The sequence below is a fragment of the Microbacterium sp. NPDC086615 genome (assembly GCF_040686055.1).
In the GTDB taxonomy this organism is placed as follows: domain Bacteria; phylum Actinomycetota; class Actinomycetes; order Actinomycetales; family Microbacteriaceae; genus Microbacterium.
Genome location: NZ_JBFBJJ010000011.1, coordinates 99,894 through 147,678, shown reverse-complemented (window position 1 = coordinate 147,678; position 47,785 = coordinate 99,894). Strand labels below are relative to the sequence as shown.

At 70.6% G+C, this 47,785-nt stretch carries 35 protein-coding genes and 1 other RNA gene (1 of these 36 running past the window's edge); 5 read left to right on the top strand and 31 right to left on the bottom strand.

Annotated elements, in window-relative coordinates:
* Positions 1-470 precede the first annotated feature (470 nt).
* Positions 471-2,480 (bottom strand): hypothetical protein, encoded by a 2,010-nt coding sequence (locus AB0O24_RS12695; protein WP_363375331.1) that lies wholly within the window; start codon positions 2,478-2,480, stop codon positions 471-473.
* Positions 2,481-2,916: 436 nt separating this feature from the next.
* Here AB0O24_RS12695 and AB0O24_RS12690 point away from each other — a divergent pair, with 436 nt between their 5' ends.
* On the top strand, positions 2,917-3,696 hold the full coding sequence (locus tag AB0O24_RS12690; RefSeq protein ID WP_307385500.1) for an HAD-IIB family hydrolase: 780 nt from the start codon (positions 2,917-2,919) through the stop codon (positions 3,694-3,696).
* A 73-nt stretch (positions 3,697-3,769) separates the two neighbouring features.
* Here the strand turns inward: AB0O24_RS12690 and AB0O24_RS12685 are convergent, their stop codons facing one another.
* The 7 genes from AB0O24_RS12685 to AB0O24_RS12655 all read right to left on the bottom strand — a co-directional run bounded on the left by AB0O24_RS12685 (position 3,770) and on the right by AB0O24_RS12655 (position 11,431).
* On the bottom strand, positions 3,770-4,591 hold the full coding sequence (locus AB0O24_RS12685) for a siderophore-interacting protein (RefSeq protein WP_363375329.1): 822 nt from the start codon (positions 4,589-4,591) through the stop codon (positions 3,770-3,772).
* The gene (locus AB0O24_RS12680; RefSeq protein ID WP_307385498.1) at positions 4,588-5,376 is read right to left on the bottom strand and encodes an FCD domain-containing protein; all 789 of its coding nucleotides are present in this window, start codon (positions 5,374-5,376) and stop codon (positions 4,588-4,590) included. Before AB0O24_RS12680 ends, AB0O24_RS12685 begins: the two co-directional genes overlap by 4 nt.
* 64 nt (positions 5,377-5,440) lie before the next feature.
* Positions 5,441-6,469, bottom strand: coding sequence for a UDP-glucose 4-epimerase GalE (gene galE, locus AB0O24_RS12675; RefSeq protein WP_363375325.1), 1,029 nt, complete (start codon positions 6,467-6,469; stop codon positions 5,441-5,443).
* A gap of 184 nt (positions 6,470-6,653) precedes the next feature.
* Positions 6,654-7,259 carry a thymidine kinase gene (locus tag AB0O24_RS12670; protein WP_275798055.1) on the bottom strand — a complete coding sequence of 202 codons (606 nt, stop codon included), beginning with the start codon at positions 7,257-7,259 and terminating at the stop codon, positions 6,654-6,656.
* 4 nt (positions 7,260-7,263) lie between these two features.
* Positions 7,264-8,736: a malate:quinone oxidoreductase gene (locus tag AB0O24_RS12665; protein WP_363375322.1), complete on the bottom strand. Its 1,473-nt coding sequence runs from the start codon at positions 8,734-8,736 to the stop codon at positions 7,264-7,266.
* Positions 8,737-8,837: 101 nt separating this feature from the next.
* Positions 8,838-9,908 carry an aspartate-semialdehyde dehydrogenase gene (locus AB0O24_RS12660; RefSeq protein WP_363375320.1) on the bottom strand — a complete coding sequence of 357 codons (1,071 nt, stop codon included), beginning with the start codon at positions 9,906-9,908 and terminating at the stop codon, positions 8,838-8,840.
* 236 nt (positions 9,909-10,144) lie between these two features.
* Positions 10,145-11,431 (bottom strand): aspartate kinase, encoded by a 1,287-nt coding sequence (locus AB0O24_RS12655; RefSeq protein ID WP_275799532.1) that lies wholly within the window; start codon positions 11,429-11,431, stop codon positions 10,145-10,147.
* A 179-nt stretch (positions 11,432-11,610) separates the two neighbouring features.
* Here AB0O24_RS12655 and AB0O24_RS12650 point away from each other — a divergent pair, with 179 nt between their 5' ends.
* Positions 11,611-13,008, top strand: a complete 1,398-nt coding sequence (locus tag AB0O24_RS12650; protein ID WP_275799531.1) for a threonine/serine exporter family protein — start codon at positions 11,611-11,613, stop codon at positions 13,006-13,008.
* A 15-nt stretch (positions 13,009-13,023) separates the two neighbouring features.
* Here the strand turns inward: AB0O24_RS12650 and AB0O24_RS12645 are convergent, their stop codons facing one another.
* The 20 genes from AB0O24_RS12645 to AB0O24_RS12550 all read right to left on the bottom strand — a co-directional run bounded on the left by AB0O24_RS12645 (position 13,024) and on the right by AB0O24_RS12550 (position 42,102).
* Positions 13,024-13,788 (bottom strand): phosphate ABC transporter ATP-binding protein, encoded by a 765-nt coding sequence (locus AB0O24_RS12645; protein WP_241490578.1) that lies wholly within the window; start codon positions 13,786-13,788, stop codon positions 13,024-13,026.
* Between the two features lie 462 nt (positions 13,789-14,250).
* Complete coding sequence (locus AB0O24_RS12640; RefSeq protein WP_275799530.1) at positions 14,251-15,204, bottom strand: sortase; 954 nt, start codon at positions 15,202-15,204, stop codon at positions 14,251-14,253.
* A complete protein-coding gene (locus tag AB0O24_RS12635) occupies positions 15,201-16,001 on the bottom strand; it encodes a hypothetical protein (RefSeq protein ID WP_275799528.1) in 801 nt (266 codons plus the stop codon). Before AB0O24_RS12635 ends, AB0O24_RS12640 begins: the two co-directional genes overlap by 4 nt.
* Complete coding sequence (locus AB0O24_RS12630) at positions 15,998-17,146, bottom strand: hypothetical protein (RefSeq protein WP_275799527.1); 1,149 nt, start codon at positions 17,144-17,146, stop codon at positions 15,998-16,000. Before AB0O24_RS12630 ends, AB0O24_RS12635 begins: the two co-directional genes overlap by 4 nt.
* 115 nt (positions 17,147-17,261) lie before the next feature.
* On the bottom strand, positions 17,262-18,824 hold the full coding sequence (locus AB0O24_RS12625; protein ID WP_275799526.1) for an Ig domain-containing protein: 1,563 nt from the start codon (positions 18,822-18,824) through the stop codon (positions 17,262-17,264).
* Positions 18,825-18,853: 29 nt separating this feature from the next.
* Positions 18,854-19,954 carry a hypothetical protein gene (locus AB0O24_RS12620; RefSeq protein WP_275799525.1) on the bottom strand — a complete coding sequence of 367 codons (1,101 nt, stop codon included), beginning with the start codon at positions 19,952-19,954 and terminating at the stop codon, positions 18,854-18,856.
* Between the two features lie 91 nt (positions 19,955-20,045).
* The gene (locus tag AB0O24_RS12615; RefSeq protein ID WP_363375313.1) at positions 20,046-22,712 is read right to left on the bottom strand and encodes a hypothetical protein; all 2,667 of its coding nucleotides are present in this window, start codon (positions 22,710-22,712) and stop codon (positions 20,046-20,048) included.
* 136 nt (positions 22,713-22,848) lie between these two features.
* The gene (gene pstS, locus AB0O24_RS12610; protein WP_275799523.1) at positions 22,849-24,444 is read right to left on the bottom strand and encodes a phosphate ABC transporter substrate-binding protein PstS; all 1,596 of its coding nucleotides are present in this window, start codon (positions 24,442-24,444) and stop codon (positions 22,849-22,851) included.
* Positions 24,441-25,754, bottom strand: coding sequence for a phosphate ABC transporter permease PstA (gene pstA, locus AB0O24_RS12605; protein WP_275799522.1), 1,314 nt, complete (start codon positions 25,752-25,754; stop codon positions 24,441-24,443). The genes pstS and pstA overlap by 4 nt, the downstream gene beginning before the upstream one ends.
* The gene (gene pstC, locus AB0O24_RS12600) at positions 25,754-26,770 is read right to left on the bottom strand and encodes a phosphate ABC transporter permease subunit PstC (protein ID WP_275799521.1); all 1,017 of its coding nucleotides are present in this window, start codon (positions 26,768-26,770) and stop codon (positions 25,754-25,756) included. The genes pstA and pstC overlap by 1 nt, the downstream gene beginning before the upstream one ends.
* 324 nt (positions 26,771-27,094) lie before the next feature.
* Entirely contained in the window at positions 27,095-28,789 is a 1,695-nt protein-coding gene (locus AB0O24_RS12595; protein ID WP_275799520.1) for a PASTA domain-containing protein, read from the bottom strand.
* Between the two features lie 30 nt (positions 28,790-28,819).
* Positions 28,820-29,356, bottom strand: coding sequence for a hypothetical protein (locus AB0O24_RS12590; protein ID WP_058615255.1), 537 nt, complete (start codon positions 29,354-29,356; stop codon positions 28,820-28,822).
* Positions 29,357-29,548: 192 nt separating this feature from the next.
* A complete protein-coding gene (recR, locus tag AB0O24_RS12585) occupies positions 29,549-30,142 on the bottom strand; it encodes a recombination mediator RecR (protein ID WP_058232585.1) in 594 nt (197 codons plus the stop codon).
* Positions 30,142-33,003 (bottom strand): DNA polymerase III subunit gamma and tau, encoded by a 2,862-nt coding sequence (locus AB0O24_RS12580; protein ID WP_363375307.1) that lies wholly within the window; start codon positions 33,001-33,003, stop codon positions 30,142-30,144. The genes recR and AB0O24_RS12580 overlap by 1 nt, the downstream gene beginning before the upstream one ends.
* Before the next feature lie 233 nt (positions 33,004-33,236).
* Positions 33,237-35,765, bottom strand: a complete 2,529-nt coding sequence (locus tag AB0O24_RS12575; protein ID WP_363375304.1) for a glycosyl hydrolase family 65 protein — start codon at positions 35,763-35,765, stop codon at positions 33,237-33,239.
* A gap of 97 nt (positions 35,766-35,862) precedes the next feature.
* Positions 35,863-36,597: a beta-phosphoglucomutase family hydrolase gene (locus AB0O24_RS12570; RefSeq protein ID WP_363375301.1), complete on the bottom strand. Its 735-nt coding sequence runs from the start codon at positions 36,595-36,597 to the stop codon at positions 35,863-35,865.
* A gap of 100 nt (positions 36,598-36,697) precedes the next feature.
* Entirely contained in the window at positions 36,698-37,822 is a 1,125-nt protein-coding gene (locus AB0O24_RS12565) for a glycosyltransferase family 2 protein (RefSeq protein ID WP_363375298.1), read from the bottom strand.
* 65 nt (positions 37,823-37,887) lie between these two features.
* Positions 37,888-39,156: an acetate kinase gene (locus AB0O24_RS12560; RefSeq protein ID WP_307385474.1), complete on the bottom strand. Its 1,269-nt coding sequence runs from the start codon at positions 39,154-39,156 to the stop codon at positions 37,888-37,890.
* Positions 39,153-41,297 carry a phosphate acetyltransferase gene (gene pta / locus AB0O24_RS12555; RefSeq protein ID WP_363375295.1) on the bottom strand — a complete coding sequence of 715 codons (2,145 nt, stop codon included), beginning with the start codon at positions 41,295-41,297 and terminating at the stop codon, positions 39,153-39,155. The genes AB0O24_RS12560 and pta overlap by 4 nt, the downstream gene beginning before the upstream one ends.
* Positions 41,298-41,307: 10 nt before the next feature.
* Positions 41,308-42,102: a DeoR/GlpR family DNA-binding transcription regulator gene (locus AB0O24_RS12550; protein WP_363375343.1), complete on the bottom strand. Its 795-nt coding sequence runs from the start codon at positions 42,100-42,102 to the stop codon at positions 41,308-41,310.
* A gap of 44 nt (positions 42,103-42,146) precedes the next feature.
* Between AB0O24_RS12550 and AB0O24_RS12545 the strand changes: the two genes are divergently transcribed.
* Positions 42,147-42,815, top strand: a complete 669-nt coding sequence (locus AB0O24_RS12545) for an NUDIX domain-containing protein (protein WP_363375292.1) — start codon at positions 42,147-42,149, stop codon at positions 42,813-42,815.
* A gap of 23 nt (positions 42,816-42,838) precedes the next feature.
* On the opposite strand, the gene ffs is transcribed toward AB0O24_RS12545, so the two are convergent.
* The 3 genes from ffs to AB0O24_RS12530 form a co-directional block, all read right to left on the bottom strand.
* Positions 42,839-42,935, bottom strand: an RNA gene (gene ffs, locus AB0O24_RS12540) — signal recognition particle sRNA small type.
* Between the two features lie 20 nt (positions 42,936-42,955).
* The gene (locus AB0O24_RS12535) at positions 42,956-43,654 is read right to left on the bottom strand and encodes a helix-turn-helix domain-containing protein (protein WP_363375289.1); all 699 of its coding nucleotides are present in this window, start codon (positions 43,652-43,654) and stop codon (positions 42,956-42,958) included.
* Positions 43,647-45,146: an APC family permease gene (locus AB0O24_RS12530; protein ID WP_307385467.1), complete on the bottom strand. Its 1,500-nt coding sequence runs from the start codon at positions 45,144-45,146 to the stop codon at positions 43,647-43,649. The genes AB0O24_RS12535 and AB0O24_RS12530 overlap by 8 nt, the downstream gene beginning before the upstream one ends.
* A gap of 216 nt (positions 45,147-45,362) precedes the next feature.
* Here AB0O24_RS12530 and AB0O24_RS12525 point away from each other — a divergent pair, with 216 nt between their 5' ends.
* Entirely contained in the window at positions 45,363-46,835 is a 1,473-nt protein-coding gene (locus tag AB0O24_RS12525; protein ID WP_363375287.1) for an APC family permease, read from the top strand.
* Positions 46,836-46,908: 73 nt separating this feature from the next.
* Positions 46,909-47,785, top strand: partial view of a primary-amine oxidase gene (locus AB0O24_RS12520; RefSeq protein ID WP_307385463.1) — the 5' end (the start) only. Its footprint extends 1,175 nt past the window's final position; 877 of the gene's 2,052 nt are visible here — the first part of the coding sequence; the start codon lies at positions 46,909-46,911; its stop codon lies off the right edge, out of view.

The window sequence follows — 47,785 nt, the reverse complement described above, 5'->3', positions numbered from 1 at the left end:
TCCTGCCCGCTTACTACACACCGCATCCACTCCCTCAACCATACCAATCTCAGCACATTTCCTCCTCCCAACACCTCCCCCCCCCCCGCGCTTCTCTCTTTCCAGCCCGGCCCCGCCCGGCCCCGCTCGGCTCCCTGCACGAGGTGCGGCCACAGCGAAACGCGCACGCTCCACCCTCGCGCACACGCCCCGCTCGCCCGCATGCGCCCCACGAGCGATCGCTGCCCGGGACCGACGAGAGCAGCCCGCATCCCGCGTGAGGTCGGGCTGCCTCGCTCCGGACACATCGCTCCCCCCGGCCGCCGGCGAACGGCCACGTCGGCGCCCTTCATCTCGGTTGCACGCGACCGCGGACGGCGGGCGGGGGTACGCGTGCCCAAATCTTCGCGTGGGTCGAGCGAACCCCTGCACACAGAAAAGCACCCCGGTGCTCCGCAAAGGAGCACCGGGGTGCTTTCACTCAGTCGTGCTTAGCGCTCGACGCGACGCAGGCGACGGTAGCCGAGAGCACCGACTCCACCGAGCAGGAGCGCAACGGCACCCCAGGCCAGCGGAGCCGGGTCACCCATACCGGTGACGGGCAGCTTGCCGCCGCCGTTACCCCCACCGGCGGGGCCGGGGGTCGCGGTCGGCGAGGGGGTCGGCGCCGGAGCAGCCGCCACCGCGAAGCTCACCGAAGCGGAGCTCGAAACGCTGTCGATCGTCTGGGTGGCGACGACCGTGTAGGCGCCCTCACCGAGAGCGTTCTTCAGCGCGACGGACCACTTGCCGTCCTTGACCGTAGCCTGACCCACCTTGGCGTCGTTGACGGTGACCGACACGACGGCCCCATTCACACCGGTGCCCGAGACGGAGGTCGGGATGGCGTCACCGCTGTAGGTGGCACCGTCCTGGATACCCGTGATGGTGGGAGCGGCGGGAGCAACGGTGAACGACGAGGTCGCCTCAGCCGAGGTCTGGCCGTCACGTGCCTGCGAGGCGGTCACGGTGTAGTTGCCGTAGCCGAGGTCGGCCTCGACCGACCAGGTGCCGTCAGCGGCGACCTTGGCGGTGCCGTCGACATCGCCCTCGACCGTGACCGTGGCGCCGGCGAGGCCGGTGCCCGAGATCGCGGTGACCTCGGTCTCGACGGTGGAGCCGTTGGCGGGCGTCGTGATGACCGGCGCCTCAGCCTTGACCTCGACGGAGGCGTCGACCTTCGACGACTTGTTGTAGCCGTTGACCGCGGTCATCGAGAAGGCGAACGTGCCGAGCTTGTCGGGCGCGTTGAACGTCCAGTTCCCGTTGCCGTCGACGGGCACGTCGAACGTGTCACCCGAAGCGGGCGTGACCTTCAGCGTGGTGCCGGCCGGGGCAGTACCCGTGATGGGAGCGCCGACGCCGACCGTGCCGCCGTTGGCGGGCGAGGTCAGAGCGGGGTCGTCGATCTTGATGGCGACGGTGTAGCCACCGGTCTGGGCGAGACCCTGCTGGAGGTCAGCGGCCCACATCCAGGTGCCGGACTCCGTACCACCGGAGACGAGACCGACGGCGGTGTTGCCCTGGATGACAGCGCCACCCGAGTCGCCGGGGGCACCGACGCGCTGGTCGCTGACGACGGCGAAGCCGTAGACCCAGCGGAACGTTCCGTCGGGCTTGCCGATGCGCGACCAGCCCTCGACCGCGTCGACGGTACCGGTGGTGAAACCGGTGGTGCGACCCGACTTCGAGGCGGCCTGGCCGACCTGGGCCGAGCCCACGGCGCGCACGTCGATGGTCGACGCAGCGAGGTCTTCCGACGAAGCCGTCTTCCAGTCGGTGACCTTCGGAAGAAGGTCGAGGTCATCGTTGGTCACGTCGATGGTCGAGATGTCGACCGAGTTGACGTCGCCTTCCGAACCCTGCGAGTTGTCGGAGCCACCGAACTGCCAGAACGACAGCGAGCCGAGCGGCGCCATTTCCTCAGAGGTGTTGCCACCGCCGGCGGGGTCGGTGCTGGGGACGGTCAGGATGCTGCGGTCGATGACGCCGTCGACGGCGCAGTGACCGGCGGAGATGACCGCGGGGTCGCCCTTCGGGGTCCAGCCGCTGAACCCGACCGAGCAGTAGCCGCCGTTGGACGGGTCGGACGACTCGTAACCCAGGTACCCGGCGCCACCCACGACGTCGTTCTCGGCCAGAGCCGAGAACTCGCTGTCGATGTGCTGGACCTTGACGTTCGACTTGGTCTGGACGAAGGACTTGGCCTCGCCCTCCAGGTTCGACTCGTCAGCGGTGGTGAACACGACCACGTTGCCCTCGCCGTCCTTGGCGACAGCCTGGACCTGGTCGCCGCTGCTGAGCAGCTCGCGAGCGGTCGAGTCGAACTCAGGACCCGCCGTGGGTGCGATCGACTGATTGTCACCGGCGAAGGCCACCGCGGGGGCCAGAAGGCCGGTCGCAGTGAGCGCGAGAGCGGCGGACGCAGCGACCCACCCCGTGCGCTTCATGTTTCTTGTCATCGTCTCATCTCGTGTGTGTCGGTGGAACGACGCGCGAAACGGTCGGGGATCGCGTTCGGGCCCCCACCCACCTCACAGCGTCGACGGCAACCCTACGATGAGCTGAGCATTGCTTGTGAGGATCTTTCGTATTTTGGCCGATGATGAGGAAAATCTCATTTTCAATTCACCTTTGCCCAATGCATCGCATCGATTTCATTGGCCGGCGTATTGCTTGCGAGAAAGGCCGCGAATTCCACAAGAATGAACCGGGGATGAGGCCTGCGATCCCCACTCCGCGCACCGCGGTTCACGAGGCGACGACGGACGCGACGGCCACCTCGATGCCGTCGCCGTGACCCGCATAGAATCAGTTGAAGCCGCGCGGCTACACGCGCCCGGCGATTGCCGACCGTGCCGCCACCCGCGGTGCGGCCACCTACCGCTCAGGAGCACCGTGCCCGACACCACGCCCCGTCTCGTCGCCTTCGACCTCGACGACACGCTCGCCCCGTCCAAGACCGCGATCGATCCCCGTATCGGCGACCTGTTGCTCGCTCTCGCGGAACGCGTGGAGGTCGCGATCATCTCCGGCGGCCAACTGCAGCAGTTCCGGTCCCAGGTGGTCGAGAGATTGCCGCAGACGGATGCGTCCCTCCTCGAGCATCTCCACCTCATGCCCACGTGCGGAACCCAGTACTACCGCCTCGACGCCGACGGCATCCAGACCGTCTACGCCCACTCCCTCACCGAAGACGAGAAGGCCCGGGCGCTGTCCGCCGTCCGCGAGGAGGCCGAGCGTCTCGGCCTCTGGGAAGCCGAACCGTGGGGCGAGATCCTCGAGGACCGCGGCTCTCAGATCACCTTCTCGGCTCTCGGTCAGAGCGCGCCGCTCGACGCGAAGATGGCGTGGGACCCGACCGGGGAGAAGAAGAACAGCCTTCGCGAGGCCGTCGCGGCCCGCATCCCCGACCTCGAGGTCCGCTCCGGCGGATCGACCTCGGTCGACATCACCCACCGCGGCATCGACAAGGCCTACGGCATGCGCCAGCTGGCCGATGCGACCGGCATCCCCCTCGACGACATGCTCTTCGTCGGCGACCGCCTCGACCCGGACGGCAACGACTACCCCGTGCTCGCCATGGGCGTCGCCTGCCACGCGGTCCACGGCTGGGAGGACACGGCCGACTACCTCGACGCCCTCATCCCGACGCTGCCGGTCCGCGCCCAGGTCTGACGCCCGCACCATTCGACGAACGCCGCCTCGATCGCGAGGCGGCGTTCTTCGTCGTCGGGATCCGCGGTGAAGCTCAGAGGATCTGCCCGATCGGTTCGCGCTTCTCCGCCTGGAACCGATCCTCTGTGCGGCCGTACGCCCAGTAGCCCGACAACGAGACCTGCGCGCGAGGCAGACCCCAGCGCCCGAAGACCACATCTCGCAAGCCCTTCATGGCCTCACGCTCACCGTGCGCGAACACGTGACCGCGTCCCGCCGGAGGGGTCCATCCGGCAACCGCGTCGACGAGCGCGTGCGTCGTCCCCGCCGGCGCCGTGCCCCGGTGGATCCACTCGACGAGAACCCCCTCCGGAGCGGAGAGCGGCACGTGCTCGTCGGGCCCCTGCACCTCGAGGAAGGCGACACCCACGGCATCCGGGGACAGAGCCTCGAGAGCGGCGGCGATCGCCGGGATGGCGGACTCGTCTCCGGCCAGAAGGTGCCAGTCCGCTTCCGGGTCGGGCGCGTACCCTCCTCCCGGCGACGAGACGACCAGACGCTCCCCCGGCTGTGCCCGCGCCGCCCAGGGGCCTGCCAAACCCTCGTCGCCGTGCACGACGAAGTCGATCGCGAGCTCGTCGCCGACGACCTCTCGAACCGTGTAGGTCCGCGTGACGGGAAGGTCTTCGGGGGCCAGGGTGTCCCGCAGCGCCGCAAGATCGTACGGCGGCTCCAGACCGAGCTCCGGCTTCACGAACGTGATCTTGACGTATCGGTCGGTGTAGGGACTCTCGCGGAACACCGACAGGTCGGCTCCCCGCGCCCGGATGCGAACCAGATGCGGTGTGATCCGCTCGGTGGCGACGACCTCGAGCACGTGCTGCGGGCGGGGCGGTCGAACAGGGCGATCGGTCATGGAAGTCCTCTCTCCGGGCGGGTACCGACGGGCGCGGTGTCGACGTTCGCCGCGGGGACGCTCTCGTCGTCGACGGGCGCCCCCAACTCCTGGGCGACCTGACGGAAGTATCCGGCGATATGTCCGCGGACGGCATCTCGCGCCGCGGCGCCGTCCCCGCGACCCACCGCCGCGACGATGTCGCGGTGCTCGCTCCGCAACCGCCGTGCGGTCGTCGTCCAGTCGCTCATCCGAGCGGCGCCGAGCTGGGTGTACGACTCGATGGAGCTGCGCAGTCCCGCCATCATCGCCGCGACGACCGCGTTGCCGGACGCCTCGGCGAGCGCTTGGTGCAGCCGTGCGTCGAGCGCGAGGAACTCTTCCGGCGAGAGCTCGCCCGCGTCCATGGCATCCAGGATCTCGTGGACCTCGGCGAGGTCGGCCGCAGGCTCCGCCGCGAGACGCTCCACGACATCGCCCTCGAGCACGACGCGCGTGCGCACGACGTCGGCGATGGGGAAACCGTTCGCGGCGACCTGCAACCGCAGGAAAGCGGCGAGTCCGCCGCGCGGAGTGGTGACGATCATCGCCCCCGCGCTCGGGCCTGACCCGGTCGCGGTTCGCACCACCCCGAGAACCTCGAGAACGCGAATGGCTTCGCGGACGCTCGAACGGCCCACGCCGAGGACCGCCGCCAGCTCTCTCTCGGGCGTCAGTCGATCGCCGGGAGACAGGCGCCCGTCGCGCAGGTCCGCCTCGATCCGCTCGAGGACGACCTGCCACGCGCGCGGTGCGGTGTCCGGCATGGCATCCCCTGTTCCGTCCGATCGAGCTGGTGTGGCCGGACCACATCAGCCTATGCGCCGATGATCAGGCGTCGGCGGGCGTGGCGTAGCCGGAGGGGTTCGTCGTCTGCCAGTTCCAGTAGTCGCGGCAGGCGTCGTCGATCGTGAGACGCGTGCGCCAGCCCAGCACCTCGGCCGCCTTCGTGGGGTCGCAGTACGTCGCGGCGACGTCACCCGGGCGGCGGGCGAGGATGCGCTTGGGCAGTTCGTGGCCCACGGCCTTCTCGAACGAGGCCACGAGCTCGAGGACGCTCACCGGACGACCCGTGCCGAGGTTGAACACCTGGTGCCCCGGCTGCGCCTGCTCGAGCGCCGCGACGTGCCCCTCGGCGAGGTCGACGACGTGGATGTAGTCGCGCAGACCCGTTCCGTCGGGGGTGTCGTAGTCGTCGCCGAAGACGCCGACCTCGTCGAGCGTTCCGATCGCGACCCGCGAGACGTAGGGCATGAGATTGTTCGGGATGCCGGCCGGGTCTTCGCCGATCAGGCCGGACGGGTGCGCACCGACCGGGTTGAAGTAGCGCAGCACCGTCACGTTGAGCTCGGGGTTCACGCGGGCGACGTCGGCGAGGACGACCTCGTTCATGCGCTTCGACTTGCTGTACGCGTTCGAGAGGTCGATGCTCGTCGTCGACTCTTCGGTGAACGGCAGGTCGGCCGGGTCGGAGTACACGGTCCCGGTGGACGAGAACACGAACGACCGGATGCCGTGCGCCAGGCCCACGCGAAGGAGCGCGAACGTGGTGTCGAGGTTGTTGGAGTAGTACTCCAGGGGCTTCTGCGTGGACTCCCCCACCGCTTTGAAGGCGGCGAGGTGGATGATCGCGTCGATGGGTCCGTGCGCCTCGAAGGCAGCAGAGACGACCCCGTCATCGGCGGCGTCGCCGATGACGAGCGGCGCGGGCTTGCCCGTGATGCGCTCCACGCGCTCGGCGGCGACCTCGTGAGTACCGGACAGGTCGTCGAGGAGGACGACATCGTGGCCGGCTTCGAGGAGAGCGACGGCCGTGTGGGTTCCGATGTAACCGGCACCGCCGGCCAGGAGTACGCGCATACTCCCAGGCTATCGTTCGGCGCCGACGTCCCCGGTCCGTCCGATCGTCGGGTCGTCGAGTGCTGACTTGCGCCATCTGCACACCGGACCGGATCCCCTGCGGGCATATGCCGCAAATCAGCCTCCGACGAACTCCTGGCCCAGGGGCGGCGCGCCCGGCGAGCCAGGGACGGCGTCCGGCGTCTCAGCGTCCGTCGAGACGGCCGCCGGACTCGCGCAGGTAGCACGCCGCGCACATCGACTCGTACGTGACCTCGCCCTGGATCTGCCCCTCGTCGATCGCCACCTGATCGCCGTCGAAGACGAAGCGCCCGCCCACCAACCGCGCGTTGAAGATCGCCTTGCGTCCGCACCGGCAGATGGTCTTGAGCTCCTCGAGGCTGTGCGCGATCTCCATGAGCCGCGCCGACCCCGGGAAGGCCTCCGTGCGGAAATCGGTACGGATGCCATAGGCGAGCACCGGCACGTCGTCGAGCACCGAGATACGCAAGAGGTCGTCGACCTGCGCCGGGGTGAAGAATTGCGCCTCGTCGACCAGGAGCGAGGCGACGGGGTCGGGGCCGGCAGCCGCGGCGAACACCGCGCGCAGGTCGTCGTCGGGGCCCACGAGGAAGTCGACCGGGCGGCTCACGCCCAAGCGGCTTTCGATCTGGTCGACGCCCTTGGTGTCGATCTCGGGCTTGGCGAGCAGCACGCGCTGTCCGCGTTCCTCGTAGTTGTACGCCGCCTGCAGCAGGGCCGTCGACTTGCCCGAGTTCATCGCTCCGTAGCGGAAGTACAGCTTCGCCACGGGATCAGGGGTTGATCTTCAGCGCCTGGGCCGTGGCATCCAGTTCTCGGCGCGCCGCCTCGGGGTGGGTGTTGAGCGACTCGCCGTAGCTCGGGATGAGCTCGCGCAGACGCGGCTCCCACTCGGGCATGCGTTCGGGGAAGCACGTCTTGATCAGGCCGAGCATGATCGACACCGCCGTGGACGCGCCCGGGGACGCACCGAGGAGACCGGCGATCGAGCGGTCGGAGGCCGTGATGACCTCGGTGCCGAACTGGAGCACACCGCCCTCGTCTTTGTCTTTCTTCATCACCTGAGCGCGCTGGCCCGCGTCGAGCAGCTCCCAGTCCTCGGCCTTCGCCGTCGGCATGAAGTCGCGGAGGCTGTCGACCTTCTTCGCGTGCGTCTTCAGGAGTTCGCTGATCAGGTACTTGATGAGACCCGGGTTGTCGACGGCGACCTTCAGCATGGGCAGGAGGTTGTGCGGGCGCACCTGCGTCACGATGTCGAGCATCGACCCGTTCTTGAGGAACTTGGGGCTGAACGTGGCGAAGGGCCCGAACAGCAGCGACGACTCCCCGTCGATCACGCGCGTGTCGAGGTGCGGCACCGACATGGGCGGGGCACCGACCGAGGCCTGCGAGTAGACCTTGGCGCGGTGCTTCGCGACGATGTCGGGGTTGGAGGTCTTGAGCCACTGCCCACCGATGGGGAACACTCCGTAGCCCTTGATCTCGGGGATGCCGGAGCGCTGCAGCAGCTTGAGCGCCCACCCGCCCGCACCCACGAAGACGAACGTCGCGTTGATGTAGCCGGGCGTGCCGCCGATCACGTGGCGGTAGGACACCTCCCACGAGCCGTCCTTCTGCTTCTTCAGCTTCTTGACGTCGTGGTTGGTGACGACCTCCACACCCTTCTCGCGCAGGTTCGCGAAGAGCTGTCGCGTGAGCGAGCCGAAGTCGACGTCCGTACCGGCGGGGACGCGCGTGGCCGCGAAGGGCTCGCCCTTGCGGCGCTTCTGCATGAGCAGCGGCGCCCACTGGTTGATGACCCGCGAGTCCTCGGTGTACTCGATTCCCGCGAACAGGGGCTGCTCCTTGAGGACCTCGTAGCGCTTGCGGAGGAACGCGACGTCTTTCTCTCCCCTGACGAAGGTCATGTGCGGGGTCGCGTTGATGAACGTCGACGGCTCGTCGAGCACGCCCTCGGCGACCAGCGAGGCCCACAGCTGGCGGCTCTGCTGGAACTGCTCGTTGATCGTGATCGCCTTGGCGGGGTCGATAGAGCCGTCCTTCGCCTCGGGCGTGTAGTTCAACTCGCAGAGCGCCGCGTGACCGGTGCCCGCGTTGTTCCAGGCGTTCGAGCTCTCCTGTGCGACGTCGCTCAAGCGCTCCATGACCGCGATCTTCAGATCGGGCTGGAGGTCTTTCAGCAGCGTGCCGAGAGTGGCGGACATGATGCCGCCACCGATGAGGAGAACATCGACGTTTTCAGTCACCCGACGATTCTAGGCGCGGGCTGCAAGGTCTCTCGACATCGAGAGATCGGTCGGTTCGATGTCGAGACAACCCCGGCTCACGGCATCCGGATGCCGTCGGGTCAGACGCGCGCGGCGAGCTTCTGCGCGACGATCTCGGCGATCTGCACGGCGTTGAGCGCGGCGCCCTTGCGCAGGTTGTCATTGCTGATGAACAGCACGAGCCCCTTGCCCTCGGGAGCGGACTGGTCGGCGCGGATGCGGCCGACGTAGCTCGGGTCGGTGCCGGCCGCCTGGAGCGGCGTGGGGACCTCTTCGAGCTTCACCCCGGGAGCGTCGGCGAGGAGCTCGCGCGCACGCTCGGGCGAGAGGTCGCGGGCGAACTCCGCATTGATGCTGAGCGAGTGGCCCGTGAAGACGGGGACGCGCACGCACGTGCCCGCGACACGGAGGTCGGGCAGCTCGAGGATCTTGCGGCTCTCGTTGCGGAGCTTCTTCTCTTCGTCGGTCTCGTTGAGGCCGTCGTCGACGAGGTTGCCCGCGAAGGGGATGACGTCGAACGCGATGGGGGCGACGTACTTCTCGGGCTGCGGGAAGTCGAGGGCCGAGCCGTCGCGGACGAGCCGCTCGACGTCGCCCTGCGCGAGAACGCCCTCGACCTGACCGAGGAGCTCCTGGGCGCCCGCGAGGCCGGAGCCCGAGACCGCCTGGTAGGTGCTGACGATGAGGCGCTCGAGGCCCGCCTCGGTGTCGAGCACCTTCAGCACCGGCATCGCGGCCATGGTCGTGCAGTTGGGGTTCGCGACGATGCCCTTGACGGCCTCGTCGATCGCGTGCGGGTTGACCTCGCTCACGACGAGCGGAACCTCGGGGTCCATGCGCCAGGCGCTCGAGTTGTCGATGACGAGGGCACCGGCCTCGGCGAAGCGGGGAGCGTGCGCGCGCGAACCGGTGGCACCGGCCGAGAACAGGGCGACCTCGACGCCGGCAGGATCAGCCGTGGCGACGTCTTCGACGACGACCGAGTGGCCGCCGAACTCGATCGAGGTGCCAGCGGAGCGGGCCGTGGCGAAGAGGCGCAGTTCGCGAATCGGGAACGCCCGCTCGGCGAGGATCTCGAGCATGACGGAGCCGACCTGACCGGTGGCGCCGACGACGGCGAGGGAGATTCCGGAATCGGAGATGCGGGTCATGCGAAGTACCTCGGGTGTTCGGGAGTGGATGCCGCGACGCGCGGCGTTCGGGTCAGGGTAGCGCGATCGGCGCGGTGGTCGAGACGCCCCCGGGCCGAACTCCTGAGAAATCGACCGGGATACGCCGGGGAATGGCGGAATCACGAGGGTACGACGAAGCGGCGGGGCGAGAACTCAGGAGTTTCGCCCGCCTTCGCGCCGCCCGACGGGGCGTGCCCGACGGGGCGTGCCCGGAATCAGCGACCGGTGCCGGCGTGGACGGTGGCCTCGGCCTCGCCGTCCAGACCGTAGGCGGTGTGCACGAGACGCGCGGCCTCGGCGAGGTCGACACCGCGCACGACCACCGAGATGCGGATCTCGGAGGTCGAGATCATCTCGATGTTGACGCCCGCCATGCTCAGCGCCTCGAACAGCGTCGCCGAGACGCCCGAGTGCGTGCGCATGCCCGCGCCCACGACCGACAGCTTGCCGATCTGGTCGTCGTGCACGAGGCTCTCGAACCCGACCTCGGCCTGCTCGCCGGCGAGCGCCTTCAGCGCCGTCGTGGCATCGGTCTTGGGCAGCGTGAACGAGATGTCGGTGCGACCGGTCGCGGCGGCCGAGACGTTCTGCACGATCATGTCGACGTTCGCGCCGGACTTCGCGACGATCTTGAAGATGTCGGCGGCCTTGCCGGGGACGTCGGGGACGCCGATGACGGTGATCTTCGCCTGGCTGAGGTCGGTGGCGACGCCGGCGACGATGGGCTCTTCCATGGCTTCACTTTCGGGGACGAGGGGGGAGGACTTGGAGGCGTCGAGCACCCAGGTGCCCTCGCCCGAGCTGAACGTGGACCGCGCGTGGATCAGCACGCCGTGGCGGCGCGCGTACTCGACGGCGCGGATGTAGAGGACCTTCGCGCCGTTGGCGGCGAGCTCGAGCATCTCTTCGCTGCCGACGCGGTCGAGCTTGCGGGCCAGGGGCACGACGCGGGGGTCGGCGGTGAAGATGCCGTCGACGTCGCTGTAGATCTCGCACACGTCGGCGTTCAGGGCGGCGGCCAGAGCGACAGCCGTGGTGTCGGAGCCGCCGCGACCGAGCGTGGTGATGTCGCGGGTGTCGCGGTTGAAGCCCTGGAAGCCGGCGACGATGACGATCGCGCCCTCGTCGAGCGCTTCGCGCAGACGCACGGGCGTGACGTCGACGATGCGGGCGGCGCCGTGCGTGGCATCCGTGATCATCCCCGCCTGGCTGCCGGTGAAGGAACGGGCCTCGAAGCCCATCGAGTGGATCGCCATGGCCAGCAGCGCCATCGAGATGCGCTCGCCCGACGACAGCAGCATGTCGAGCTCGCGCGGAGCGGGGATCGGAGCGACCTGACCCGCGAGGTCGAGCAGCTCGTCGGTCGTGTCGCCCATCGCGCTGACGGCGACGACGACCTCGTGCCCCGCGCGACGCGTGTCGACGATGCGCTTGGCGACGCGCTTGATGCTCTCGGCGTCGGCGACGGACGAACCGCCGTACTTCTGGACGATCAGCGCCATAAGGAGAACTCCCGGGGAGGGACGAGCGTCGGGATGCCACGACGGGGCGCTCGGATGCCGCACCCGAGGGTCCATCCTAGGGGCGCGGGTATGCCGCCTCCGTCATGCGCGGAGCCCGGTCAGCCCGCGCGGATAGGATCGAGCCTTCCCCACCCGGTTCTCTGCCCCTGGAGGCTCGGTTGTCCCCCACCCCGCGCCGACTGCTGTCGTCGTTGCGCCGTCTCGTGCACACCGAGGACTCCGGCTCCCCCGACACGCACCTGCTTCCCGTCATCGACGAGGCGTTCTCCGCCCGCATCCTCGATCTCGCGATCCGCATCGGCGAGACGATGCTCGTCGTCGGGGCGCCGGCGAGCGAGGTGACACTGACGATCGTGCGCGTCTGCGGCGCCTACGGCCTGGATCCGGTGCACGTCGACGTGACCTACAACTCGATCACGATCGCGCACAGCCGCCCGGGGGCCTCACACCCCACCACGCTCCTGCGCGTCGTGCGGGGATCGGTGCCCGACCACGCCAAGCTTCAGCGACTGCAAGCCCTCGTCGCCGAGATCGCCGGCGGGCTCGCGCTCGACGACGCCATCGCGCGATGCCGGGCGATCCGGCGGCTCCCGTTCCGCTACCGCCCGGCGATCGTCATCGCCGCTCAAGCCGGCCTCGCCGTGGGGGTCGCGATCATGTTCGGCGCCAACTGGCTCGCGCTGGTGCTGTCGTTCATCGCCGCGGGCCTCGCCGCGACCACGCAGCACGTCCTGGCCCGGGCGCGCGTGCCGTACTTCTTCGCGCAGATCGCCGGCGGGTTTGTGCTGACGGTGGTCGCGGCGCTGTCTCCGCTGCTGCGGTACACCGGGATCGACGCGGCCGCCGCGATCCGACCGTCGGTGATCGTGGCATCCGGGATCGTCCTCATGCTCGCGGGACTGACCGTGGTGGGAGCGGCTCAGGATGCCATCGACGGCTTCGCGCTCACCGCGACGGGTCGCATCCTCGAGCTGACCACACAGACTCTGGGCGTGGTTCTCGGGATTCTCGCGGGGCTCGAGACCGTGCGCGTGCTGGGGATGGGGATGTCGCCTCCCTCGAACGCCCTGCCGCTCGGGCCGGTGAGCGTGCAGTTCATCGGAGCCGCGGTCATCGCGATCGCCGTCGCCGTGATCAACGGGGCCGGCGCGCGCATCATCGTCGTCAGCGCGGCCCTGAGCCTGGTGGCCTGGGCAGGGTACATCGCAGCCTCGTCGCTCGGCTTCGAGGTCGCCGCGGCCAGCGGTGTCGGCGCGTTCATCGGCAGCTTCGCCGGCATCGTCGTCGCCTATCGCCTGCACGTGCCGTCGGTGGCGATCACGACGGCGGCGATCCTGCCGATGGTTCCGGGAGCGGCGGTGTTCCGCGGGCTGCTCGGCATCGTGGAGTCGGGCGACGACCCTGCGGTGCTCATGACCGGTGTCACGACGCTCACGGGAGCGGCGACCATCGGGATCGCGCTCGCGGTCGGGGCGTCGCTCGGCATCTACCTCGGTCAGCCCGTTCGTGCGACGCTGTCGAGCGTGGTGCGGACGCGGGCGCGCACGCGGCGCTGAGCGCGCGGCCGAGCCCTACCCGAAGCGACCGTTGACGTAGTCGTAGGTGCGCGGGTCGATGGGCGAGTCGAACATGGCATCCGTGTCGCCGTGCTCGACGATGTGGCCGGGCTGCCCCTGGGATGCCAGGAAGAAGGCGCACTGCTGCGACACCCGCTGCGCCTGCTGCATGTTGTGCGTGACGATCACGATCGTCAGCTCTTTCTGCAGTTCGCCCATTGTCTCCTCGATGACGCGCGTGGACGTGGGATCCAGGGCCGAGCACGGCTCGTCCATCAGCAGCACCTTGGGCTTGATCGCGAGCGAGCGGGCGATGCACAGGCGCTGCTGCTGACCGCCCGACAGGCCGCCGCCGGGGGCCCGCAGCCTGTCCTTGACCTCTTTCCACAGCCCGGCGCTCTGCAACGACGTCTCGACGAGGTGGTCCTTCTCGTCGCGCGCGGCGCGTTTACCGGTGAGCTTGAGCCCCGCGATGACGTTGTCGTAGATCGACATCGCCGGGAACGGGTTGGGCTTCTGGAACACCATGCCGATGTTCTTGCGCGCATCGATGAGCCGGTGCCCCGCGTCGTAGATGTCGTCGCCGTCGAGCAGCACCTCCCCGGCGAGGGCCGCTGAGGGGACGAGCTCGTGCATCCGGTTGAGGATGCGCAGGAACGTGGACTTGCCGCAGCCGGACGGACCGATGAGGGCGGTCACCTGTCCGGCGGGCATGGTGAGGGACACGTCGAGGAGCACCTGGTGATCGCCGAACCACGCCGAGATCGATCGCGCATCCAGTTCGGAGAGCGGGCTCACGGGCGGATCGATCGGAGCGGGTCGAACGGATGCCACGGCCTCACCGAGAGGAGCGGAGGACGGCGGGACCAGCACCGCCGTGTGCGTGTCGATCGGGGACTCGGTGGTGACCAGCGCGGGGTTGTCGACACCGACGGGACGGGGGGCCGCTCGACCCGCACGGCGGGTGGAGGGGGCATCGGCAGCGGGCACACCCGCCATCCCCGCGCTGAGGTTCTCGAGCTCGATCTCGGCGATGATGCGCGCCTCGTCGGCGCTGAGCACATCCGTCATGTACGGATCGGACGCGGGTGAGGCCGCGTCGAGCGGTACGACCTCCGTGTACTCGAGGTCGGGGCGCGCGTCGGGGCGCGGAAGGTCGGCGCGCGGACTCTCGCGGACCCCCTCGGGGGCGTCGGAGGCCGGATCGTGGGCTTCGGGGGTGGAGGTCATGATCGATACCGCTCAGAGAAGGTTGGGCAGAAGGCGGACGAGCTGGTCGGCGACGAACACGCTCGCCAGGAGGAGGACGGGGGCGAAGACGATCCACGTCTTCTGCCAGCCGACGCGGCGATACGCCCAGACGGCCACGAACTCGGCGACGACGAGGAACTGCAGCGCGAAGATGAGCGCCCAGACGGTGGTCATATCGGTGGCGAGCGGCTTGGCCTCGGGCGACAGGGTCATCGACGTCGTCTGGCGCGCACCCGCCGGCACCGCGGGGCCCGTCGCCCGCGCGTCGACGTAGGCGATCCCGGTCGGCAGGTACGGGCCGCCCCGGGCCGTGATGAGGATGAGGCGGCTCTCACCGCGCACGGGGGCCGGTGGGGTCGGGTCGCCGGCGTAGCGCACGCCGAGCACCGCGAACGTCTGCTCGCCCTGCCCCGTCCGCACGGTGAAGGTCTCGCCCGGCTGCAGCGCCTGCAGGCGGCCGAAGGGGCCGCCGAAGGCCGCGGCGCGTCCCATGACCACACTCACCCCCGCCTGACCGGGCAGCACGGTGTCGCGGCGGTGACCGGGGCCGTGCATCAGCACGCCGGACGTCGTCCCCTCGGAGATGACCTCGTCGATGCCGAGCTGCGGGACGGACAGGATGCCCACGGGTGCCCCGTCCGCAAGGAGGTGATCCTCGAAGTCGCCCTCGCTGACGGGTGCCGTGCCCGCGGCGAGCTGCGCGCGGAACGTGTCGCGCAGCTGCTGCTGCGCGGCGAAGTGCGAGACGTGACTGATCACGAGAAGGTTGAGCAGGAAGACCAGCACGAGCACCGATACCGACACGAGCATCCCGCGCAGGAACACCTGCGCCGGCGACAGCGGTGCGTAGGTCGGACGAGGGCGGGGCGGACGGCGCGGCGGGCGGGGCGGGCGGCGCGGGGCGGTGCCGGCTCCGGCGCCCGCGGGACGATTGAGGAGGGTCACGTCGTCGCCGCCACAGGAGTCGCTTCGCCCCGACCGCTCACCCGGCCGATCTGCACGACCAGGACGACGAGACCGCCGAGGAGGACGGCGGCCGCGATCACCCACGGGAAGAGCAGGGTGAGGGCGTCACGGGTCACCGGCGTCAGGGCGACGCCGTCGACGCTTTCCGGCGGGGTGAGCGTCACGTGGGTCGACAGCAGCGTCCACTGGCCCCCGTGGCGGAGGCGAGCCGAGACGACCCGGCTCTCGCCCGGCTGCAGAGCGGTCACCTGGACGCCGTCGACGGCATCCAGACGCTGCGAGAACATCCCGGCATCCATCCAGAAGTCCGCCGTCGCGTCGATCGGGGTCGAGGCGGCGTTGCGCACCGTGAACCACACGTCGACGATCCCGGCGGTGGGATCGGGCTCGGGGAACGCGGAGGCGTTCAGTCCCCCGACGTAGACCATGCCGGCCACGCTGACCTCGCTCGCGGGGGCGACGCCCCCGCCGCCGGAGCCGCTCGAGCCCGTGGCGGGCAGGGGCACCGGCCTCGTGCCGCCGGCGGGAACCGACCCGCCCGGAACGCTCGACCCCCCGGTCGCCACCGGCGACACGGGAGGAGACGGTGTCGCCGTCGATCCGTCGGTGATCGTCACGGACAGGGTGCCGGGGTCATCCGTCGGGGAAGCCGAGGCGCTCGCCGCACCCGAACCCGCGAGCACGACGAGGGCGAGCGCGATCCCCGCGGCGGCGACGCGTCGCGACGCGACCGGGGGCATCGCCCCGCGCGGCGCCGATCGCCGGGGACGCGTCATGAACCGTCCGCCCGAGTTCCCGCGAGCGCCGCCGCGTCCGCGGCGGCGTCCGCGGCCGCGGTCTCGGCGACGAAGTCCATCCACTCGCGGGCACGCACCTCGTCGCGACGCCGGCGCCAGCGCGAGAACAGGACCGCGAGCGCCGCCAGCACTCCCAGGATCAGCACCGTCCACGGAACCGCGAACGCCACCGCGTCACGCGTGATCGGCGTCACCACCACCTGCATCGACGCGTCGGGCGACTCCACGAAGGGGCTGAGGGTCGTGAACGGGTTCAGGTACAGCCATTGGCCGACACCGTCGACCGTCGACTCGTACGACGCGCTGTTGCCCGGCAGCACGACGGGAACCTTGCCGCCCTGCTCCCCCGTCGCCGGGATGCCGAGCCACGTTCGCGTGCCCGACGTGAGGTTCGCGGCGAGAGCGACGTTGCCGGGGTTGCTCACGGTGTAGTGGAGCTGCACGTGCCCGGAGAACGGGTTCCACCAGTCCCCCTGGTACGACGCCTCGTAGCTCGTGAGCGACAGCTGCGGTTGGAGGTCACCGGCGACCCGCGCGAAGACAGAGGTCGCGACGCGGCGGTCGACGGTGACCTGCGCGCCCGCCTCGAGGACGGATGCCACGACCCCGCCGACGTGATCGCCCGGGGTCGCGTCCGCCGGTACCGCGACGGTGAAGGTCAGCAGGCGCACTTCCTGCGGCTCGAGGCCGAACGTCACGCGGTCGCTGCCGTCGTCGAAGCGGATCCACGACCCGACCGAGGTGGGAGTGGCATCCGTGGGGAGCAGGGAGAGCTCGCCGGCGTCGTCGTTGAACGCGTCGGTGGCGTAGACGGTGAAGTCCTGGCGGGCCGTGCCGGTGTTGCCGACGAGCACGCGATCGGTGACCGTCTGTCCCGGGTCGGCGGCGAAGGTGAAGCGGGACCGCCCGTCGGGGCGCCCGTCCTCTCCGGCGGGGCGGGTGGCGACGCCGACGGTGACGGCCGACTCGCTCCCGGCGGCGGGCGCATCGTCGGTCGCGAGGACGGCGGTGCCGGTGGCAGCCGTGGCGGCGGACGGCATCCCGAGGCCGGCGATGATCGCCGCGGTGACGAGGGAGACGGCACCCAGAGCCGGGAGGCGGTGCCGCAGGGTCGAAGAGAACACGCTCTATCTCCGCAGGTGGGGGCGACACGAGCGTGTCGCCGAGGTGAACGAGGGCTGATGGTGTGGCAGCACGGGGGGATCGCGAGGATCCCCCGTGCCACCGGCGCCGGTCAGCTCACTTGGAGGTGAGGGTGACCGTCAGGGTCGACGTGTAGTCGCCCGTCTGCGCGTCCTTCGGAGCGGTGAAGGTGAGGTCGGCGTCGAAGAGCGCACCGGTGGTGAGCGTCGTGACGGCCGTGCTGGAGGCGATCTTCGAACCCGTGCCGACGGTCACACCCGTGATGGGGGTGTAGCCGGTGTAGGCCTTGGGTGCCACCGCGAGCGCGGTGGCGGGGATCTCGTCGCCCGCGCCGTTCTTGAAGGGGGTCCACGCGGCGGTGAGGTCCCAACCCTTCAGAACGTTGCGGTCGTCGATGACGGTGACCTTGCCGAGCGACTTCGTGACGCTCTTGTCGCGCGCCACGCTGCCGAAGTCGACCTTGGTGGCCTCGGCGTTCAGCGACCACAGGTCGCTCGCGGTGACCGCGGCCGACAGGTCGACGGCGTCGGTGGTGGTGTCACCGGCAGCGGACTGCTTCGTGAAGGTGTCCCAGGCGAGGACGGTGTAGGTCGCGTCGCCGGGGGCAACCAGGGCGATGGTGTGCTCGCCGCCCGGCAGGCTCGAGATGTCCACCGAGAAGTTGCCGTTGCCGTCGTCGGTGACCTGACCGAGGTCGGTCGGGTCGGACCAGGCCCACGCCTCGAGGGTCTTGCCCTTGTTGGCGGCGCCCGCGGGGACGGTGATCGTCTTCGCACCCTTGGCGGGGTCGGCCACGTCGACCTTGTTCGCCGAGGAGCCCGAGGGCTTCGTCGGCGCGGTCGGAGCGGCCGTGTCCACCGTGCCGGTGAACGCCTTCTCGTTGCTGCCCGCGCTGTTGGTGGCGACGACGGTGAAGCTGTACGAGCCGGCGGTGGTGGGCGTGCCCGACACGACACCGGTCGCGCCGTCGAGGGTCAGACCGGCGGGAAGGGCCCCGCCGTCCTTGATCGACCACGTGATCGGGGCGGTGCCGTCGGCGGTGAGCGTCTGCGAGAACGCCGCACCGACCTTGGCCGTGCCGAGAGCGGTGGTCGTGATGGTCGGAGCCGTGGCCGAGGGGCCGGAGCTCTGCGGGTCGAACGTCCAGTCGCCGCCGGGCTTGACGTGGATGCCCACGTACTTCACGCCGGCATCCGCGATGTTCAGACCGTTGTTGCGGGTCCACGCGAAGCCGAGGCTGAAGTCACCGCCGTTCGCCTTGACCTGGGCCCAGTTGCCGAACAGGAAGCCCGAGAGCGTCAGGTTCGGGGCCATGATGTCGACCGTGCCGGGGGTGAGGGCGCCGTCGCTGGACGCCGTCCAGGCCGACATCGTGGTCTCCTTGCCCTGGGGGGCGATGAAGTACGCGACACCGGTCGCGTCGGCCGTGCCGGGGAACAGCACCGTGATGTCGTCGACGGTCGGTCCGGGCGTGGCGACGACCTGCGAATCCCAGTTCAGGACGGTGTCGTCGGCGAGGAGGTGTCCGTCACCGCCGTCGAGGAGGTAGAACTGCGGCGCACCCGTGGCCGCGTTCGCCGCGGTGGCCGAGAAGCCGCCCGCGAGAAGCGAGACCGCCGTCGCCGCGGCGACGATCGTCCCGAACTTCTTGATGTTCATGAGGTGGAGTCCTTTTCCGTTCTCAGAGGTCACAGCGTCGCGAACGCGCGCTGGATGGTGGTGGTGGAGGGAGCGAGGAAGCCGAACTTCTTCTTCACCGCGCCGACCGAGATCGGCAGCGAACCGAAGCTGGTGAGGCTGTTGGTGACCGACGGGTTGACGAGGTTGGCGAGGCCCGCGTCGTACTTGTCGCCACCGGGGACGATGCGGGCGTATTCGACGACCAGGTAGGTGTCGCGGCCGAAGGTCGCGTCCTTATAGAAGTCGACGTTGGGGACGAGGTTGGGCGCGGTGCCCGTGAAGGCGGGCTCCTGGTTGACGGGCGAGCCGAACTTCACACCGGAGGTCGTCGTCGTGTTGACCCCGGTGGCGCCGTTCGCCTGGGCGATCCAGCTGGCGGCGCTGAAGGGGATGAGGTCGTTCGTGCCGAGCACCGACGCGTCGTTCTCGGGCGTGGTGCCGTTGGCGTCGGTGACGCACGAGCCGAGCGTCGGGCTGCCGATGGCGCCGAGGAAGAAGTTGCGCGTCCCCGAGCCGTTCTGGGGCAGGCGCGGCTTGACGGTGACGCCACCGATCGACGTCGTGCTGCACTCGTAGATCGACTTCAGCTGGGCGGGCGTCAGCGTGGACCACGACGAGTCGCCACCGCGGAACGCGAAACCGACCGCGTCGCGCGCGAAGGGCACGTACGCGAGCAGACCGTTGGCGTTGGCGTTGTTGCCGGGACCGCTCGAGGAGCGGGCGATGTCGACCTGGCCGGTGATCTGGCGGGCCGGCACGCCGGCGTTGCCGCTGTACAGCGCACCCGTGATCGAGGCGCGGAGCGCCGTGACACCCGCGCCCGAACCGGCGGGACGGCCGAAGAACGGACCGCCCTGCTTGGTCTGGATGGCCGTGGAACCGAACGCGTCGAAGCTGCCGAGCGTCTTGTTGGTGGAGGTCACACGGACGAGCGAGCCCGTGAGGGTCGTTCCGTTCGTGATCGCGTTGGCCGCGTCCTGCAGCGTGTCGGAACCGACCAGCGAGTAGCTGTTCGAGACCGGCTCGGCCGAGGCCATGGAGGCGACGCCGAGGCCGGCGATCGCGATACCGCAAGCCGCGCCCATGGCGGCCAGCTTCTTGAGCTTCAACTCAATGCCTTTCGATTGGTGTGGTGCACAGATGTGATTCGGGTGTTCAGTTGCGAGAGGACGGGTCTGGGGAACGGAGACCGGCGCGGCGTCAGAGCCGTCGGCGCAGTCGTCCGAGGAGGGGCACGGCGAAGGCGGCGGCGAGCCCACCCGCGACACTGGCCGGCAGCGCGGCCGGCAGGGCGCCCATGTCCGGATCGTCGGGTGTGGTGCCACCCGTCCGAGCGGGGGCGGCGGAACCGGATGCCACGGGGTCCGGGGCGGAGGCCTGCGCCGGGGCCGCGGGTGCGGGGGCGGCCGCGGCCGGGGCGCTGCCGACGACGCCGCCGCTGGGGAAGGGCACGCCCGCCGCGGGGCCGTTCGCCGCGGGGGTCGGTGTGCCGCCGAGGCTCGGCATCCGTCCCGCCTCGATGTCGTCCGCGGCCGTGAGGGCGAGGGTCTGCCATCCCTCGGGCAGCGGAACGAATCCCTGCGGCAGCTGCCCGGGAGCCGTTCCCGGACGCTGCCCGTCCTTCGCGGCGAAGCGGATGAAGGCGGCGTAGCTCTTGCGGAGCTCCGCGTCGGAGGACTTCGGGTTGATGGCCGCGTACACGGGCATGGTGAGCGGGTACGCGCCGCGCGCGGCGATCGCACTCGGGGAACCGGGGTCGAACGCCACGACCTGCGCCTGCCCGGCGGTCGGGGTCATGGCCGCGGCCGCGGCGGCCATGGCATCCGTCGTCGCCCCGACGAACTCCCCCGCCGGATTCTTCAGCGACGCCGTGACGATCTGGTACCGGGCCGCGGATGCCGTGTCGGTCACCGCCACGACCGCCTGACGCCCGGGCAGACTCCGATCGGCTTTGCCGTACTTCGGTGGCACGGCGATCGGATCCCACGCCCCGAGCGTCAGACCGTCGCCGCGCAGCGTGTTGTACGCGCCGGAGTCGAGATCGTTGACGTAGGGACGCCAGGTCACGAGGTTGACCGGCCCCGCCGACGGCGTCTCGGCCTGCTCGACCGGGTCGGCCTTGGGGAAGTCTTCGCGCGGCAGGGTCAACGCGGCCTTCGTGGGGTTCTTCTCGGCATCCGTCGAGCTCCACGGATTGACCGTCATCCCCCATTCGTCCGGGGTGCCGGCGAGGAACTGACGAGCCGATTCGTCACTCATCACGTACTGCCAGATCGCCCAGACCGCGTCGGAGCGCCCCTGCGGAACCAGCGCGTCGGCGAGGGACGCCGCGGCGAGCGCCTGGTACTTCCACTCGGGATCGTTGATCGCGAGGAAGTCGGGGTCGCTGACGAGGTTGCGCGGGTTGTACACGCGCTCGTCGCCGTCCTTGTGGCTCAGATGGTCCCGGTCGGCGAAGGTCGGCAGCGAGTCGAGGTACGAGTTCGTGAGCAGCTTCGCCACGAGTCGCGGGGTCAGCTTCAGAGAGGTGAAGGGTAGTCCGACGCGTTTCTGGACGTCCTCGGGCACGGTGTCGTCTCCCGGGCGCGGGTTCCGGTCGATCGCGAACGAGATCGCCGCTCCCGTGATGGCCACGGGGGCGTATCGCAGCGAGTCGGTGCCCAGGCTCGGATCCAGGGGGCGCGAGGTCAGGGCGAGCGGTGCCGGTGCGGTGCCGTTCGCCGCGCGCGCCGCGTCGGACTCCGCCCCGGTGATGGCCGAGTAGACCGAGCCGCCCGACTGGTTGCAGACCACGGGCTGCCACGACGAGACCGCCCGGCTGATCAGCTCGCTTCCCGCGAGCTGCCGCTCGGCCGCGCCGATGGGGCACCGGACGCCCAGGGGTTTGAAGTCGAGCTTGACCGCGATGCGGTGCTTCCACGCGTCCCAGAAGAGCCCCGACTTCGTGATGAAGGACGCCCCGCCGTCCTGCTGCCCGCGAGGCAGGATGACCAGCCAGCAGCTCGAACCGGACACGCTGCCGTCGGCGGCCGTCACGGGTGAGCCGCAGCCGAGACCCTGCGACTGCAGCGCGGTCTGGACCTCGAACTTCACCGACCCGGAGCCGTCGCCGCCGGACCCCGCCCACGACACCATGTTGGTCGTGTACTTCGAGAAGAACTCGTTCGTGTTCATGTCGGCCAGGACGTCTTTGCCGTCGGCGTCCTTGGTGTACGAGTAGGCACCGTCGACGACGTTGGCGACGGTGCGGCCGTTCGCTCCCCGGAAGGGAATGGACGTGTAGGTCGGGGTGGCGAACCCGTCACCGAAGACCGTGTACGGCTTGTCCTCCGCGGCGACCGATGCGTCGGTGTCGCGGGGATCGTCGCGGTGCGAGCCGGGGACGCCTCCGAGCCCGTACTGGCAGGTCGTCCGGTCGGGGGTGCCCGGATGCGCCGGGTCGTCGCCCCAGCACTGGAAGACCTGCAGGAAGTCCGCCCCGCCGATCTGCGAGCTCGGCACGGTCGACGGCTTTCCCCCGGTCCACGACACGACGATGCCCTGCGACTCCAACGCCCGCGTCTGCGAGACGGTCACCGAGAGGTCGGGGAACGGGGCGTTCTCGACGTCGAGGTCTTGATCCTTCGCCGTGACGGTCACCGCGGAGGAGTCGTCCGCCACGGCCGACGGAGCGATCGCGGACAGCGCGCCGGTCCCGCCGGACAGGGCGAAGATCGTCAGACCCGCGAGGGTGCCGACGACGACGGATGCCAGGGCCCGGCGCCCGCGCGACACGACACGGTCCGTGGCCCGGGCACCGGATGCCATCCGTGCGCGTCGTCCCGCGGAGCGGGACGCAGCGGTTCGCCGCTCACGGTGTTCAGACACGAGGTTTCCTTTGCAGAGTGCTTCTCGAAGAAGCGTCGAGACAAGTGGACGGGCGGCGGGTGACGGCGGGATGAACGCGGTGTCAACGAGGCACCGCCGCGGTGACTGCAACGCTTGAACGTTGCAAACTCCCCGATCAGAAGGTTCTTTTTCCTCCACGAGGCCGTCGACCGACGACGGGCGGGATGAGGATCGCGGCGACCACGAGCAGTCCCGCCGCGAGCATGATGATCTGCGGCGTCCCCCACCCGTTCTCGGCGAGCGAGAAGGGGGCCGAGACGGCGGCCGACGTCCCTCCCGCTGCCGCCGAGACGAGGTTGCCGTTCGCGTCGTAAACCGGATCGGCCGCCGTGCCGCCGGTCGTCCCCGGTGCCGTGCCGGCCGCTCCCGCGTCGGTTCCACCGCCGGTCGTGCCCGCGGCACCCGCCGCGGCATCCGCGCTGTTCGCGCCGCCGCTCGCCCCGCCCGTTCCCGTGGTCGGCGTCTCTTCCTGCGCACCGCCGGTGCCCTCGACGCACTGCGTCGCGCCCTTGCGGTCGCAGTCGGGCGGTGTCGGCGCGGTCAGCGCCAGCTGGTTGTTCCGCGGGGAGTCGCCGGGCTTGAAGGTCGGGTTGTTGCAGTTGTTGAAGTCGACACCGCCCTCGGTGCCGGGGATCCTCTTGAGCACGTCGGATCCGGCCTGGACGAGGTTCATCGGCAGCGGCGAGTACCCCAGGGCGGACGCCTGTTGCTGCCCCTCGCACAGCATGTAGGTGGCGAAGCGGCTCAGGGTGCGGCCCTTCTCGGGCGTGAACACCTTGTTGGTCTCGGTCGGCACGATCATGTACGAGTAGCTCGACATGGGATACGCGCGCGGATCGTTGCTGTTGTAGACCCCGTCGAGGTTCTGCGTCAGGTCGGTGTTGATCTGGGCCGACATCAACGCCACCGCGACCGACTGGTAGGTCGGCTCGACGTAGTACCCGGCGTTGTTGAGCATCTTGACGACGGGGAAGCCGGACTTCATCGCGTACGAGTACTCGACGTAGGTGATCGCTCCCTCGCCGTAGTTCTGGCTGACGTAGCCCGCCACGCCCAGCGAACCGTTCTGCCCCTTGAACGCGTCGGTGACCTGCGGGAACTGCGACCGCATGCCGTAGGTCCAAATACTCCCGAACTGCTTCGACATCCACAGCGTGAACTGCGCACTCGTGCCCGACCCGTCGGAGCGGTACACCGGCGTGATCGAGACATCGGGCATGGCCAGCGCCGGGTTGTCGGCCTGGATGGCCGGGTCGTTCCACTTCGCGATCTGACCCGCGAAGATCTTCGTGATGACCTCACCCGACAGGCGCAGGTTGGTAACCCGCTTGCCGCCGATCTTGAGGTTGTACATGAGCGAGGTGCCGCCGGCGACGATCGGCATGTACGCGTAGCCGGTCGTGGGGTTCTCGGGCGGGGAGTTGTCCTCGGGCTGGCTCTGGAAGGGGATCTCGCTGACGGCGAAGTCCACCGTCTGATTGATGAAGTCGTTCCGCCCCGCCGACGAACCGGTCCCCGAGTAGTTCACGGTCATGCCGTAGTTGTTCGCGACGTTCTTGCGCCACTGATCGAGCGCGTTCTGCGACCAGGTCGACCCCGAACCCGAGATGCGGACGTAGCCGTCGGCCTGAGCGGGAACGGGCACCAGAGCCACGAGCGTCACGACCGCGAGGATGGCCGCGGTGCGGCCCAGGCGGCGACGAAGGTTCACGACGGGTTCTCCTCGGGGGATCGGGGACGAGCGGCGGGGGCTGCGCGCCCGCCGAAGAAGGGGACACGGGATGCCGCGCTCAAGCGCCGCACCGCCCGCGAGTGCAGCGCGGGATCAGCGCTGATGCGACGCAGGTCTCGCGCCGACGCGGCCATCGCGGCGCGGCGCTGGCGGTCCGAGAGCTGCCCAGGACCGCGTCCGCCGATGAGGCGGGCGATGATGAACAGCGTCAGGACGAGCAGGACGAGGGTCGCCGCCGCGCCGAAGCCGCGGGCGATCATGTTCGGCTCGGGCGACTTGACGAAGTCGAAGACCTGCAGCGGGAGAGAGATCATCGGCCCCGAGAAGGGGTTGAGGTTCATCTGCGCCGTGACGCCGGAGGTCAGCAGCACGGGCGAAGTCTCGCCGATCCCTCGGGCCGTCCCGAGGATCACCGCCGTGACCAGTCCCGAGCGCGACGTCGGCAGGACGACGTTCCACACGGTGCGCCAGCGACTCGACCCGAGGGCGTACGAGGCCTCGCGGAGATTGTGGGGAACCAGGCGCAGCACCACATCGGAGGCGCGGATGATGATGGGCAGCATCATCACGCTGATGGCGATGGATGCCGCGAAGCCCGAGCGCTCGTGGGTGATCAGGGTGACGACGGCCGCATAGACGAACAGGCCCGCCACGATCGAGGGCAGCGCCGTCATGGCATCCGACACCGTCCGCACGAAGCGCGCGAAGGGTCCGCCGACCTCGTTGAGGAACACGGCCGTCATCACCCCCAGGGGAATGGTGATGACGAGGGCGATGCCGATCTGGATGAGCGTGCCCACGACGGCGTGCGCGATACCGCCCACGGTCAGGGGGTCGAGCGGACCCGCCGTCGTCATGGTCTCGACGAAGAAGTTGCCGTGGAACAGCGCCGAGGATCCGCGGATCAGCGTGAAGAAGAGCACGAACGTCAGCGCTCCGAGGAGCAGGATCCCGGCCGAGTAGAACAGCGCCGTCACGATGCGCTCGCGCACCGCGAGACGGTCGGCCCGCAGCGACGACATGACCGCGTAGATCCCGAGGAACGCGATGAACGACAGCACCGCCCAGCCGATGCCGCCCGTCATCGGAGTGAGCCAGCCGAACAGCAGCGACGACAGGGCGAGGCTCGCGGCCATGCTGCCGAGCAGGTCGAACCGATCGCCGAAGGGCACGGTGCGCAGGTCGCGGCGCTCTCCCACGTGACCGTCTCGGAGGGGAATCGTCGTGCGGATCGGCTGACGCGGCACGCCCTCGTCGACGGTGGGCGCCTCGGGGGTGACGATCGCCATCAGGTGCTCTCCGCCCCGGATCGACTGCGAGCCACGATCGTGGACGCCGTGAAGTTCACGATGAGCGTGATGATGAACAGCACCAGGCCCGCCGCCATGAGCGCAGACAGACCGAACTGACTCGCCTCGCCGTAGCGCAGGGCGATGAGGGCCGACACCGAGTTCGTTCCCGTCTTCAGCAGTTGGGTGTTGATGGTGAAGATCGGGGAGATGATCATGACCACCGCGATCGTCTCGCCGAGCGCACGCCCGAGGCCCAGCATGGTTCCGCCGATGATCCCGCCGCGGCCGAAGGGCAGGACGACCGCGCGGATCATTCCCCAGCGCGTCGATCCGAGCGCCAGCGCCCCCTCGCGCTCCCCCAGCGGCGCCTGCGAGAACGCCTCGCGCATGACCGAGGTCTGGGTGGGCACCACCATGAGCGCGACCACGATGCCGGCGATGAACGCGGACGAGGTGAACGCCCCCGCCTCCGTGAGTCGGGTGCCCGCGGCATCCGTCACGTCGAAGATCGGGATCCAGCCGAAGTAGGTCGAGATCCACTCGGCGACCGGGATGACGTTCGCCTGCAGGAAGAACACCCCCCACAGCCCGAACACGACGCTGGGGACCGCCGCCATGAGATCGACCATGGTGATGAGGAACGACCGCAGCCGGGGCGGGACGATCTCGCTGATGAGCAGCGCGGTCCCGAGTGCCAGCGGGACGGAGATCGCCATCGCGACGAGTGCGATCGTCACGGTGCCGAACAGGACGGCGGCGACGCCGAACGTCCCCGTCTCGGGCGACCACTCCTGCGTGGTGAGGAACGACGGACCGGCGACGACGAGCGCGTCACCCGCCCGCGCCGTCAGGAACACTCCGACGGCGAGCATGACCGCCACGGTGATGATGCCGGCCGCGTAGGCTCCGCTGCGGAAGACGCGGTCGCCCACGACGGGGGCGCTCCGCAGAGATCGGGGCTCGGGCGGTCCCGCCGGGCGCGACGGCAGCACCTCGGTGGTCAGATCGGTCATTCATGCTCCAGGGATCGCGGCCGCCGCAGACACTCGTTCCCGCCGACGACGGGTGGTCGCGGGCGGCGGCGGGCGGCTGTGCGAACGGCGATGCGTCTCGCTCGTCCGCCGGGAGCCGGCTCGGGTAACCGGCATGCGAGACGCTATGAGCGGGCAGTGAACGCGTCCGACCTCACCCCGCCACACGCCCTGGCCGACGGGTGAACGCTGGACGCGCGAAGGTGAACGACGGACGTCGATGGCGCCGGTGCCGGTGCACCGCGCGGCACGCCGGAGGATGCCGCGGCCTCGCGCGACCCGGGCGCACTCCTCCCGCGCGCGGGATCAGCGCGCCGGCGTGGGCGACGAGGTCGGCAGGACCGTCGCCGTGGGCGACGGACTCGGCGTCGACGTGGGGGCGGGCGGCGAGACCGTGGGGCTCGGCAGCGGTGCCGCGGCGACGAGCACGCGGACGGCGCTTCCGAGCGCCACCGAACTGCCCGCGGCGGGTTCGCTCCCCAGGACGAGCCCGGCGGGCCGCTCCGAGACGACGGTCACTGTGGTCGACGTGAAGCCGGCCGCTCGCAGGTGCGCGTCCGCCGCCGCCGCATCCATCCCGGTGACGTCGGGAACCGCGTTCGAGCCGGATGCCACCGTGAGACGGACGGTCGATCCCCGCACGACGGTCGTGCCCGCCGCGGGGTCGGACTCGAGGACCGTTCCCGCGGGCGCGACGTCGTCGCGCGTGCGCACGTCTCCCAGGCGGAGACCGGTCGCCGCGAGGATCGAGGCGGCGTCGGCGACGGTGGTCAGGGCCGGAACGACCGTCGCCGCGACCGAGGCGGAGGGTGCCGCCGTCCCCGGCGTGATCGCGGCCGTGGCGGACGGGGTCGCGGCGTCGTCGGGGGTGACGGCCTCGGCGGGGGGCGCCGTGCGTCCGGCGCCCGAGAGCAACGGCACGGCCGTGGCGGTGGCGACGAGCACGGCGATGATCGCGATGACGAGGCCCCATCCGGCAGCGCGACGCTCGCGCGGGGGCTGCTCCTCGACGGGAGGCGGCGTCTCGATGGCAGGAGGCGCGGGTGCCGGTGCGGGTGCCAGCGCCCGCGTCGCTGCGGTCCTCGCCGTCGCGGCCGGCGGAGGTGGCGGCTGCGGGACGTCGGGAGGCAGCGCCGCGAGGAGGGCACGGCGCATCTCGTCGGCATCCGTGTAGCGAAGCGAGGGATCCTTCAGGAGCGCGCGGACCACGACCCTGTCGAGCGCCTGCGGGATTCCGCGTCGCCGCACCGACGGGACCGGCGGGGGTGCGTTGAGGTGTCCGCGCACGACGGCCGCCCGGTCGTCGCTCTCGAAGGGAGCTCGCCCCGTCAGGGCGAAGTAGAGCAGCCCGCCCACTTGATAGAGATCGCCCGCGGGGCCGACCGCGCTCCCGGACAACTGCTCCGGAGAGGCGAAATGGGCGTTGCCGACGACCCCGGCCGTGGCCGTGGTGACGGAGCTGCGCAGCACGTCGTCGCCGTGCGCCGTGCGGCCCGCGGCATCGGCGAGACCGAAGTCGAGCAGCGTCGCCCGGAGTCCCCCGTCGACGCGACGTACGAGCACGTTCGCGGGCGACACGTCGCGATGGATCAGCCCGGCACGATGGGCGGCGGCGAGTCCGGACAGGACGTCCGAGCCCACATCGACGACCTCGGCCGGCGAGAGCACGCCCTCGACGCGCACGTACTCGGCGAGCGTCCGTCCCTCCACGAGCTGCTGCGCGATCCACGCGATCGGGGTGTCACCGTCGAGGAAGGTGCCGAGGTCGACGATCGTGACGACGCAGGGGTGCGAGAGGGTGGCGATGCGCTTCGCCTCGTCGAGGAAGGCCGCGCGGACCTCGGGACTTTCGGACAGGTGCGGATGGAGGAGCTTCACGGCGACCCGACGTCCGGTGACCGTGTCCTCCGCCGAGAACACCGACGCGGTACCGCCCGAGCCGAGGAGCCCACCGAGACGGAAGCGGCCGGCGATGACCCCCGCCCGCTCCCCGTCACCCACGGCGACGCCCGGGGGCGCGGGGACCGCGTGTCACGTCGTCCTGTCCAGCACGCGGGAACGTCGGCCGGAGGGGGTGCCGATGCTCACTCCGTCGACCACCTGCGCCGAGGCGAAGACGTTCACCGCCGTCCGACCGGCTGCCATGGCCTCCCCCGCCGACTCGTACCATCGGGCCGTCGTCACGACCGGCACCCCCGCGCTGCGCAGGATCCAACCGTGCTTGGTCGACCCGGGACCCCGGACGGCCGTCAACTGCAGGTCGGCGGCGCGGCTCTGCTCGCGCCGGGCGGCCGCGACGGCCGCCGCCGGAGAGGTATAGACCGCGGCACATCGCGCGAGTTCACGGTTGTTGGTCGCGAGTAACCGCCACACGCCGAAGACACCCAGCGAGACGATGTTCTCGCTCGGCGTCGCGACCTGGGCTTCGAGGTGCACCGCGGCCATCTCCGGGAGGAAGTACGAACGCAGCAACAACCACGCGGCGAGGCGCGGGTCGTAGTGAGAACGGAAGGTGTCGAAGATCACGCGCCCGGTGCGGGCGCGCGCGACGTCGAGTCGATCGCTCACGGAAAGCCCCTGTCTGACGGACTGAGCGTCGGACTTTCGGGTCGTCTCGAGCTGTTCCGCAGAACAGAAAGTGCCGTCCTGCCGTAGCCGCTGCGCGAGCAGAGGGTGAACGGACGGGTTACGACGTGGCAACGCTCGACGCCGCGCGTAATCACCTGCCGGGTGAACTGTCCGCGCGGGCGCGGAGGACGTTCAGAGGGTGCGTCGACCCTCGAAGGCGCGGCCGAGGGTGACCTCATCGGCGTACTCGAGGTCGCCGCCCACCGGGAGACCGGATGCCAAGCGCGTGACGCGGATCTCGAGGGTGTGCAGCAAGCGGCTGAGGTAGGTGGCCGTGGCCTCGCCCTCGAGGTTCGGATTGGTCGCGAGGATCACTTCTTGGACGGTGCCGTCGGCCAGACGTTGCATGAGCTGGGCGACGCGGAGGTCGTCGGGACCGATGCCCGCGATGGGGCTGATCGCCCCGCCGAGCACGTGGTAGAGACCACGGAACTCGCGGGTGCGCTCGATCGCGGCGACGTCTTTCGCGTCTTCGACCACGCAGATGAGGGCCGGGTTGCGGCGGGGATCACGGCAGATCGAGCACCGCTCCTGCTCGGAGACGTTGCCGCAGATCTCGCAGAACTTCACCTTGTCGCGGATCTCGCCGAGCAGCGTCGACAGGCGGGACACGTCGAAGCTCGGCGACTGCAGGATGTGGAACGCGATGCGCTGAGCCGACTTCGGACCGATTCCCGGGAGGCGGCCGAACTCGTCGATCAGGTCTTGGACGATGCCGTCGTACATCAGGTGAACCTCGTCGGGGGCTCGTAGGGCTCGTCGCGCAGGTACGTCGCGCCGAGCATCTGGCGGACGACGGCCTCACCGTATCGCTGGACCCCGCCGCGAAGCGGGGGCATGCGCGGAACCACGACCGGCGGAACGGGCGCATCGGGCGCTTCGTCGGCGGGCGGGATCACGTCGTCGTCGTCGACCTCGTCGGGCGCCGGCACCGACCGGGAGACCTCGGTCGCGGGGAGCACGCCACCCTCGCGGACGGCCGAGGCAGCCGCGGGCGCGACCGTCGGACGGGCCTCTTCGGGTTCGTCGTCGACGGCCAGGGCCGCGGCGGGAGATGCGACCGTCGGGGCGGCACCGGGGATCGGCGCCACCGCCCAGTCGGTCACGCTCGCCGAGTACGGTGCCGAGGACCGCGCGGGAGCAGTCACGGTCGCTCCCCCGCGGGGCGGGGCGGCCGGCGAGCCGGACCCGTTGCCGCGTCGGCCACCAGGGCCGGGGCCACCCGGGCCGTCGCCGTCGAGGCGCGCGAGATATTTCACGCGCACGCCGAGGACGGCGAGGATCGCTTGACGGAGGTCTTCGCTCGGACCGCCGTCGGCCGAGCGCGTCTTGAACGCCGTCAGGTCGCTCCCCGTGCGGAAAAGCAGCGTCAGCACGTCGTCGTCGAAAGCGGCGACCGTCGCTGTCGAGACGATGAGCCACGACGGCCGGCTGGTCACCTCGAGCTGAGCCAGGATCTCCGGCCACGCGTCGCGCACGTGTCCGAGCTCGATGGGTCCGACGGGGATCGCCGGCGGAGTCGGAGCGACCGGCTCGAGCGGAGAAGGGTCGGGCTCGGCGCGGGTGTCGGCATCGGACACGGGGGTGCGCGGCGCGGCTTCCGGGGCGGGGGCGGCCGGCCGGGCCGGGGCGGCGGACGGGGCGGCCGTCGGCGCGGGAGCGTCACTCGCGCGCATCGCGCTCGCACGGTCGGCGTCAGCGACGGGGCCGCCGGCGGTGGGCGCGGTGTCGAACGGGTGCGCCTCGTCGTGGGAGCCGGCGGCGGCGCTCGGAGCCGCTTCTCGCGCCGGTGCGCTCTGCTCGGGCGCAGCATCGACGGGACGGGGCTCGTCGTCGAGCGGCGGCGCGTCATCGTCGGTGAACGGCGGGGGCGCGTCGTCTTCGTCGGCGGGCGGAGCGGCGCTCGGCGCGGTGGGAGACGCGGCGCTCGGGGCGGCGGCGCTCGGCGCGGCGCTCGGCGCGGTGGGAGACGCGGTGGGAGACGCGGTGCTCGGTGCGGCAGCGCTCGGTGCGGCAGCGCTCTGCGCCTCGACCGGCGGCGCGACGGCGGGCACCGAGACGTTCGGCGCCGGGACGTTCGGAGCCGCCACACGGGGCGATGCGACCGGCGTCGCGTCGTTCGGAGCCGCCACGGGCGCCGCGACGTTCGGAGCAGCCGTCGGGGCCGCGACCGGCGGGGCCGCGTTCGGCGCGGCAACCCGCGGTGCCGCGATTCCCGGTGCCGCGATGCCAGGCGAAGCGATCCCCGGTGAAGCGACGGCCGGCGCGGCAGAACCGCCCGCCGGGGTCGCCGACCCCGGCGCCGCGATGCGCGGCGTCGACGGAGCCGCGACGCGCGGAGCGCTGACGCCCCCCGGTGCGATGTCGGCCGCGGGAGACGCGGGCCGCCCGGTGGCGACCGGGGTCGCGGGCGCCGTCGCACGGGCGGCGTCGAGGTCGTGGATCGTCGCGGGAGACGACCCCTGCGACACCCCGGCGTGGGTGAGCACGCGGGCGACGAGCAGCTCGAGCTGCAGACGCGGCGAGGTGGCACCCGTCATCTCGTCGAGGGCGGCCACGACGAGGTCGGCGGTCCGCGACAGGCGCGCCACCCCGAACGCCGTGGCCTGCCGGGCCATGCGCTCGAGCTCGTCGTCGGGAACGCCGCGCAGGACGGCCGAGGCGCCGGCACCGGTCGCCGCGACCACGATGAGGTCGCGCAGGCGCTCGAGCAGATCGTCGACGAAGCGACGCGGGTCTTGCCCGGTCTGCACCACGCGGTCGACCGCGGCGAAAGCCCCGGCGCCGTCGTTCGCCGCGAAAGCGTCGACCACCTCGTCGAGGAGCTCGGAGTGGGTGTATCCCAGGAGGGCCACGGCACGCTCGTACCGCACGAGCACGTGGCCCGCGGCATCCGCGTCGCTGCCGGCGATGAGCTGATCGAGCAGAGACAGCGTGTCACGCGGCGAGCCCCCGCCGGCACGCACGACGAGCGGCAGCACGCCGGCTTCGACTCCGACGTTCTCGCTCTCGCAGAGCTCTTGGACGTACTCGAGCATGGCGGCCGGCGGAACGAGCCGGAACGGGTAGTGGTGCGTCCGCGAACGGATCGTGCCGAGGACCTTCTCGGGCTCAGTGGTCGCGAAGATGAACTTCACGTGCGCCGGCGGCTCTTCGACCAGCTTCAGCAGCGCGTTGAAGCCCTGCTGCGTCACCATGTGCGCCTCGTCGAGGATGAAGATCTTGAAGCGGTCGCGGGCGGGGGCGAAGATCGCGCGCTCGCGAAGATCGCGCGCATCATCGACGCCGTTGTGGCTGGCGGCGTCGATCTCGACCACGTCGAGCGATCCGCTGCCTCCGCGTCCGAGTTCGACGCAGCTGTCGCACGTGCCGCAAGGGGTGTCGGTCGGGCCCGCGGCGCAGTTGAGGCATCGGGCCAGGATGCGCGCCGACGTGGTCTTACCGCAGCCGCGCGGACCCGAGAAGAGGTAGGCGTGGCCGACGCGATCGCTGCGCAGGGCGGTCATCAGGGGCTCGGTCACCTGGGACTGCCCGATCATCTCGCCGAACGCCTGCGGGCGGTATCGGCGGTACAGGGCTGTCGTCACCCGACCAGCCTACGGCGTCCCTCCGACATTGCGTCCGCGGGCGTCTGCGCACGGCGGCGGCGCGCGTGATGAGGGGCGGATCAGGGAGGAGGGGAGGACGCTGAGGCCCTCGGCATCCTCCCCTCCTCCCTCACCCTCCGCTCGTCACCGGTCCCCGCGCCTCGTAGCCCGACCGCACGGAAACCAGAACGCGGCGGCACCCCGAAAGGCACCGCCGCGTTCGTGAAGCGACGTCAGACGTCGAGACCGACCGCGACCGGCTCGTCGTCGTCGTCGCCCACGATGGGGATGGCCGCCGTGACGATCGGCACCGAGGCCAGCAACAGCGTGCCGTCCTCCCGAACCGACCCCTCGAGCTGTCGGATCGAGGGGCGCCCCGGCCGCACGGGTCCCTGCCCGTGCAGGGCGACGCGCACCGACTCGCCGGGGGCGACGGTGTAGTCCACGTCGCGCACGGCGAACTCGACGGGATCGCCGTCACCGCTCGCGCGCAACGTCAGAGCCGTCGCGGTCAGGGTCACATCGAGACGCGTGCCGTGCCAGTGCAGCACGTACGACAGCTCGGGCCAGTCGGCGGGCAGGCGCGGGTCGAAGGTCAACCGGCCGAAGTGGTCGCGCATGCCGCCGAAGCCGCTGACGAGCGCCGTCCAGACGCCGCCGGCCGACGCCACGTGCACCCCGTCGGTGGCGTTGTGGTGCAGGTCGCCGAGGTCGACGAACGCGGCCTGCCGGAAGTACTCCAACGCGAGGTCCTGGTACCCCACCTCGGCCGCGAGGATCGACTGCACGACCGCGGACAGCGTCGAGTCGCCCGTGGTCAGCGGGTCGTAGTACTCGAAATCGGCGAGCTTCTCGGCATCCGTGAAGTGATTCCCCTGCAGGAACAGCGCCAGCACGACATCCGCCTGCTTGAGCACCTGGTACCGGTAGATCACGAGCGGGTGGAAGTGGAGCAGCAGCGGGCGCTGGTCGGGCGGGGTGTTCTCGAGGTCCCAGATCTCGCGCTCGAGGAACACCGCGTCCTGAGGATGGATGCCAAGCGCCGGGCTGAACGGGATGTGCATCGCCTCGGCCGCCCGATCCCAGCGCTCGGGCTCGGAGGGGTCGAGGTTCATGCGGTCGGCCATGTGCGCGTACGCGTCGGGGTCGTTCTCGGCGAGCTCGCGCACGGTACGCGCGGCGAACCGCAGGTTGAAGCGCGCCATGACGTTCGTGAAGAGGTTGTCGTTGACGACCGTCGTGTACTCGTCGGGACCGGTCACGCCGTGGATGTGGAACGAGTCGTGCTCCTCGCCGCCGTCGCTCGAGCGCCAGAAGCCGAGCGTCGACCACAGTCGCGCCGTGTCGACCGCGATGTCGACGCCCTCGCGGGCGAGGAACTCTTCATCGCCCGTGGCGCGGACGTACTTCGCCAACGCGAACGAGACGTCGGCGTTGATGTGGTACTGCGCCGTGCCGGCGGCGTAGTAGGCCGAGGCCTCCTCGCCGTTGATGGTGCGCCAGGGGAACAGCGCGCCGGCCTCGTTGAGCTGGTGCGCGCGCTTCCGGGCCGCCGGGAGCATGAGATAGCGCATGCGCAGCGCGTTCCGTGCCCACAGCGGCGAGGTGTACGCGAGGAACGGCAGGACGTAGACCTCGGTGTCCCAGAAGTAGTGGCCGCTGTAGCCGGAGCCCGTCACGCCCTTGGCGGGAACGCCCTGTCCGTCGGCGCGGGCTGCGGCCTGCGCGAGCTGGAAGAGGCACCAGCGCGTGGCCTGCTGCAGGTCGCCGTGACCCCCGATGCGCACGTCCGAGCGGTCCCAGAATGCCGCGTACCAGGCGATCTGCTGCTCGACGAGACCCTCGACCCCGGTCTCGCGCGCGCGGTCGAGGGTGCGACGGCACCGGTCCAGAAGCTCACCCGTGGGCACGCCCCGGGAGGTGTGGTAGCTCACGAGCTTGGTGATGGTCGTCGGGACGCCGGCCCGCGCGTCGACGCGGAAGACGTTCTTCGCGATGTCGGGCTCGATGAGCTGGCGAGAGGTCCACTCGTTTGCGGTGTCGACGAGGTGATCGGCGACGACGGCGAGCGTCATCCCCGACTCGGTCACCTCGTAGCTCAGCGCGGAACGGTCGCCGTCCTGCCAGTACTCCCGCGGCTGCAGCACACGGTCGCTGAGCTTCTCGGTCTTCCGCGGATCGAATCCGGCCTGCTTGGATGCCATCGGCGAACCGCCGTAGATCCCCTCACCGTCCTGCCGGTTCAGCAGCTGGCTGCTCACCGAGACGGGCGCATCGGAATCGAGCACCGTGACGGTGAGACGGAGCACCGCGAGGTGCTTCTCGTCGAACGAGACGAACCGCTCGTCCTCGATCCGCACGTGCTTGCCCGCGGGCGTGACCCACAGCAGGCTCCGGCGGAGGATGCCCTGGCGCATGTCGAGCACGCGCTCGTACTCGCGCACGTCGGCGACGTCGAGCGAGAGCGGCTCGTCGTCGACGTAGACGCGCATGACCTTGGCATCCGGTGCGTTGATGATCGTCTGGCCGACCTCGGCGAATCCGTAGGCCTGCTCGGCGTGACGGATGGGGAACGTCTCGTGGAAGCCGTTGATGAACGTGCCCTGCTCGTGGGCGAAACGCCCCTCGATGGGGTTTCCGCGCAGGCCGAGGTAGCCGTTGCCGACGGAGAACAGCGTTTCGGTGACACCCACATCGTCGACCGAGAACTCGGTCTCGATGAGGCGCCATTCGTCGATGGGGAAACGATCGCGATCGATCATCGGGCGTGCCTTCCGGTGGCGAGGTACGGGTCGGCTCGCGCGCGGGGCTCGGGTGTGCGCGCGAGGGGTGGGGCTCAGGATGCCGCGAGGCGACGGCTCAGTCTACGAACGCCGCGAGGTCGTCGACGACCACGGTGGCACCCGCCGCCGTGAGATCGTCGGCTCCGACGCCACGATCGACGCCCACGACCACCGCGTACCCGGCTGCGGCCGCGGAACGCACGCCGCTCAGGGCGTCTTCGACGGCGACCGACCGCGCGGGGTCGACGCCCAGGAGACGGGCAGCCTCGGCGAAGACGTCGGGAGCCGGCTTGGAGGCCAGGTGGTCGCGCTCGGCGAGGACCCCGTCCATGACGACGGGGAATCGGTCGCGCAGCCCCGCCGCCTCGAGCACCTCGACGGCGTTCTTCGAACTCGACACGACGGCGATCGGCGTCCCCGCGGCCTGCAGCACGTCGAGCAGGGCGACGGAACCCGGGTAGGGCGCGATGCCCTCGGCACGGAGGATGCGCGAGAACACGGCGTTCTTGCGGTTGCCGACGCCGCACACGGTGTCTTCGGACGGGTCGTCGGACGGATCGCCCCACGGAACCTCCACGTCGCGGCTGCGCAGCAGGCTCGCGACGCCGTCGTAGCGCTTCTTGCCGTCGACGTACTCGAAGTAGTCGCGATCGGTGTACGGCGGCTCGATGTTCCAGGCCGCGAAGAGCTGGTCGAACATCTCTTTCCAGGCCCGCATGTGCACCTCGGCGGTCGGCGTCAGCACGCCGTCGAGATCGAACAGCACACCCTCGTACGCGGTGAGGTCGGGCAGGGCGGGGGTGTCGGTCACGGCGGGCTCCAGATCGCAGGGCGGGGCGTGCGGACGCGACGCCGCGTCGTGCTTCCAGCGTAGTGGCGGGTAACCTCCGACACCTCCGCGGGTGAGCGAGTCAGCGAGCGGAAGGTTCGTCGAACTCGCCGTGCTGCCACGCCCGCCGGCGCACCAGCATCCGCGCCCGGTCGCGCGCGGCGGGGCCGAAGACGAGGTCGAAGCCGTGATCCGCGAACCGTCGGAGCAGCGCGGGCGCCTCGCGGAGCCGGATCGAACGGAGGACCGCGGCATCCATCACGAGACGCGTTCGCGCGCGACGTCGGGAGTGGAACGACCGCGTGATTCCGCCCTCGTGCTCCCGGTAGCGCGCGAGCGGTTCGGGACCGACGAACCACACCCGCTCGCGACGCACCCCGCGCCACGCCAGCCAGTAGTCGGTGTGAGCCTCGGTGAAGGCCGGCCACGCGCCGACGACGTCGCGCCGGATGAGCGCGCACACCGCCGCCGGGACGAGACCGTGACGGAGGTGCCGTCGCCGCGCGTCCGCGACAGCGCCCGCCGTCAGGTCGGCGCGTCCGGTCGAGCGCGACCACCGCTGGGCTGCCTGCGGCCGCACGACACCCCGCGCGTCGATGACGGTGTGATCGCCGAAGATGCAGTCCGCTTCGACGCCGTCGCGCACCGGCGCGGTGAGGCGGGAGAGGGCGTCGGGTTCCAGCACGTCGTCGGCGTTGATCTCCATGACGTAGCGCCCCGCCGCCAGCGCGAGACCGATCGCCACCGCCCCGCACTTCCTCGTGTTGCGCCCCAGCGACACCACCCGGACATGCGACAGCCCCGCCGTGACCCGCCGCGCGATCTCGAGCGATCGGTCGCTCGACGCGTCGTCGACGACGATGAGCTCGAAGTCCACGAACGTCTGGGCCAGGACGGCGTCGAGAGTCTCGGCCAGGTATCGCTCGCCGTCGTAGACCGGCAGGATCACCGAGACCAGGGGGCGGATCGGACACTCCGCTCCCGGGGCAGGCCTGGTCTCCTCCCCTCCCACGCGCCTGCGGGCGCGTCGCACCTGCCGCCTCCCCCACACCGGATGAACAGTGTCGGCCTGGAGAATCGCATGAACCTCGTCGGCCGTGAGGCGGGTGGTCGTGGTCACATCCACGATCGCGACGATGCCGTCAGCGGTCACCCGATGATCGATGCGCGCAGCGCGCGCGGCTGAGGAACGACGGAGGAAGGGCATCCGCCGATGCTCACACGCGCCGTCGACGCCCACGCACCAGGGGTGCCGCGGGAACGGGGGCGAGATCAGATGCGACCGAAGGTGACCCCGGAGGTGACCGACAGCGTCTGACGGGCGATCTCGAGCTCCTCGTTCGTGGGGACCACGAGCACCTCCACGCGCGAGGCGTCGGTCGAGATCCGACGGATGCCGCGCTCGCGCGTCGCGTTGCGTTCGGGGTCGATCTCGACGCCGGCGAAGCCGAGGGTCGCCATGGCCTCCTCGCGCACGCGGATCGAGTTCTCTCCCACCCCGGCGGTGAAGGAGATCACATCGACGCCGTCGAGCTGGGCGAGATACGCCCCCGCGTAGGCGCGGAGACGGTGGATGTAGACGTCGAAGGCGAGCTGCGCCGCCGGGTCTCCGGCATCCCGTCGCTCACCGATGTCGCGCATGTCGCTGACACCGGCGAGGCCCAGGAGGCCGGAGCGCTTGTTCAGAAGCGTGTCGAGGTCGGCGATCGACATGTCGGCGCGACGCGCGAGCTGGAACAGCACGGCCGGGTCGAGGTCGCCGGAGCGCGTACCCATGACGAGCCCCTCGAGCGGCGTGAGGCCCATCGACGTGTCGACCGAACGGCCGCCCTCGATGGCGGTGACCGAGGCGCCGTTCCCGAGGTGGAAGACGATCTGCTTGAGCTCGCCGAGCGGGCGGCCGACGAAGGCCGCGGCGGCCTCGCTGACGAACTTGTGGCTCGTGCCGTGGAAGCCGTAACGGCGGATGCGGTGGGCCTCGGCGATCTCGCGATCGATCGCGTAGGTGTAGGCCTCGGGAGCGAGCGACTGGTGGAACGCGGTGTCGAAGACGGCGACGTGCGGCACGTCGGGGAAAGCCTTCTTCGCCGCGACGATGCCGGCGAGGTTCGCCGGGTTGTGCAGGGGCGCGAGCACCGAGAGCTCGTCGATGTTGATCTCGACGAGCGGCGTCACGACGGTGGGCTCGAAGAACCGCGCTCCGCCGTGGACGACCCGGTGGCCGACCGCGACGGGCGGATGCTCGTCGAGCGAGGGCCCGTGCGCGGCGAACGCGTCGAGCATGACGGCGAAGCCCGCGGTGTGGTCGGGGATCTCCCGTTCGATCGTGTGCGTGGCATCCGTGACCGCGGGCGCCTCGTCGCCGGGTGCGAGGGCGGCCGCCTCGACGGTGTGTTTCGCTGTTCCCCCGGTCCCTGAGCCTGTCGAAGGGTCGCCGATGCGCTCGACGAGGCCCGAAGCGAGCACTCGCTCGTGTCGCATGTCGAGCAGCTGGTACTTGAACGACGACGACCCGCTGTTGACGACGAGCACCACGCTCACTTGCTGCTCCCCTGGGCCTGGATCGCGGTGATCGCGATGGTGTTAACGATGTCGTCGACGAGCGCGCCGCGCGACAGGTCGTTGATGGGCTTGTTGAGGCCCTGGAGCACCGGCCCGATCGCGACGGCGCCGGCCGAGCGCTGCACGGCCTTGTACGTGTTGTTGCCGGTGTTGAGATCCGGGAAGACGAAGACCGTCGCGCGGCCCGCGACCTCGGAGCCGGGCATCTTGGCCTGGGCTACGGCCGCGTCGGCCGCGGCGTCGTACTGAATCGGTCCCTCGACGAGGAGCTCCGGCGCACGCTCGCGCACGAGAGCGGTGGCGGCACGCACTTTCTCGACGTCGGCACCCGTGCCCGACTCCCCCGTCGAGTACGAGAGCATCGCGACGCGCGGCTCGATGCCGAACTGCTCGGCGGTCGCCGCCGACGACACGGCGATGTCGGCCAGCTGCTCACTGGTCGGATCGGGGATGACCGCGCAGTCGCCGTAGACGAGCACGCGGTCGGCGAGGGCCATCAGGAACACGCTCGAGACGACCGAGACGCCCGGGGCCGTCTTGATGATCTCGAAGGCGGGGCGGATGGTGTGGGCCGTCGTGTGGGCGGCGCCCGAGACCATGCCGTCGGCGAGGCCCATGTGAACCATGAGGGTGCCGAAGTACGACACGTCCGTGACGGTGTCGGCGGCCTGGGCGTACGTGACGCCCTTGTGCGCACGGAGCCGGGCGTACTCGGTCGCGAACTTGTCGACGTGCACGGCATCGAAGGGGCTGAGCACCTCGGCGTCGCGGATGTCGATGCCGAGCTCGATCGCGCGCCCGCGGACCTCGATCGGCTCGCCGAGGATCGTGAGGTCGGCGATGCCGCGCGAGAGCACCGTGGCCGCCGCCCGGAGCACACGGTCGTCGGTGCCCTCGGGCAGGACGATGCGGCGCTTGTCGGTGCGGGCCCGGTCGACGAGGCCGTACTCGAACATCAGCGGGGTGACGACGCTGGGTCGGGCGACGCCGAGCTCTCGCGTCAGCAGCGCGGTGTCGACGTGACGCTCGAACATCGCGAGCGCGGTGTCATACCGACGCTGCGAGTCGGCGGCGAGGCGTCCGCGCGTGTTCATGATGCGGACGGCCGTGTCGTAGGTGCCGAGGTCGGTCGCGATGATCGGCAGCGGCGAACCGAGGCCGTCGATGAGACGGACGATCGGATCCGGCAGCTCGAACCCGCCGTTGAGGACGATGCCGGCGAGCGACGGGAACGTCCCCGAGGCGTTCGCGAGGAGCGTGGCGAGCAGGACCTCGCTGCGGTCGGCGGGGATGACGATGACCGCCGACTCTTTGAGCCGCGGAAGCACGTTGACCATCGACATCCCGGCCACGACCACCCCGAGCACCTCACGGGTGAGCAGCTCGGGGTCGCCCTTGATGAGCTCGCCCTCGACCGAGCGCAGAACGCCGCGCATCGAGGGGGCGATGAGGAAGCGGTCTTCGGGGAGAGCCCACACCGGCACGGGCCGACGCTCGGCCGACGGGGTGACGGGAAGGGTGTCGATGATCTGACGAACGGATGCCACGACCCCGTCGAGCTGGTCGGGATCGGCGCGATTCACGATCACGGCGAAGACCTCGGCGCGCTCGTGCAGGAGCTCGGCGACCGCGAGCGACGCGATCTGACCGACCTCGTGCGGGGTGCGCGCGACCGATAGGCCGAGCGTCTCGCCCTGTCCCTGCTGGGCGCGGCCACCGAGGACGAGGAGCACCGGGGCGCCGAGGTTCGCCGCGATCCGCGCGTTGTAGGCGAGCTCTGCGGGGCTGCCGACGTCGGTGTAGTCACTGCCGATGACGACCACGGCGTCGCACTGCGCCTCGACCGCCTTGTAACGCTCGACGATGCGACCGAGGGCCGCGTCGGCGTCGTCGCGGACGTCGTCGTAGGTCACGCCGACACAGTCGTCGTAGTCGAGGTCGACCCCGTCGTGGTCGAGCAGCATCTCGAGCACGTAGTCGCGCTCGGCCGTCGAACGCGCGATCGGACGGAACACCCCCACGCGCGGAGTGACGCGACTGAGGGCGTCGAGGACCCCCAGAGCCACGGTGGATTTGCCCGAGTGCCCCTCGGCCGACGTGATGTAGATGCTCTGCGTCACGTGTTCCAGCCTATTGCGGGCCCCCGACAACGCTCCGGGGTTGCTTCGGCGTCGAGGCATACCGCACGTGCGCACCCGCGGCCTCGAGGTCGGCCGCCAGCGGAGTGGCGGGGTCGAGATCGGCGACGATTCCCGTCACCCCGTCGAGCGGAAGGATGCCGAAGCGCGAGGCCGCACCCAGCTTCTCCTCGCTCGCGAGGACGAACGTCTCGGCGGCCCGCTCGGCGAGCACGCGCTTCATCGCCGCCTCATCGGCATCCCCCGTCGTGAACCCCGCCGCGGGGTGCACACCCGTCACCCCCAGGAAGAAAATGTCGGCGCTGATCCTCTGGGCGGCCTCGACCGCCGCGGAACCGCACGCGACCGCCGAGTGCTTGAACACCCGGCCGCCGATCACGACGACCTCGGCGTCGTGGTGCAGGAGGGCGGCGGCGATCGTCGGCGAATGCGTGATCACGGTGCCGGCGAACGAGCGGGGCAGCGCTTCCACGAGCGCCAGGGCGGTCGTTCCGCCGTCGAGGAGCACCGTGGCACCGGGTTCGATGAGCTCGACCGCGGCCGCGGCGACGCGGGCCTTGCTCGATCGCGCCACCCTCCCCCGCGCGTCGTAGTCGGCGACCGCCGGCGAGGCTGGGAGAGCCCCGCCGTAGACGCGGACGGCGAGGCCGGCGGCATCCAGTTCTCGGAGGTCGCGACGGATGCTGTCTTCGGAAAGCCCGAGTTCGAGGGCGACGTCTTTCACGACGAGGCGTCCGTCGCGACGGAGCCGCTCGAGCAGGGCGTCTTTGCGGGCGGCGGCGAGCATCACGCTTCACATTCTTGCACGTTTCTGCACTATCGTTCCGAATCATGGATGACGCGCTCCCCGGCACCACCGTGCCCGACCACCGCGGTCGCACCGGCCTTCATCTCACCGGCCGCGACCTCGACCGCAATCCGCGCGTCGAGGTGACCGACGTCGAGCTCCTCGCCGCCGGATGGCACGTGCTGCGCGCGACGACCTTCCGGTACCGCGGCGACGACGGCGAGTGGGTCACGCAGAAGCGCGAGACGTACGACCGCGGCAACGGCGCGACGATCCTGCTCTACGACCCCACGCGGCGGACCGTGCTGCTCACGCGGCAGTTCCGCTACCCCGTGTACGTCAACGACCACCCCGACGGCATGCTCATCGAGACCGCGGCGGGTCTGCTCGACGACGACGATCCGCTCACCGCGATCCGTCGCGAGGCCGAGGAGGAGACGGGTGTCCGCGTCGAAGAGGTGGAGCACGTCTTCGACGTCTACATGAGCCCCGGCTCGGTCACCGAGCGCCTGCACTTCTTCGCCGCGGCGTACGACGGCTCGACGCGCGTGGGCGATCGGGGCGGCCTCGAAGAGGAGGGCGAGGAGATCGAGATCCTCGAGTACGGCATCGACGACGCGCTCCAGCGCATCCGCAACGGCGAGATCCAGGATGCCAAGACCATCATGCTGCTGCAGTGGGCGGTGCTCGACGGACCGTTCGCCCGGCGCTGAGCCGAGACAGCAATTCCAGGCAAAGAAAAGACTCTCCGCGCACCCGGTAGAGCCTGGTTACCCTTGCTACGTTTCCGTCCTGGGGGAGTTGGCCTGGATGCCGCCACGCGGAGAGCCGTGAACAGCTTACCCGATCCGCGTCACACCATCAGCGGGGCCAGGGCGTCGGCCGCCGGGCGCAGGGCCGAGAGCACATCCCCGGGCTCGTCGACGCGATGCCGCGGACCCGAGAAAGCCACGGCTCCCGCGGCCAGTCCGCTCGCATCGCGGATCGGGACGGCGAGGCATCCCGAAGCGGCGGCCAGCTCTCCGCTCTGGCGTGTCGCACCCCACCGCGCGAGATCCTCTCGAGCGCGGTCGAGCTCCGGAGTGCCCGCGCAACCCTGCGACAGCAGCATGAGCCGGCCGAGCGCGTATCGGGCCGGTTCGCGCGCGAGGCGCGCCTCATCCGACAGGGGGAAGTCGGGATCGGCATCCACGACCGCGACCCGTCCATCGACGAAGAGCGCCACGTGCACTCCCCCGCGGACGGCCGAGCGCGCCTCGGCGAGCACGGCTCGGGCGGCCGACGACAGCCGCGCCGGTGGAGCGACGACCGCGGCGAGCTGTGCGACCTTCGCGCCCAGCGCGAACCCCGCGAGATCGGGGGTGCGGACCAGGTATTCGTCCTCGACGAGGAGGTTCACCAGTCGGTAGGTCGTCGCACGGGGCAACCCCAGCTCGGTCGACAGACGCTGGGCGCTCACCCCGGCACCGAGATGAGCGACCGCTTCGAGCACGGCGAGCGCGGAGTGCACGGCGCCCGGCTGGCGAGCGGTGAGCGCCGGCTGCTCACGCATCGTCGGGATGCCGCGGCGACACCACTCCCCCGAGCACCTGCGCCGCGACAGGCTCGTCGTAGACCCCGAGCGCACCGGACCCGTGTCGTCGACGGAGGAGCGTGATGACGACCGCGCACACGGCCGTCAGCCCCGCGACGATCACCACGATCGCACCGCCGGACGAGAGGTCGTCGACGAAGAAGGACACGAGGGCGGCGGCGAGCGCGAGCGCCGAGACGCCGGCGACCACCGTGGAACCGACCGTCGACTCGCCGATACGACGGAGGAAGAAGGGCGCCGCCACGCACACGAGGATGTACGCCACGATGTAGCCCGCGGCACCGAGCCCGATCGTCACGTGCATCGCATCGCGCGTGTCGATCCCCGCGGCGACCACCACGACCGGCAGCGCGGTGATGAGCGGCAACGCCGCGGCCACCGCCGTCGCGGGAGTTCCGAAGCGCGGATGAGTGCGACCGATCGCGGCCGGGAGGACGGCGTCGCGGCTCAGAGCGAAGAGCACGCGTACGAGCGCGGTGGTCGTGCCGATCGCGCACGCCAGGAAGGATGCCGCGATGCCGAGGTCGGCGACGACACCCCAGCCGCCGAGGCCGTACGCTTCGGCGAGTTCGTTGACCGGTGAGGCGCTGGTGGCGAGATCGGCGCCCAGCGCGTCGAAACCCGCGACCTGGGTCACGGCGGCGAGGACGTAGAGGAGCCCCGACAGCACCACGGTGCCGGTGATCGCGCGGGGGACGTTGCGCAGCGGCGAGACCGACTCGACGCTCAAGGTGGCCGCGGACTCGAACCCGACGAAGGCCGTCAGCGCGATCACGGCGGCTGCCGCGAACGCGGTCGGGTCGAGCTGGGCCCCGCCGATCCCCGCGATCGCCGTCAGGTCGAGCGGGCCGATCTTCACCAGGAGCGCGATGAGAAGGACCACGATCAGCGCGACCGACAGCGTCTCGACGACGAGCGCCGCGCGGGCGGAGATCCGGATGCCGCGGACGAGCACGAACGCGACGAGAACGCCTTGCCCCACGACGAAGAGCGCGGTCACGAGCGCTCGATCGATCGACGGCCAGAGTCCCGCGACCAGGTAGGTGGCGTAGTACGCGCCGCCGAGCAATGCGAACATGGCCACCGCACCGTACCCCGTGAGGATCGCCGCGCCCGCGGCGAGACCCGCGCGCGTGCCGAGACCGCGCGCGGTGTACGTGTAGAGGGCTCCCGTGGCGGCGAAGCGGCGCGCGAACTGCGAGACCGTGCGCGCGACCCCGAGGCTCAGGATCGCGGCGGCCACGATCGCGGTGACCGTCGCCCCCGGCGCGAAGCCCGCAACGAGCAGCACGACCGTCGTGGCCGCCGCCGCCGGCGCGACCGCCGCGACCGACTGCGCCGCGAGATCGACGATGCCGATACGGCGCCGGTCGAGTCCGTGCAGCGGGGAACGGTCGCCGAAACCGGCGACGGGATCGGGGCGCGCGATGGCGCGGGCGAGTGCAGTCACGTGGTCTCCGTCGGGTGCTGACGACCGTACGCGCCGGGCGTTGCACCCGGACGAACCGCATGTTTCGTGCTCGTGACCTTCGAATGAGACCGGGGGCGTCGGGCGTCTCAATCCGTCGTGCCACACCTTCACGGGGGCAACACGGACAGGCAACGACGGCGGAGGAACCTCGACACACGAACGCTCCACCTCACCCGACATCCCGGAGGAATCGATATGACCCAGCTCGAATCGAAGGGGGTGGCGGCGTCAGCCAAGCGGACGCTGCAGGGCTCCCTCGGTGTCACGGCGATCGTGTTCATGGTGGTCGCCGCCGCCTCACCGCTCACCGTCGTCGGCGGCGCCGCACCGCTCGGCATCCTGATCGGAAACGGCGCGGGCTTTCCGACCCTGTACGCGGTCAGCGCCGTCATCCTCCTGCTGTTCGCCGTGGGCCTGGCCGCGATGACACGCCATGTCCCGAAGCCCGGCGCCTTCTTCACGTACATCGGCTACGGCCTCGGCCGCCCCTCGGGCCTGGCCGCGGCGTGGACGGCGATGCTCACGTACACGACGATCCAGGTCTCGGTCTACGGCTACATCGGCTACCTGCTCGAGATCACCGTCGTCTCACTCGGGGGTCCCGACCTCGCGTGGTGGCTGTACGCGCTCGCGGTCGTGGGGCTCGTCGGCATCCTGGGCTATCGGCACATCGACCTGTCGAGCAAGGTGCTCGGCGTCCTTCTCGTGGCCGAGGTCGCCATCGTGCTCGCGCTCGTCGCGGCCGTGGTGTTCAACGGCGGCCCCGAGGGCCTGAGCGCGGCACCGTTCGAGCCGGCGAACGTCCTCAGCGGCTCGCCCGGTGTCGGGCTCATGTTCGCCATCGCGGCGTTCATCGGGTTCGAGGCGACGGCGATCTTCCGCGACGAAGCACGCGATCCCGACCGGACGATCCCCCGCGCCACGTACGGCGCCGTGATCGGGATCGGCATCTTCTACACCCTCGCGTCCTGGGGCCTGGTGATGGCCTGGGGTCCCGGCGGGATCATGGAGGCCGCAGCCGATCCCGGCACCCTCATGCTCCGCACCGTCGCGATCTACCTCGGCACCGTCGGCGAGATCATCGTCAACGTCCTGCTGCTGACCTCGATGTTCGCGTGCGTGCTGTCGTTCCACAACGTGCTCACCCGCTACCAGCACGCCATGGCCGGCGCCGGGGTGCTGCCCGACCGTATCGGTGGCGTGCACGCGCGCCACCTCTCGCCGCACGTGTCGTCGATCGTGCAGACGGCGACGGCCGCGGTTCTCACGGCGGTCTTCGCGGTGCTGAACCTCGACCCGCTGCTGCAGGTGTTCACGTGGTTCGCCGGTGTCGCCACCCTCGCCATCGCGGTGCTGATGGCCGCGACCTCCGTCGCCGTGATCGTGTACTTCGCCCGGACCCGCGCCGACCGGCGCGTATGGAACACGATCGTCGCCCCCGCGCTCGGCTTCGTGGGGCTCGCGGTGTCGGCCGTGATCATCGTCGTCTACTTCCCGATCATGGTCGGCGACGTGGACGGTGACGGAAACCCCGTCTTCGGCGCGGTCACCTGGTGCCTTCTGGCGCTGGTGGTGGTCTTCCCCGTCCTCGGCTACGCCCAGGCCGCCTGGATCCGCCGTCGCCGCCCCGCCGCCTACGCCAAGCTCACCGACACCATCGCGGGATGACCGGATGCCGCGGCCCGGCGCCGCGGCATCCTTCCCGCTCCTTTCCCTCCCCGCCCCATCCGAGAGAGACACCATGACCCTCACCGACCCGACGTCCACCGCCTTCACCGCTCCTCCGGCTCCGGCCCACCCGCTGGCATCGCTCTCCCCCGCCGAGATCACGACGGTCCACGCGATCGTCTCGGGCCTCGACGGGCTCGACGAGGCGACCCGCTTCGCCTACGTCGGCCTCGAGGAAGCGCCGAAGGGAGAGGTTCTCGCGTGGGAGCGCGGCGAGGCCGCCTTCCCCGAGCGCCGCGCCCGGGTGCAGTTGCTGAACCTGCGCACCGCCCACTCACTCGACCTCGTCGTCTCGCTCGCCACCGGGGAGGTTCTGCGTCACACCGAGCTCGACGGCTCCGACGGGCAGCTGCCGATCCTCGACGCCGAGTTCGAGGAGGTCGGACTCATCGCGAACGAGAGCGCCGAGTGGGTCGCCGCCCTCGCCGCCCGCGGTCTCACGACCGCCGACGTCGTGCTCGTGCCGCTCTCAGCCGGCCACTACGGCTATGAGAACGAGGTCGGGCGCCGCGTGCTGCGCACCTTCGCGTTCCGTCAGGACCACCCCGCCGACCACCCGTGGGCGCACCCCGTCGACGGCCTCACCGCCTACATCGACGTCGCCGACCGCCGGATCATCGAGATCGTCGACACCCCCGGCTTCACGGTGCCCGAGACGCACGGCAACTTCGACGATCCCGAGCTGCAGGGCCCGCCCCTCGAGGGGCTCAAGCCCATCGTGATCACCCAGCCCGAGGGCGCGAGCTTCACCGTCGACGAGGAGCACGTGACGTGGGGCGAATGGGACCTGCGCATCGGCTTCGACACCCGCGAGGGGCTCATCCTGCGTCAGCTCTCGTTCGCCGGGCGCCCCGTGATGTACCGCGGCTCGATCAGCGAGATGGTCGTGC

What these genes read in the sequence shown, in the direction of transcription:
- AB0O24_RS12545 (WP_363375292.1), top strand. Translation starts at nt 42,147, where the DNA reads ATGGATGACGCGCTCCCCGGCACCACCGTGCCCGACCACCGCGGTCGC.
- AB0O24_RS12575 (WP_363375304.1), bottom strand. Translation starts at nt 35,765, where the DNA reads ATGATCGATCGCGATCGTTTCCCCATCGACGAATGGCGCCTCATCGAG.
- pstA (WP_275799522.1), bottom strand. Translation starts at nt 25,754, where the DNA reads ATGGCGATCGTCACCCCCGAGGCGCCCACCGTCGACGAGGGCGTGCCG.
- AB0O24_RS12525 (WP_363375287.1), top strand. Translation starts at nt 45,363, where the DNA reads ATGACCCAGCTCGAATCGAAGGGGGTGGCGGCGTCAGCCAAGCGGACG.
- AB0O24_RS12635 (WP_275799528.1), bottom strand. Translation starts at nt 16,001, where the DNA reads ATGACGCGTCCCCGGCGATCGGCGCCGCGCGGGGCGATGCCCCCGGTC.
- galE (WP_363375325.1), bottom strand. Translation starts at nt 6,469, where the DNA reads ATGCGCGTACTCCTGGCCGGCGGTGCCGGTTACATCGGAACCCACACG.
- AB0O24_RS12685 (WP_363375329.1), bottom strand. Translation starts at nt 4,591, where the DNA reads ATGACCGATCGCCCTGTTCGACCGCCCCGCCCGCAGCACGTGCTCGAG.
- AB0O24_RS12625 (WP_275799526.1), bottom strand. Translation starts at nt 18,824, where the DNA reads ATGAACATCAAGAAGTTCGGGACGATCGTCGCCGCGGCGACGGCGGTC.
- AB0O24_RS12655 (WP_275799532.1), bottom strand. Translation starts at nt 11,431, where the DNA reads ATGGCGCTGATCGTCCAGAAGTACGGCGGTTCGTCCGTCGCCGACGCC.
- AB0O24_RS12550 (WP_363375343.1), bottom strand. Translation starts at nt 42,102, where the DNA reads ATGCTCGCCGCCGCCCGCAAAGACGCCCTGCTCGAGCGGCTCCGTCGC.
- AB0O24_RS12660 (WP_363375320.1), bottom strand. Translation starts at nt 9,908, where the DNA reads ATGACCCGCATCTCCGATTCCGGAATCTCCCTCGCCGTCGTCGGCGCC.
- AB0O24_RS12535 (WP_363375289.1), bottom strand. Translation starts at nt 43,654, where the DNA reads ATGCGTGAGCAGCCGGCGCTCACCGCTCGCCAGCCGGGCGCCGTGCAC.
- AB0O24_RS12565 (WP_363375298.1), bottom strand. Translation starts at nt 37,822, where the DNA reads ATGCCCTTCCTCCGTCGTTCCTCAGCCGCGCGCGCTGCGCGCATCGAT.
- pstC (WP_275799521.1), bottom strand. Translation starts at nt 26,770, where the DNA reads ATGACCGATCTGACCACCGAGGTGCTGCCGTCGCGCCCGGCGGGACCG.
- recR (WP_058232585.1), bottom strand. Translation starts at nt 30,142, where the DNA reads ATGTACGACGGCATCGTCCAAGACCTGATCGACGAGTTCGGCCGCCTC.
- AB0O24_RS12695 (WP_363375331.1), bottom strand. Translation starts at nt 2,480, where the DNA reads ATGACAAGAAACATGAAGCGCACGGGGTGGGTCGCTGCGTCCGCCGCT.
- AB0O24_RS12680 (WP_307385498.1), bottom strand. Translation starts at nt 5,376, where the DNA reads ATGCCGGACACCGCACCGCGCGCGTGGCAGGTCGTCCTCGAGCGGATC.